Origin of the sequence: Thermoanaerobacter thermocopriae JCM 7501, from assembly GCF_001310975.1 — a bacterium.
GTDB lineage: Bacteria > Bacillota > Thermoanaerobacteria > Thermoanaerobacterales > Thermoanaerobacteraceae > Thermoanaerobacter > Thermoanaerobacter thermocopriae.
Window position 1 is genome coordinate 1 of sequence record NZ_BAZY01000011.1, and the last position, 57,671, is coordinate 57,671.

At 34.1% G+C, this 57,671-nt stretch carries 54 protein-coding genes, 1 tRNA gene and 12 pseudogenes (1 of these 67 running past the window's edge); 63 read left to right on the forward strand and 4 right to left on the reverse strand.

Going from position 1 to position 57,671, the window contains the following annotated elements; genetic code table 11:
* Positions 1 to 125: 125 nt before the first annotated feature.
* The 42 genes and pseudogenes from mraZ to JCM7501_RS06070 all read left to right on the forward strand — a co-directional run bounded on the left by mraZ (position 126) and on the right by JCM7501_RS06070 (position 38,255).
* On the forward strand, positions 126 to 557 hold the full coding sequence (gene mraZ / locus JCM7501_RS05870) for a division/cell wall cluster transcriptional repressor MraZ (RefSeq protein ID WP_012995482.1): 432 nt from the start codon (positions 126 to 128) through the stop codon (positions 555 to 557).
* 12 nt (positions 558 to 569) lie between these two features.
* A complete protein-coding gene (rsmH, locus tag JCM7501_RS05875) occupies positions 570 to 1,496 on the forward strand; it encodes a 16S rRNA (cytosine(1402)-N(4))-methyltransferase RsmH (protein ID WP_012995481.1) in 927 nt (308 codons plus the stop codon).
* Between the two features lie 28 nt (positions 1,497 to 1,524).
* Positions 1,525 to 1,974, forward strand: a complete 450-nt coding sequence (ftsL, locus tag JCM7501_RS05880) for a cell division protein FtsL (protein WP_028992136.1) — start codon at positions 1,525 to 1,527, stop codon at positions 1,972 to 1,974.
* A gap of 138 nt (positions 1,975 to 2,112) precedes the next feature.
* Complete coding sequence (locus JCM7501_RS16575) at positions 2,113 to 2,745, forward strand: hypothetical protein (protein ID WP_457921087.1); 633 nt, start codon at positions 2,113 to 2,115, stop codon at positions 2,743 to 2,745.
* Positions 2,732 to 4,060 carry a penicillin-binding transpeptidase domain-containing protein gene (locus JCM7501_RS05885; RefSeq protein WP_457921088.1) on the forward strand — a complete coding sequence of 443 codons (1,329 nt, stop codon included), beginning with the start codon at positions 2,732 to 2,734 and terminating at the stop codon, positions 4,058 to 4,060. The genes JCM7501_RS16575 and JCM7501_RS05885 overlap by 14 nt, the downstream gene beginning before the upstream one ends.
* Before the next feature lie 84 nt (positions 4,061 to 4,144).
* A complete protein-coding gene (locus JCM7501_RS05890; protein ID WP_028992138.1) occupies positions 4,145 to 5,596 on the forward strand; it encodes a UDP-N-acetylmuramoyl-L-alanyl-D-glutamate--2,6-diaminopimelate ligase in 1,452 nt (483 codons plus the stop codon).
* Positions 5,593 to 6,977 (forward strand): annotated as a pseudogene (locus JCM7501_RS05895) (UDP-N-acetylmuramoyl-tripeptide--D-alanyl-D-alanine ligase). The gene JCM7501_RS05890 and the pseudogene JCM7501_RS05895 overlap by 4 nt, the downstream one beginning before the upstream one ends.
* Position 6,978: 1 nt before the next feature.
* The gene (gene mraY, locus JCM7501_RS05900) at positions 6,979 to 7,929 is read left to right on the forward strand and encodes a phospho-N-acetylmuramoyl-pentapeptide-transferase (RefSeq protein WP_028992140.1); all 951 of its coding nucleotides are present in this window, start codon (positions 6,979 to 6,981) and stop codon (positions 7,927 to 7,929) included.
* A 12-nt stretch (positions 7,930 to 7,941) separates the two neighbouring features.
* On the forward strand, positions 7,942 to 9,306 hold the full coding sequence (murD, locus tag JCM7501_RS05905; RefSeq protein ID WP_028992141.1) for a UDP-N-acetylmuramoyl-L-alanine--D-glutamate ligase: 1,365 nt from the start codon (positions 7,942 to 7,944) through the stop codon (positions 9,304 to 9,306).
* A gap of 4 nt (positions 9,307 to 9,310) precedes the next feature.
* Entirely contained in the window at positions 9,311 to 10,417 is a 1,107-nt protein-coding gene (gene spoVE / locus JCM7501_RS05910; protein ID WP_028992142.1) for a stage V sporulation protein E, read from the forward strand.
* A 7-nt stretch (positions 10,418 to 10,424) separates the two neighbouring features.
* Positions 10,425 to 11,519 carry an undecaprenyldiphospho-muramoylpentapeptide beta-N-acetylglucosaminyltransferase gene (gene murG, locus JCM7501_RS05915; RefSeq protein ID WP_028992143.1) on the forward strand — a complete coding sequence of 365 codons (1,095 nt, stop codon included), beginning with the start codon at positions 10,425 to 10,427 and terminating at the stop codon, positions 11,517 to 11,519.
* Positions 11,520 to 11,593: 74 nt separating this feature from the next.
* Positions 11,594 to 12,847, forward strand: a complete 1,254-nt coding sequence (gene murA, locus JCM7501_RS05920) for a UDP-N-acetylglucosamine 1-carboxyvinyltransferase (protein WP_013150474.1) — start codon at positions 11,594 to 11,596, stop codon at positions 12,845 to 12,847.
* A gap of 57 nt (positions 12,848 to 12,904) precedes the next feature.
* Positions 12,905 to 13,615: a cell division protein FtsQ/DivIB gene (locus JCM7501_RS05925; RefSeq protein WP_028992144.1), complete on the forward strand. Its 711-nt coding sequence runs from the start codon at positions 12,905 to 12,907 to the stop codon at positions 13,613 to 13,615.
* A gap of 15 nt (positions 13,616 to 13,630) precedes the next feature.
* Positions 13,631 to 14,352 (forward strand): annotated as a pseudogene (locus JCM7501_RS05930) (DUF881 domain-containing protein).
* Positions 14,352 to 14,696, forward strand: a complete 345-nt coding sequence (locus tag JCM7501_RS05935; RefSeq protein ID WP_028992145.1) for a small basic family protein — start codon at positions 14,352 to 14,354, stop codon at positions 14,694 to 14,696. Before JCM7501_RS05930 ends, JCM7501_RS05935 begins: the two are co-directional and overlap by 1 nt.
* 25 nt (positions 14,697 to 14,721) lie before the next feature.
* Positions 14,722 to 15,946 (forward strand): annotated as a pseudogene (gene ftsA, locus JCM7501_RS05940) (cell division protein FtsA).
* Between the two features lie 15 nt (positions 15,947 to 15,961).
* A pseudogene (ftsZ, locus tag JCM7501_RS05945) lies at positions 15,962 to 17,034 on the forward strand (cell division protein FtsZ).
* A 175-nt stretch (positions 17,035 to 17,209) separates the two neighbouring features.
* Positions 17,210 to 18,039 (forward strand): annotated as a pseudogene (gene spoIIGA / locus JCM7501_RS05950) (sigma-E processing peptidase SpoIIGA).
* Between the two features lie 14 nt (positions 18,040 to 18,053).
* Positions 18,054 to 18,779, forward strand: coding sequence for an RNA polymerase sporulation sigma factor SigE (sigE, locus tag JCM7501_RS05955; protein WP_013150468.1), 726 nt, complete (start codon positions 18,054 to 18,056; stop codon positions 18,777 to 18,779).
* 69 nt (positions 18,780 to 18,848) lie between these two features.
* A complete protein-coding gene (gene sigG / locus JCM7501_RS05960; protein ID WP_012995464.1) occupies positions 18,849 to 19,619 on the forward strand; it encodes an RNA polymerase sporulation sigma factor SigG in 771 nt (256 codons plus the stop codon).
* Positions 19,620 to 19,692: 73 nt separating this feature from the next.
* Positions 19,693 to 19,944 carry a YlmC/YmxH family sporulation protein gene (locus JCM7501_RS05965; protein ID WP_012995463.1) on the forward strand — a complete coding sequence of 84 codons (252 nt, stop codon included), beginning with the start codon at positions 19,693 to 19,695 and terminating at the stop codon, positions 19,942 to 19,944.
* 61 nt (positions 19,945 to 20,005) lie between these two features.
* Positions 20,006 to 20,482 (forward strand): transcriptional regulator NrdR, encoded by a 477-nt coding sequence (gene nrdR, locus JCM7501_RS05970; protein ID WP_009052539.1) that lies wholly within the window; start codon positions 20,006 to 20,008, stop codon positions 20,480 to 20,482.
* A 47-nt stretch (positions 20,483 to 20,529) separates the two neighbouring features.
* A complete protein-coding gene (locus JCM7501_RS05975; protein WP_012995462.1) occupies positions 20,530 to 21,234 on the forward strand; it encodes a response regulator in 705 nt (234 codons plus the stop codon).
* Positions 21,234 to 22,604 carry a two-component system histidine kinase PnpS gene (pnpS, locus tag JCM7501_RS05980; protein ID WP_028992147.1) on the forward strand — a complete coding sequence of 457 codons (1,371 nt, stop codon included), beginning with the start codon at positions 21,234 to 21,236 and terminating at the stop codon, positions 22,602 to 22,604. Before JCM7501_RS05975 ends, pnpS begins: the two co-directional genes overlap by 1 nt.
* Before the next feature lie 79 nt (positions 22,605 to 22,683).
* Positions 22,684 to 23,567: pseudogene (locus tag JCM7501_RS05985) on the forward strand (phosphate ABC transporter substrate-binding protein).
* A 182-nt stretch (positions 23,568 to 23,749) separates the two neighbouring features.
* A complete protein-coding gene (pstC, locus tag JCM7501_RS05990) occupies positions 23,750 to 24,649 on the forward strand; it encodes a phosphate ABC transporter permease subunit PstC (RefSeq protein WP_028992149.1) in 900 nt (299 codons plus the stop codon).
* Positions 24,646 to 25,533: a phosphate ABC transporter permease PstA gene (gene pstA / locus JCM7501_RS05995; protein ID WP_028992150.1), complete on the forward strand. Its 888-nt coding sequence runs from the start codon at positions 24,646 to 24,648 to the stop codon at positions 25,531 to 25,533. Before pstC ends, pstA begins: the two co-directional genes overlap by 4 nt.
* 40 nt (positions 25,534 to 25,573) lie before the next feature.
* A pseudogene (pstB, locus tag JCM7501_RS06000) lies at positions 25,574 to 26,322 on the forward strand (phosphate ABC transporter ATP-binding protein PstB).
* A 14-nt stretch (positions 26,323 to 26,336) separates the two neighbouring features.
* Positions 26,337 to 26,990, forward strand: a complete 654-nt coding sequence (gene phoU, locus JCM7501_RS06005) for a phosphate signaling complex protein PhoU (RefSeq protein ID WP_012995456.1) — start codon at positions 26,337 to 26,339, stop codon at positions 26,988 to 26,990.
* Positions 26,991 to 27,088: 98 nt separating this feature from the next.
* Complete coding sequence (locus JCM7501_RS06010) at positions 27,089 to 27,793, forward strand: DUF1614 domain-containing protein (RefSeq protein WP_028992151.1); 705 nt, start codon at positions 27,089 to 27,091, stop codon at positions 27,791 to 27,793.
* Positions 27,771 to 28,903 (forward strand): annotated as a pseudogene (spoIIP, locus tag JCM7501_RS06015) (stage II sporulation protein P). The gene JCM7501_RS06010 and the pseudogene spoIIP overlap by 23 nt, the downstream one beginning before the upstream one ends.
* On the forward strand, positions 28,900 to 29,805 hold the full coding sequence (locus JCM7501_RS06020) for a YIEGIA family protein (RefSeq protein WP_028992153.1): 906 nt from the start codon (positions 28,900 to 28,902) through the stop codon (positions 29,803 to 29,805). Before spoIIP ends, JCM7501_RS06020 begins: the two are co-directional and overlap by 4 nt.
* Positions 29,806 to 29,814: 9 nt before the next feature.
* Positions 29,815 to 30,018 (forward strand): capping complex subunit for YIEGIA, encoded by a 204-nt coding sequence (locus JCM7501_RS06025; RefSeq protein WP_012995452.1) that lies wholly within the window; start codon positions 29,815 to 29,817, stop codon positions 30,016 to 30,018.
* A gap of 9 nt (positions 30,019 to 30,027) precedes the next feature.
* Positions 30,028 to 30,459 carry a DUF3189 family protein gene (locus JCM7501_RS06030; RefSeq protein WP_012995451.1) on the forward strand — a complete coding sequence of 144 codons (432 nt, stop codon included), beginning with the start codon at positions 30,028 to 30,030 and terminating at the stop codon, positions 30,457 to 30,459.
* Between the two features lie 12 nt (positions 30,460 to 30,471).
* Complete coding sequence (locus tag JCM7501_RS06035) at positions 30,472 to 30,936, forward strand: DUF3189 family protein (protein WP_012995450.1); 465 nt, start codon at positions 30,472 to 30,474, stop codon at positions 30,934 to 30,936.
* Positions 30,937 to 30,994: 58 nt separating this feature from the next.
* Positions 30,995 to 32,311, forward strand: a complete 1,317-nt coding sequence (locus JCM7501_RS06040; protein ID WP_028992154.1) for a DUF512 domain-containing protein — start codon at positions 30,995 to 30,997, stop codon at positions 32,309 to 32,311.
* 4 nt (positions 32,312 to 32,315) lie between these two features.
* Positions 32,316 to 33,634, forward strand: a pseudogene (gene der / locus JCM7501_RS06045) (ribosome biogenesis GTPase Der).
* Between the two features lie 17 nt (positions 33,635 to 33,651).
* On the forward strand, positions 33,652 to 34,248 hold the full coding sequence (gene plsY, locus JCM7501_RS06050) for a glycerol-3-phosphate 1-O-acyltransferase PlsY (protein ID WP_028992155.1): 597 nt from the start codon (positions 33,652 to 33,654) through the stop codon (positions 34,246 to 34,248).
* A 15-nt stretch (positions 34,249 to 34,263) separates the two neighbouring features.
* Positions 34,264 to 35,254 (forward strand): annotated as a pseudogene (locus JCM7501_RS06055) (NAD(P)H-dependent glycerol-3-phosphate dehydrogenase).
* A gap of 122 nt (positions 35,255 to 35,376) precedes the next feature.
* The gene (gene spoIVA, locus JCM7501_RS06060; RefSeq protein WP_028992156.1) at positions 35,377 to 36,855 is read left to right on the forward strand and encodes a stage IV sporulation protein A; all 1,479 of its coding nucleotides are present in this window, start codon (positions 35,377 to 35,379) and stop codon (positions 36,853 to 36,855) included.
* Positions 36,856 to 36,909: 54 nt separating this feature from the next.
* Positions 36,910 to 36,985: transfer RNA gene (locus tag JCM7501_RS06065), tRNA-Pro, on the forward strand.
* A 574-nt stretch (positions 36,986 to 37,559) separates the two neighbouring features.
* Complete coding sequence (locus tag JCM7501_RS06070) at positions 37,560 to 38,255, forward strand: 5'-methylthioadenosine/adenosylhomocysteine nucleosidase (RefSeq protein ID WP_028992157.1); 696 nt, start codon at positions 37,560 to 37,562, stop codon at positions 38,253 to 38,255.
* A gap of 697 nt (positions 38,256 to 38,952) precedes the next feature.
* On the opposite strand, the gene JCM7501_RS06075 is transcribed toward JCM7501_RS06070, so the two are convergent.
* Complete coding sequence (locus JCM7501_RS06075; RefSeq protein WP_028992158.1) at positions 38,953 to 39,576, reverse strand: class I SAM-dependent methyltransferase; 624 nt, start codon at positions 39,574 to 39,576, stop codon at positions 38,953 to 38,955.
* A gap of 546 nt (positions 39,577 to 40,122) precedes the next feature.
* Here JCM7501_RS06075 and JCM7501_RS06080 point away from each other — a divergent pair.
* From JCM7501_RS06080 to JCM7501_RS16580, 11 genes are all read left to right on the forward strand, one after another.
* Positions 40,123 to 40,326: a hypothetical protein gene (locus tag JCM7501_RS06080; RefSeq protein ID WP_028992159.1), complete on the forward strand. Its 204-nt coding sequence runs from the start codon at positions 40,123 to 40,125 to the stop codon at positions 40,324 to 40,326.
* Positions 40,327 to 40,657: 331 nt separating this feature from the next.
* Entirely contained in the window at positions 40,658 to 40,840 is a 183-nt protein-coding gene (locus JCM7501_RS06085; RefSeq protein WP_028992160.1) for a YHS domain-containing protein, read from the forward strand.
* 180 nt (positions 40,841 to 41,020) lie between these two features.
* The gene (locus tag JCM7501_RS06090) at positions 41,021 to 43,426 is read left to right on the forward strand and encodes a heavy metal translocating P-type ATPase (RefSeq protein WP_028992161.1); all 2,406 of its coding nucleotides are present in this window, start codon (positions 41,021 to 41,023) and stop codon (positions 43,424 to 43,426) included.
* Positions 43,427 to 43,530: 104 nt separating this feature from the next.
* Positions 43,531 to 44,229: a PspA/IM30 family protein gene (locus tag JCM7501_RS06095; protein WP_028992162.1), complete on the forward strand. Its 699-nt coding sequence runs from the start codon at positions 43,531 to 43,533 to the stop codon at positions 44,227 to 44,229.
* A 2-nt stretch (positions 44,230 to 44,231) separates the two neighbouring features.
* Positions 44,232 to 44,861, forward strand: coding sequence for a hypothetical protein (locus JCM7501_RS06100; protein WP_028992163.1), 630 nt, complete (start codon positions 44,232 to 44,234; stop codon positions 44,859 to 44,861).
* 23 nt (positions 44,862 to 44,884) lie between these two features.
* Positions 44,885 to 45,310 (forward strand): hypothetical protein, encoded by a 426-nt coding sequence (locus JCM7501_RS06105; protein ID WP_028992164.1) that lies wholly within the window; start codon positions 44,885 to 44,887, stop codon positions 45,308 to 45,310.
* A 47-nt stretch (positions 45,311 to 45,357) separates the two neighbouring features.
* Complete coding sequence (locus tag JCM7501_RS16180) at positions 45,358 to 45,915, forward strand: prolipoprotein diacylglyceryl transferase (protein ID WP_409373527.1); 558 nt, start codon at positions 45,358 to 45,360, stop codon at positions 45,913 to 45,915.
* A gap of 2 nt (positions 45,916 to 45,917) precedes the next feature.
* Positions 45,918 to 46,202 (forward strand): prolipoprotein diacylglyceryl transferase family protein, encoded by a 285-nt coding sequence (locus tag JCM7501_RS16185; protein WP_409373528.1) that lies wholly within the window; start codon positions 45,918 to 45,920, stop codon positions 46,200 to 46,202.
* Complete coding sequence (locus tag JCM7501_RS14415) at positions 46,199 to 46,396, forward strand: hypothetical protein (RefSeq protein WP_256201205.1); 198 nt, start codon at positions 46,199 to 46,201, stop codon at positions 46,394 to 46,396. Before JCM7501_RS16185 ends, JCM7501_RS14415 begins: the two co-directional genes overlap by 4 nt.
* 104 nt (positions 46,397 to 46,500) lie before the next feature.
* Positions 46,501 to 46,713, forward strand: a complete 213-nt coding sequence (locus JCM7501_RS14420) for a hypothetical protein (RefSeq protein ID WP_256201206.1) — start codon at positions 46,501 to 46,503, stop codon at positions 46,711 to 46,713.
* Between the two features lie 76 nt (positions 46,714 to 46,789).
* Positions 46,790 to 47,185 (forward strand): cytochrome c biogenesis CcdA family protein, encoded by a 396-nt coding sequence (locus JCM7501_RS16580; protein WP_457921089.1) that lies wholly within the window; start codon positions 46,790 to 46,792, stop codon positions 47,183 to 47,185.
* Between the two features lie 546 nt (positions 47,186 to 47,731).
* Here JCM7501_RS16580 and JCM7501_RS14425 read toward each other — a convergent pair.
* The 3 genes from JCM7501_RS14425 to larE form a co-directional block, all read right to left on the reverse strand.
* Positions 47,732 to 48,223, reverse strand: a complete 492-nt coding sequence (locus JCM7501_RS14425) for an ATP-binding cassette domain-containing protein (RefSeq protein WP_051421915.1) — start codon at positions 48,221 to 48,223, stop codon at positions 47,732 to 47,734.
* Positions 48,211 to 48,435: an ATP-binding cassette domain-containing protein gene (locus JCM7501_RS14430; protein ID WP_306301454.1), complete on the reverse strand. Its 225-nt coding sequence runs from the start codon at positions 48,433 to 48,435 to the stop codon at positions 48,211 to 48,213. Before JCM7501_RS14430 ends, JCM7501_RS14425 begins: the two co-directional genes overlap by 13 nt.
* 477 nt (positions 48,436 to 48,912) lie before the next feature.
* A complete protein-coding gene (gene larE / locus JCM7501_RS06130) occupies positions 48,913 to 49,755 on the reverse strand; it encodes an ATP-dependent sacrificial sulfur transferase LarE (RefSeq protein ID WP_028992167.1) in 843 nt (280 codons plus the stop codon).
* A 610-nt stretch (positions 49,756 to 50,365) separates the two neighbouring features.
* Here larE and JCM7501_RS14435 point away from each other — a divergent pair.
* The 10 genes and pseudogenes from JCM7501_RS14435 to JCM7501_RS06170 form a co-directional block, all read left to right on the forward strand.
* Positions 50,366 to 50,620 carry an aminotransferase class I/II-fold pyridoxal phosphate-dependent enzyme gene (locus JCM7501_RS14435; RefSeq protein WP_028992168.1) on the forward strand — a complete coding sequence of 85 codons (255 nt, stop codon included), beginning with the start codon at positions 50,366 to 50,368 and terminating at the stop codon, positions 50,618 to 50,620.
* Complete coding sequence (locus tag JCM7501_RS14440; protein WP_028992169.1) at positions 50,608 to 50,835, forward strand: PLP-dependent transferase; 228 nt, start codon at positions 50,608 to 50,610, stop codon at positions 50,833 to 50,835. Before JCM7501_RS14435 ends, JCM7501_RS14440 begins: the two co-directional genes overlap by 13 nt.
* Before the next feature lie 4 nt (positions 50,836 to 50,839).
* Complete coding sequence (locus tag JCM7501_RS16585; protein WP_028992170.1) at positions 50,840 to 51,067, forward strand: pyridoxal-phosphate dependent enzyme; 228 nt, start codon at positions 50,840 to 50,842, stop codon at positions 51,065 to 51,067.
* A 207-nt stretch (positions 51,068 to 51,274) separates the two neighbouring features.
* Positions 51,275 to 51,403, forward strand: a complete 129-nt coding sequence (locus tag JCM7501_RS16590) for a hypothetical protein (protein ID WP_304650793.1) — start codon at positions 51,275 to 51,277, stop codon at positions 51,401 to 51,403.
* 121 nt (positions 51,404 to 51,524) lie between these two features.
* Positions 51,525 to 51,797 carry a pyridoxal-phosphate dependent enzyme gene (locus tag JCM7501_RS16595; protein ID WP_028992172.1) on the forward strand — a complete coding sequence of 91 codons (273 nt, stop codon included), beginning with the start codon at positions 51,525 to 51,527 and terminating at the stop codon, positions 51,795 to 51,797.
* A complete protein-coding gene (locus JCM7501_RS06150) occupies positions 51,775 to 52,206 on the forward strand; it encodes an S-ribosylhomocysteine lyase (protein ID WP_028992173.1) in 432 nt (143 codons plus the stop codon). Before JCM7501_RS16595 ends, JCM7501_RS06150 begins: the two co-directional genes overlap by 23 nt.
* Before the next feature lie 1,140 nt (positions 52,207 to 53,346).
* Positions 53,347 to 54,597, forward strand: coding sequence for a 2-hydroxyacyl-CoA dehydratase subunit D (locus tag JCM7501_RS06155; RefSeq protein WP_028992174.1), 1,251 nt, complete (start codon positions 53,347 to 53,349; stop codon positions 54,595 to 54,597).
* A 22-nt stretch (positions 54,598 to 54,619) separates the two neighbouring features.
* Positions 54,620 to 56,241, forward strand: a pseudogene (locus JCM7501_RS06160) (acyl-CoA dehydratase activase).
* Positions 56,242 to 56,281: 40 nt separating this feature from the next.
* A complete protein-coding gene (locus tag JCM7501_RS06165) occupies positions 56,282 to 57,520 on the forward strand; it encodes a CdaR family transcriptional regulator (protein WP_054644809.1) in 1,239 nt (412 codons plus the stop codon).
* Between the two features lie 40 nt (positions 57,521 to 57,560).
* A pseudogene (locus JCM7501_RS06170) lies at positions 57,561 to 57,671 on the forward strand (glycerate kinase); it runs 1,022 nt beyond the window's last position.

Sequence of the window (57,671 nt, forward strand, 5' to 3'; positions counted from 1 at the left end):
TTCATATTTTTTTTATTTTTTTATAAAAATTTAGCAGGATTTTTTAAATTTATATAGAATAACATATTAAGTGGTGTAATGTGGTGGTAAGTGGGAGAATGTGAAATGAAAGTTTGGTGTTTTATATGTTGATGGGCCAATACGAACATACAATTGATGCAAAAGGAAGGGTAATAATCCCCGCTAAATTTAGAGAAGAATTGGGGGAAAAGTTTGTATTGACTAAAGGTTTGGACAATTGTTTGTTCGTGTATTCTTTGGAGGAGTGGAAGAATATTGAGGCAAAACTTAAAACTTTGCCACTTACCAAAAAAGACGCAAGAGCATTTACGAGATTTTTCTTAGCTGGAGCTGTGGAATGTGAAATTGATAAACAGGGAAGAATACTTATACCTGCTAATTTAAGAGAGTATGCCAAAATAGAAAAAGATGTGATATTTATTGGAGTTTCTACAAGGGTTGAGATTTGGAGTAAAGAGGTTTGGGAAGAATACTCTAACAATACAGATGTTTCTTTTGAAGAGATTGCTGAGCATCTTGATGACTTAAACATATAGGTGTGATAAAGAATGGAATATAGCCATAAAAGTGTTTTGCTTAAGGAGACAATTGAATATTTAAATATAAAACCAGAGGGAATATATGTAGATGGTACTTTAGGTGGTGGAGGCCATTCTGAAGAAATATTAAAAAGGCTCACAAAGGGAAAATTAATTGCGATAGATAGAGATTTGGATGCGATAAAAGCTGGCAAAGAAAGGCTTAAAAATTACAAAAATGTAAAGTACATAAATAATAATTTTAAAAATATAAAAGAGATACTTAAAAGTTTGGGTGTTGACAAAGTTGATGGCATCATTTTGGATTTGGGGGTATCTTCTTTTCAATTAGAAGAAGTTGAACGGGGTTTTTCTTATATGAAAGATGCTCCACTAGATATGAGAATGGACAAAAATTCAACTTTTTCTGCTTATGATGTGGTGAACAAGTATTCACAGCAAGAATTAGAAAAAGTTATAAGAGAATATGGAGAAGAAAAATGGGCATCACGTATTGCTAAATTTATTGTAAAAGAAAGAGAAAAAGGAGAAATAAAAACTACTTTCCAGTTGGTAGAGATTATAAAAAATGCTATTCCTGCCTCTGCCAGAAGGAAAGGGCCACATCCAGCCAAAAGGACATTTCAAGCCATACGAATAGAAGTAAATGAAGAACTTAAAGGCTTAGGTAAAGCGATTGAGGACATGGTAGAGGTATTACGGGGGAAAGGGCGCATTGCGATAATCACATTTCACTCTTTGGAAGATAGAATTGTGAAGAACACTTTTAAAAAATTAGAAAATCCCTGTACTTGTCCACCAAATATGCCATGCATTTGTGGGAAAAAACCGGTGGTAAAGATTATAACAAAAAAACCGGTAGTACCTTCCAAAGAGGAAATAGAAACAAATTCCAGGTCTCGCAGTGCAAAACTTAGGGTTGCAGAAAAACTGTAAGTTCTAAAAGAAATGGAGGTAGAATAAATTGATAGTAGCACAAAGAGAATATAATTACGAGTATCCCCCATATACCTCAGAAGAGAAAGAACAAAAGCAAGTAAGAAAAACTAAAAAAAAGAGGAAATTAAAAAATTTGCTTTTGGTAGTTTTTGTAAGTTTTTTGAGCGTTTTAATACTTTATAGGTATACGATAATTTATCAAAAATCAATTGCTTTAGACAAAATGGAAAAGCAAATACAGTATACTGAAAATTTAAATCAGCAATTGAAAGCCCAAATTGCTTCTTTAACCAATCCTGCTCGAATTGAAGAAATTGCAAAAGAAAAATTAGGAATGCAAATGCCAGAAGAAAATCAGATAGTCTACATAAGTGTAGGAGAAAAACCTAAAGTAGCTGAGGAGAAAAAAAGCGAAGAAAAATCACAAGATAAAAGTAACTTTTTTATGAGGTTATTGGGGGTGTTGAATAGATAGGGGGGATAATAGATACATCCAGCCGTATCTGTAAAGAGAAGAATCCTCTTTTTACTTTTTTTATCTACGATAGTTGTTTTTGGTCTTATAGTTAGGCTTTTTTGGATACAAGTGGTAAGAAGTGAAGATTATCAAAAGATGGCACTCCCTCAATGGACTTTAGACGTGTCTGTGAGTGGTAAAAGGGGAAATATATTTGATAGAAATGGAAAAGTATTAGCAGAAAATATAAGTGTGAACAAAATAAGTGTTATCCCCAAGGAAATACTTGATTCTCACAGAGAAAAAGTGGCTGAAGCTTTAGCTCAAATATTAAATTTAGATAAAGAAAAAGTTTTTCAAAAGATTTCCAACAAAAACTTACAAGAAGTGCTAATTGCAAAACAAGTTGATGACAAAAAAGCATCAGAAATAAGAAAACTCAATATAGATGGAATAATAGTTTCTGAGGATATGAAAAGATTTTATCCCAATAATACTCTTGCATGTCATGTGTTGGGATTTACTGGAATCGACAACCAAGGTTTGGATGGAATTGAATTAGCATTTGACAACTTTTTAAGAGGCATTCCCGGGAAAATTACTACTCCAATGGATGCTATAGGTAGGAAGATGAAGATGGGGGAGGAAGAATATTTTGAGCCTCTTCCGGGATATAATGTAGTACTTACAATAGATGAGACTATTCAGCATTTTGCAGAAAAGGCTCTTAACCAAGCGATGGTTCATTCTAAGCCTTCAAAAGGAGCAGCAGCTATTGTTATGGACTAAGACAGGGGAAATATTGGCTTTGGCTAATAGGCCAAATTTCAATCCTAATAATCCTTTTGAAGGACCTCAGGAGGAATGGTTTAAGTCTTGGCGAAATAAAGCTATTTCTGATTCTTATGAGCCTGGTTCTGTTTTTAAGACAGTTACTGCTTCTGCAGCTTTGGAAGAAAAACTTGTAGGTGTTAATGAACAGTTTTATTGTCCGGGCTATATTACAGTTGCTGGGCATAGAATAAATTGCTGGGCTACTCATGGGAGTGAAAATTTTGTTAAAGGTGTTCAAAATTCCTGCAACGTAGTTTTTGTGACGTTAGGGCAAAGATTAGGAGTTGAAACATTTTATAAATACATCCATGAATTTGGATTTGGACAAATGACTGGAATCTTTCTTCCTGGTGAAGCTCCAGGTCTTGTGTTGTCACAAAATAATGTTGGACCTGTAGAACTAGGCACTAATTCTTTTGGGCAAGGTATCGCGGTGACACCTCTTCAGATGATTACTGCTGTCTCTGCAATAGCCAATGGAGGAAAACTGATGCAACCCCTAATTGTTAAGTCAATTGTAGATTCAAATGGAAAAGTAGTAAAGGAATTTAAACCAAAAGTAGTAAGGCAAGTCATTTCTGAAGAGACATCTTCTATAATGAGGGAAATACTAAAAAGTGTAGTTACGGAGGGAACAGGCAAAGCAGGATATATTGAAGGATTTGATGTAGCTGGCAAAACTGGTACTACAGAAAAATATATGCCAGGCAAATATGTGGCATCTTTTATAGGTTTTGCACCAGCAGATGACCCAAAAGTTATTGCGCTGGTGGTAATAGATGAGCCTAACAGTCCTGAAGGACATTTTGGAAGCCAGTTGGCTGCTCCTGTAGTAAAAAGTATTTTAGAAGACACATTAAAATATTTGGAAGTACAGCCGAAAGGTATAGAAAAACCTAAAACTGTTATAGTGCCGGATGTAAGGAATATGAAACTTTATGAAGCAGAGAACGCTATTTTATCGAATAATCTTAGCTTTATTATAGAAGGAAGTGGAGATACTGTATTTGACCAAATGCCTAAACCGGGAGCAATTGTAGAAGAAAATACACAGGTTATTTTGTACTTAAATGCTGAAAAAATACAAGAAGTAGTAGTGCCTGATTTAACTGGTAAAAGTGTAAAAGAAGCTACAGAAATTCTAAATTCTTTAGGACTTAAGATAAAAATAAAAGGCAGCGGTTTTGCTGTAAATCAAAACCCAAAAGAAGGTGCGATTTTGAAAAAAGGTGAAACTGTGGAAGTGGAGTTTAGGCCTAAGGAAAATTAAACTTCTATCTATGCAAAATCTATAATTGTGCTATACTATTTAGTGGTGGTATGCTTTTTAGATATTTTTGTGAGGAGGCCTAACATGAAACTTATAGATATTTTAAAAGGAGTCAACTGCGAGATAAAAGGAGATCCTAATATAGACATCGGTGGGGTGTGCTACGATTCTCGCAAAGCCAAAAAGAAATATTTATTTATTGCTATAAAAGGGTTTAAAACCGATGGTATTTTATATGTGGAAGAGGCTATTAAAAATGGAGCAATTGCAATAGTTGTAGATAGGGAAATAAAAGAGTATCCCGGGGTTACAACAGTATTAGTGGAGGATGCTCAAGCTGCCATGGCGAAAATAGCTTCTAATTTTTACAATAACCCCACTACCAAACTTACTTTAATTGGTGTGACTGGAACAAATGGCAAAACCTCTGTTACTTATATGCTAAAAGCGATTTTAGAAAGGCAAAATAATAAAGTGGGCCTGGTGGGGACTATACAAAATATGATAGGAGATGAAGTGATACCTTCTGAACATACTACACCTGAATCATTGGATTTGCAGGAGCTTTTTAGCATTATGGTGAACAAAGGTGTTAAGTATGTGGTTATGGAGGTATCATCTCATTCTTTGGCATTAAAGAGAGTCAATGAGTGTGAATTTGATATAGCAGTTTTTACCAATTTATCCCAAGATCATCTGGATTTTCACCACGACATGGAAGAGTATGCTAAAACAAAGAGCAAGTTATTCAAAATGGCAAAGAGGGCATCAGTGATCAATATAGATGATAAATACTCTTCTATGATGATCGAGAGTTCTAAAGCACGGGTTTTGACTTATGGCATAAAAGACTTTGCTTATGTTATGGCAAAGGATATTAGGAATAGTTTAGATGGTGTAAAGTTTAAAGTTCAGATTGAAGATAAAAAAGAAGAGATGTCATTGAAAATTCCTGGTTTGTTTAGCGTCTACAATGCTTTAGCTGCCATTACAGTGGCTGATTTTCTTGGGATTTCTTTGCGAAGTGTGAGAGAGGCATTAAGTCAGGTTACAGTAAAAGGCCGATTTGAACCAGTGGAGACTGGAAAGGACTTTTATGTTTTTATAGATTACGCCCATACACCTGATGGAATACAGAACATGATGGAGGCATTGAAAGAGTATAAAGCTGGAAGGAAAATACTTCTTTTTGGTGCTGGAGGAGATAGGGATAAAACTAAAAGGCCTTTAATGGGAGAAGTTGCAGGAAAATATGCGGATTTTTGCATTTTGACCTCGGATAATCCACGTTCAGAAGAGCCAAGAGAAATAATTTCACAAATTGAAGAGGGTATAAAAAAGACTGATTGCCCCTATGTTGTAATAGAAAATAGAAAAGAAGCGATAAGATATGCCTTATTAAACGCTCAAAAAGACGATGTAATAATATTGGCAGGTAAAGGCCATGAAACTTATCAAATTATAGGAAATAAGGTTATTCCTTTTGATGAGAGAGAAATAGTTAAAGAAATTTTGTCTGAAGGCGGTAATAAATGATGGAACTTTTAATAGCTGAAATTGTAAGGGCACAGAGGGAAAATTGATAAAAGGAAGTTTAAAGGATAAAGTAATAGGAATTTCGACTGATTCAAGAAAAGTCAAAAAAGATGAATTATTTATTCCTTTGAAAGGAGAAAAATATGATGGAGAAGATTTTGTAAAAGATGCGATGACAAAAGGTGCTAAAGCAGTCCTCACTGCCAGGTTAGATAATATAGAGTATTTAAGAGATTTTCCATTTAACGTTATTTACGTAAATGATACTTTAGAGGCTTTACATAAGATCGCTTCTTACTATAGAAAAAAATTCAATATCCCATTTGTTGCTGTGACAGGTAGCACTGGGAAAACTACTACAAAAGATATGATTGCGCAAATATTGTCTAAAAAGTATAAAGTGTTGAAAACAGAAGGTAATTTTAATAATGAAATAGGTTTGCCATTGACGATTTTTAATTTGGAGAATACTCATCAAATTGCGGTAGTGGAAATGGGAATGAGTGGTTTTGGAGAAATTAGGAGGTTAAAGAATATTGTAAAGCCGCAAGTGGCAGTTTTTACAAATATAGGAGTTGCCCATATTGAAAAATTAGGTTCAAGGGAAAATATATTAAAAGCAAAAACGGAGCTGATTGAAGATTTTAAAGAGGAAAATGTGATTGTATTAAATGCAGATGATGATATGCTATCAAAAATTCCTCTGCAATATTCAAGTAAGTATTACAGATATGGTATAAAAAGTGGAGAAATTAAGGCTTGCAATATAGAAAAAGGAGAAAAAGGTATAAAATATACTTTGAAATATAAAAATTTAGAGAAAGAAATAAAACTCTCAATACCTGGTATTCATAATGTGTACAATTCTCTTGCTGCTATTTGTGTTGGATTAGAGTTCGGGGTTGATGTAGATGACATGGCGGAGGCTTTAAAAGATTTTCAACCAGGTAAAATGAGACTTAATATAATAGAAAAAGGTGACATAAAAATTATTGATGACGCATATAATGCCAATCCAGATTCTATGAAAGCAGCTTTAAATGTCTTGAGGGATTTTCCTGGCAAAAGAAAAATAGCGGTTTTAGGAGACATGCTAGAATTAGGGGAGTATTCTGTAGAAGCCCACAGAGAAATAGGAAAATTGGTGGCAGATAGCCATATAGATATTTTGATAACTTCTGGTAATACGTCGAAATATATTGCAGAAGAATCCAAGGTTTGTGGAATGAAAGAGAATAATATTTTTGTTTGTAATACTAACGAAGAAGTTAAGGAAATATTGAAAGATATTATCAAAGAAGGAGATTTAATTTTAGTGAAAGGTTCAAGAGGTATGAAAATGGAGCAAATAGTACAATTTTTGCAGGAGAGGGTAAACTAAAATGTTACAAAGGATAATTTTAGCTACATCTGTTGCTTTTGTGCTAAGCTTGGTGTCTGGTCCTCTTTTTATACCTTATCTAAGGAAACTAAAATTTGGTCAAAAAGTAAGAGAAGATGGACCAAAAAGCCATTTAAAAAAATCTGGGACTCCTACAATGGGTGGAATAATGTTTATTGTAGCCACAGTTATTTCTGCGTTAGTTTTTTCTCATTGGAATATATATTTGGCTATTTTGTTGTTGGGCTTTGTAGGATATGGTTTAATAGGTTTTGCAGATGATTTTCTAAAGGTTTATTTTAAAAGACCTTTAGGTTTAAAAGCCAGAGAAAAAATTGTCGGACAGTTTTTACTTGCGACTATTATTTCCTATTTTGCTCAAAAAAATCTAGGAACAGAAGTGATTTTTCCTTTTTTAAAAACTAATATTGACCTTGGCAATTTCTATATTCCTTTTATGGTTTTTGTAATTGTAGGAACAGTAAACAGCGTGAATTTGACAGACGGGCTGGATGGATTGGCAGCAGGTGTTTCATCTATTGTTATGGCTTTTTTTACTATGACGGCTTTATTTTTAAACAATATAACTTATGGAGCGTTCAGTGCTGCTTTGACAGGAGGGTTGTTGGGGTTTTTGAGATACAACCGTCATCCTGCGGAAATATTTATGGGAGATACTGGTTCCTTAGCTATTGGAGGAGCTATAGCTACTGTTGCAGTATTGACTAAATTGCCATTGATTTTGCCCTTGATAGGTATTGTTTATGTGGCTGAAGCTTTGTCAGTAATTATTCAGGTTTTGTCTTTTAGAATGTTTGGTAAAAGAATTTTTAAAATGAGTCCTCTTCATCATCATTTTGAATTGTCAGGATGGCAAGAACAAAATGTAGTATATGCCTTTTGGCTCGTCACTTTAATTGCTATGTTTGTATCTTTTTATAGTTTAAGTTAAGGAGTGCAAATTATGGAACTAAAGGGTAAAAAAATTTTTGTGGCAGGTTTAGGAGTTAGCGGAATAGCTTTGTGTAAAGTATTGGACAGCTTGAAAGCAAAGGTAATAGTTTATGATGAAAAAGAATATGATGTGTTAAAAGAAAATTTAGAAGAAATTGAAAATTTGCCCATAGATTTTAGATTTGGCAAATTCAAAAAGGATTTTTTAGAAGGGGTAGATTTGGTAGTTTTAAGTCCGGGTGTTCCTGTTGATTCGGAGATTGTAAAAGCAGCACAACAAAAGAAAATTGAAGTATTTGGGGAAGTGGAGTTTGCATATAGGTTTTCTAAAGCTCCTATTTATGCAATTACTGGTACAAATGGAAAAACCACTACTACTTCTTTATTAGGAGAAATGTTTAAAAATGCGGGGAGAAAAGTATATGTTGCTGGGAATATAGGTTATCCACTTATTTACGCTGTCATGGAAGCGTCAGAAGATGCTTTTATCGTAGCAGAGATAAGTAGCTTTCAATTAGAGACTATAAAAGAGTTTAAACCTAAAATAAGCTGTATAATAAATATTACCCCTGATCATTTAAACAGACATAAAACTTTTGAAAATTATAGGGATATAAAAGGAAGAATTTTTGAAAATCAACGAGAAAATGAATATACTGTTCTAAATTTCGATGACCCTGTTACTTGGAGTCTAAAAAATAAGGCTAAATGCAGAGTTTTTCCTTTTAGTAGAAAAAATTCATTAGAAAATGGAGCATATGTAAAAAATGGCAGTATTTATATAAGTGTTGATAAAAATGCTAAAAAAATTATTGACATAGAGGAAATTTATATTCCTGGAGAACACAATTTAGAGAATGCATTGGCTGCTTCTTCTGTGGCATATCTTTCAGGGATTAGTGCAGATGTTATTGCAAATACTCTAAAGACTTTTAAAGGTGTGGAACATAGGATTGAGTTTGTTGATGAAATAAATGGTGTAAAATTTTATAACGATTCTAAAGGGACTAACCCAGACGCCTCAATTAAAGCGATACAAGCTCTAAAACCTCCTATAGTTTTAATTGCTGGTGGTTACGATAAAGGCAGTGAATTTGATGAGTTTGTAAAAGCCTTTAATGGGAAAGTAAAGAAATTGATTTTGATAGGGCAAACTGCCAAAAAAATCAAAGATACTGCAAAGAAGTATTATTATCCTGAAGATGACATACTTTTTGCTGATACTCTGGAAGAAGCTGTTAAAAAAGCTTATGAAAGTGCGAAAGAGGGGGATAGTGTACTTTTGTCACCAGCTTGTGCCAGTTGGGATATGTTTAGGAATTTTGAGGAGAGGGGAAGAATCTTTAAAAAGGCAGTGGCAGAGTTAAGGAGGTAAAATAATGAGAAAAAAGTATCCTGTGGATTATGGCATTTTACTTACAGTTTTAATACTAGTCTCCATTGGTGTAGATATGGTCTTTAGTGCTAGTTCTGCCAGTGCTGAATACATGTACAACGACCCTTATTATTTTTTGAAAAGGCAATTGTTGTGGGTAATATTAGGTTTTTTTGCTATGGTGTTTATGATGAATTTTGATTACATTATTTTAAAAAAGTTGGCTGGTCCATTGCTTATTTTTTCCATTGGACTGCTTGTTGCAGTCTTAATTCCTGGAATAGGAGTTGAAAGATATAATGCTACTAGATGGATAGGAGTTGGAAGCTTTACAATACAGCCTTCTGAAGTGGCAAAATATGCGCTTATTATATACTTTGCAAAATATTTTGACAAACATCCTGATTATGCAAAAAGTTTCAAAAAAGGAGTTATGCCTGTTTTGGGATTGGCAGGATTGTTTTTTGGTCTTATAATGTTACAGCCTAATTTTAGTACAGCTGGTATTATATTTATTATTGCTGTAATAATTCTCTTTGTAGCAGGCGCAAAATTATCTTTTATGGGAGCTTTATTTGGAGCAGGAATGGGGGCAGCTGTTGTCGTTTTTTCATCGTTTAAATATATAAGGGAAAGAGTGCTTACTTTTTTAAATCCGTGGCAGGACATACAAAAATCCGGATATCAAATTGTGCAATCCCTTTATGCCTTAGGCTCTGGAGGATTATTCGGAGTTGGACTTGGTGGAAGCAGACAAAAGCTTATGTATCTGCCTATGCCTCACAATGATTTTATATTTGCCATAATTGGAGAAGAATTAGGACTTGTTGGTACAGTTACTATACTTTTGATGTTTTTATACCTTATTTTGCGAGGCTTGAGAGTTGCGGCAAAAGCTCCCGATATGTTTGGATGTCTTTTAGCTACAGGAATTACAGCACTTATAGGAATACAGACACTTATAAATGTGGCGGTTGTAACTTCTTCTATGCCACCTACGGGAGTTTCTCTTCCTTTTATAAGTTATGGAGGTACTTCTACAGTTATTATGATGGCAGGAGTAGGAATATTATTAAATATTTCAAGATACGCAAATTTAGATAGGAGTTGATGGACAATTGAAATATTTGTTTGCTGGTGGAGGTACAGGTGGACATATTTATCCTCCCATAGCCATTGCTAAGGAAATATTAAATAATGAAAAAGATGCTCAAATTTTATTTGTAGGCACAAAAAAAGGTTTGGAGAATGAGTTAGTACCAAGAGAAGGCTTTGAATTAAAGACAATTACTGTGCAGGGATTTAAAAGGAAATTATCGTTGGATACGTTAAAAACTATTTATAAAGCAGTGGTAGGACTTAAAGAAGCAAACAATATTTTAAAAAAATTTAAACCGGATGTGGTAATTGGAACAGGGGGATATGTTTGCGGCCCCGTTTTAATGGTGGCGGCTTTAAAAGGGATACCTACTTTGATTCATGAACAAAATGCTTTTCCAGGTCTTACAAATAGAGTACTATCGCGGTTTGTCAAAGTAGTAGCGGTAAGCTTTGAAGAATCGGTTGAATATTTTAAGAATAAAGATAAAGTTGTAGTAACAGGAAATCCAATTAGAAAAGAATTATTAGAGGCTAATAGAGAAGAAGGATTAAAAAATTTAGGTTTTTCTCTTGATAAACCCTTAATAGTATCAGTTGGAGGAAGCAGAGGAGCAGAAAAAATTAATTTTACAATGGTAGAATTATTAAAATTAAAAGATAAAAACCTACAAGTTTTGATAATTACAGGGACTAATCAATATGAAAAAGTGTTAGAAAAGGTTAAAACTGAAAATATATATATAGATAAAACAGTTAAAATAATTCCTTATTGTCATAATATGCAGGATGTATATGCTGCCACAGATATAATAATCTGTAGGGCTGGGGCTATTACTTTGGCAGAAATTACTGCAAAAGGGGTTGCTTCAATCTTGATTCCTTCTCCCTATGTTGCTAATAATCACCAGGAGTATAATGCTCGAGTGTTAGAAAAATCTGGAGCTTCTTATGTTATTTTAGAGAAGGATTTGACAGCAGAAAAATTATATAAAAAACTTAAATATCTTTTGGATAATCCTCATCTACTTTCAAAAATGAGAGAGAATGCTAAGAAAATTTCTAAAATTGAAGCTGCTGAGAAGATATACAAGCTTATAAAAAGCATAACTTAATACTTTATGTAACACCCCATCTTATTTATGCATAGTATATGGTGTAAGCTGTTATTAAATTTAGGGGTGATAAGATGGGGAAATTTAAAATCAATGGAGGGAACAGGCTGTATGGTGAATTAAAAGTAAATGGCGCTAAAAATTCTGTTTTACCCATTCTTGCAGCATCAATTTTAAATGAAGGGATTTCTGTAGTACATGGTTGTCCTAAATTAAAAGATGTTTATTCAATGATAGAAATTTTAGAACATTTAGGGGCTAATGTAACTTTTAAGGGGAGAGACATTATTGTAGATGCAAGAAATGTAAAAGATAGTGAAATACCTGATAATTTAATGAGAACTATGAGGTCATCTATATTTTTAATGGGTGCTCTTATATCAAGAAATAAAAAAGCTTTAATGAGTTTCCCTGGAGGTTGTGATATAGGACACAGACCTATAGATCTACACCTTAAAGGCTTGAGAAGATTAGGAATTAAAATTGAAGAGTCTTATGGATATATTAAATGCGAAGGTTGGAAGATGAGAGGAAATGAAATTCACTTGGATTTTCCCAGTGTAGGAGCAACAGAAAATATAATGTTGGCTGCGGTTAAGGCGGAAGGAGTCACTATCATTAGAAATGCGGCAAAAGAGCCTGAAATAGAAGACTTGCAGAACTTTTTAAACTCTATGGGGGCTAAAATATCAGGAGCTGGTACTAACACGATTATCATAGAAGGAGTAAAAAGATTGCATGATACGGAATATGCTATAATTCCAGATAGAATTGTTGCAGGTACTTATCTTTGCGCTACGGTGATAACAAAAGGAGAATTAACAGTAGTAAATGCTTTAAAAGAACACTTAGAGCCATTGTTATCAAAATTGAGAGAGACGGGGTGTAGTATACAAACGGGGAATGATTATATAAAAATTAGATGCGATAAACGTCCCAAATCAGTAGATATGATCATTACCTTGCCATACCCTGGCTTTCCCACAGATTTACAGCCCCAAATGGTTTCTGTTTTGTCTGTAGCAGATGGGACAACAATTGTCACAGAGACAATATTTGATAATAGGTTTAAATACACAGAAGAACTTATACGAATGGGAGCAGACATAAAAGTAGAAGGAAGAGTAGCAGTAATACGCGGTGTTGAGAAGTTAATGGGGGCAAAAGTAGTAGCAAGAGATTTAAGAGGAGGAGCTGCTTTGATTATTGCAGGCTTGGGGGCGGAAGGTACTACAATAGTAGAAGAAGCAGAACATATTGATAGAGGATATGAATCCATCGAAAAGGCTTTAAAAAGCGTGGGAGGGGATATTGTAAGAATAATGTAAAACAGCGTCATGCTGTTTTACATATGCAAAACAAAAGTACAAGCAGGGGATGGTTTAATGGTTAGCATTGGTAATAAACGATTTTTAACATTTATGTTTTTGACGTTGATATTTGTAGTTTTGATTTACCTTATTATGTTTCATTCAAAATATTTTGAGATTAAAACCATAAAAGTTATAGGCAATAGAATTTTATCTTATAATGATATTAAAGAGTTAGCTAAGATAGATTATGGGATGAATATTTTTAAAGTTAATTCTAAGAAAATAGAAAGTAGTTTACTTGCTAACCCCTATATAAAGGAGAGTAAAATAAAAGTTCAATATCCTGATACTGTAGAAATATTTATAAAAGAAAGGAAAATAGTTGCACAAATTAAATATCAAAAAGATTATTTAATGATAGATAAAGAAGGAATGGTAATAAAAAAGGGGAATTATAATCCTGAAATTCCTGTTGTAGAAGGAATGAAAGTTGAGAAATATCAAATTGGTAAAAAGTTGAATGATATTTTTGAAAAAAGCTATTTGGGAACACTTTTGGGACTCATAGAAGGTTCGAAATCTTATTCTGCTATAAAATATATGAATGAAAAACAAATTATATTAGTTACAAAAAATGGCATGGAGATATTTTTTGACAATCCTTCGGATGTTAATTATTCTTTCAAATTTGCCGAATTAATATTAGAAGATTTAGCTAAAAAAGGGCATCATAAAGGCACAATTAAATTTATTGGAGACGGCAATCCGGTTTTTATACCATAGAGGATGGGGGTACTTATGAAAAAAAGTGTATATATTTCTGTAGTTTTAGTTTCAATAGTATTAGGAATAATGCTTTCTACTCAATTTAAAATAGTAAAAAAAAGCGGTATAGTTACGGTACAGAGGGCTGAAGAATTGGCAGCTCAATTAAAAGAACTGCAGTCAGAAAAAAATGCTCTGTTAAAGCAAATTACTGATTTAGAAGAAAAAATAAATGCTTATGAAGACTCTGCTTCAAAAAATAGTGTGATTACCCAAACTTTGAAAAATGAAGTAGAAAAATATAAAGAATTAGCAGGATTGACTGACCTTCAAGGTCCGGGATTAATTGTAACCATAAGCGATAGCAAACAAGCTGTTCCTCCAGGGCAAGACCCTAATTTATTTTTGGTTCACGATGAGGATTTATTGCGAGTTGTAAATGAGTTAAGGGCAGCAGGAGCGGAGGCTATTTCCTTAAATGATCAACGATTAATTGCGACTTCAGAAATTAGGTGTGTTGGCCCTACAGTAAATGTAAATTCGGTGCGTTTTTCTGCGCCGTATGTTATAAAAGCTATTGGCGACCCTGATACGTTAGAGGCTGCTCTTAAACTAAAAGGTGGAGTGTAGATACTTTATCTACTTGGGGAATAGAGGTAGATATCAAAAAGTCGGACAACATAGTGGTTAAAAAATATGATGGTGTAATAAAGTTTAAATATGCAAAACCTTTAATTGAAGGAGAGAAAAAGTAATGGCTTATATCATAATAATTAGTTTATTAATAGGAATAGTAATAGGTTTTATTTTGCCAATTAATATACCCAGCACTTATGTTTCTTATTTATCTGTTGCCCTTCTTGCAGCACTGGACTCAGTTTTTGGTGGTATTAGAGCAAGTATTGAAGAGAAGTTTGACAATCTTATTTTTATAACTGGCTTTTTTGGCAATGCGATATTGGCAGGAAGCCTTGCTTATATGGGAGATGTGTTAGGAGTTCCCATTTATCTTGCGGCGATTTTTGTATTTGGAAGCAGGCTATTTGTCAATTTTGCATATATAAGGAGATATCTGATAGACAAGATGCGGAGAAGATAGCAGTCTCCTGAAGGAGGATTTGGTAATGGGTGATTTAATAGTTGGGTTAGACATTGGCACATCTAAAGTATGTACAATTATTGGAGAAGGGGATAAAAACGGAGAACTGCATATTGTTGGGATTGGCTATTATCCTTGCAGTGGAGTAAAAAAAGGCGTTATTGTAGATATAGATGAGACTGCCTATTCTATAAAAAAATCTGTAGAGCAAGCGGAAAGAATGGCCAATCAAAAAATATCCTCTGTCTATTTGAAAATATATGGGGGATTGACGACAATATATAAAAACAATGGAGTTGTAGCAGTATCCCGAGAAGATAGAGAAATAACAAGACAAGACGTGGATAGAGTTTTACAAGCTTCTAAAATTATTGCAATTCCTTCTGATAAAGAAATTATTGATGTTATACCATTAGAATATATTGTAGATGGGTATGGGGAAATAAAGGATCCTGTCGGAATGGCAGGCATAAGGTTAGAGGTAAATGCCGCTATAGTAACAGGTAGCGTTACTGCCATTCAAAACATGGAAAAATGTGTTAAAAAAGCAGGATTAGAGGTAGAGGGAATAATTGTGGGCCTTTAGCTACGGGAGAAGCAGTGCTTTTAAAAGATGAAAAAGAGTTGGGAGTTGCATTAATTGATGTGGGTGCAGGAGTGACAGATATTTCTGTTTTTAAAGATGGCAACATTATTTATTCTTCTATGATAGCAGTTGGAGGATGGCATATCACAAACGATTTGTCTGTAGGGTTAAAGATTTCTTTTGAGGAAGCCGAAAATATTAAGAAGAAATATGGAACTTTAGAAAAATTACCTCTTGAAAAATTAGAACCAATTAAAATTGCAAGTCTAGCAGGTAAAAACAAATCAACTACAGATGTAAATGAAATATCTGATATAATAGAAGCAAGGGTTTCTGAACTTTTAATGCTTGTATACGAGAGATTAGAAGAAGCGAAGGTTTTAGAAGATATTGTTACAAATGTTGTCATAACAGGTGGAGGTATTTCTTTCTTAAAAGGTAACATAGAGTTGGCGCAAAAAATTTTTAACAGAAACATTCGCATTGGTTCACCGCAAAATATTGGAGTAGCAACTCCTATTTACTCGGCAGGAGTAGGAGTGGTAAAATATGTATATAATAATAAAAGGTTTATGCATAGCGTCCAACAGACTGATAAAAAAGAGAAAAAAGCTTTAAGTTAGTTGACAAGCTTAAAGAAATATTTAGTGATTTTTGGGCATAAAGAGGAGGGTTTTTTGTGATAGGTATAGAAACCGATATGGAACAATTTGCTGCTATTAAAGTAATAGGAGTTGGTGGTGGAGGCGGAAATGCTGTAAACCGAATGATCGATGCTGGCCTTCGCGGTGTTGAGTTTATTGCAATTAACACAGACAAGCAAGCTCTTTATTTATCAAAAGCTGAGACAAAAATACAAATTGGTGAAAAATTAACAAAAGGGTTAGGAGCAGGAGCAAACCCGGAAATTGGGAAAAAAGCCGCTGAAGAATCTAGAGAAGAAATAGAGAGAATTATAAAAGGCGCTGATATGATATTTATCACTTCTGGCATGGGAGGAGGTACAGGTACAGGAGCCGCTCCGGTTGTGGCGGAAATTGCAAAAGAGCTAGGAATTTTGACGGTTGGTGTTGTCACAAAGCCCTTTACCTTTGAAGGAAGAAAAAGGATGGCTCATGCAGAAATGGGAATTGAAGAACTTAAAAAACATGTAGATGCTCTTATTACTATTCCTAATGATAGGTTATTGCAAGTGGTAGAGAAAAAGACTTCAATGATTGATGCTTTTAAATTAGCGGATGACGTTTTAAGACAAGGGGTTCAAGCATATCCGACCTTATCGCAGTCCCTGGACTTGTCAATGTCGACTTTGCCGATGTTAAAACTATTATGACAAATACAGGTCTTGCACATATGGGAATAGGCATAGCTTCTGGGGAGAATAAGGCTACTGAGGCAGCGAAACAGGCAATTCATAGTCCCCTATTGGAGACTTCAATTGAAGGCTCAAGAGGAATTCTTTTAAATATTGCAGGAGGGCCTAATTTAACCATATTTGAAGTCAATGAGGCGGCTAATTTTATCTATGAGGCTGCTGACCCTGATGCAAATATTATATTTGGTGCAGTAATAGACGAATCATTAGAGGACCAAATAAGGATTACTGTTATAGCTACAGGATTTGAAGGAAATGAAAAATCTAAGGATACAGCAAAGAAAAAAGACACTAGGGAGCCTGAGGTAAAATTAGAAAATATTATAGAAAGTGATGATTTGGATATACCTACTTTTTTAAGAAGAGGAAGACGATAAATCTGCAAAGGTTTCTTTGCAGAATTTTTTTTATACAAAAATTCTACAAAAACAGCCTAATTTTTATTCCAAATATTACAATAAATTTGCGATTTTTATTTTATAATATGAATAAAATAAGCAAATGGGAATATACATTGTATAAGAATTAAAAGTGTCTCCGGGGATGGTATGAATGTATTTAGACGTGATTTTTTTGAAAATTTGATTGTTAACTATTTTATTTTATCTCTTACACAAAAATTTTCTAAAAAAGATAGCAAACCTATTAAACTTTTTTCCGGTGCATTATTGGGAGCTTGCTATGTCCTAATATTTTTTTTGTTACCCTATAAAATGATTCACGAAGTTTTTACAAAAATTATTTTATCTCTCTTAATAATATATATGGCATTTACTCCAAAAACATTAAAAGAATTTTTGAGAATTTTATCAGTTTTTTACCTAATTTCTTTTGCAATAGGTGGGACAATTTTTGCGGTTTTGTATACGACAAAGCTTAATTTACATAGTTTATGGATTGGAATATTAATAGCTATTTTACTTTTATACACCAATTGGGATTATATAATAAGAAAATCAAATGAGAAAAAAATGTTATACAGCATAAAAATAGAAATTTTTCAAAAACAAATAGAGATAAAAGGGTTATTAGATACTGGAAATAGATTATATGACCCTTTATCTAAATTGCCTGTAATAGTAGTAGAGTTTTCGGCTATGAAAAACATACTTCCAGATAATATGGAAATTTTACTAAATGAAAGAGACATAGATTTTAACAAAATTTTTGAAGTTTTGAAAGAAGAAAGATGGTTATCGAGGATAAGATTAATACCATTTATGTCAGTAGGGCAGTCTAAAGGAGTAATGCTAGGATTTAAACCAGATAAATTGGTTGTAAGTGAAAAAGAGATAAGCAATGTAATAGTAGGAATATACAAAAGCAAGATAGATAAATATGGTAATTATGCGGCGCTGTTAGCACCAGAAATTTTGATATAGTGGGGGTGATTAAAGTGCGACTAAAAACAAAAGTAAAAATAGAAATGCTGTTGCTGTGGAAAAAATTCCTTGATTTTTTAGGTTTGTCTGAGGGCGTATTTTATATTGGAGGAAGTGAAGCATTGCCTCCTCCTCTTTCTATGGAAGAAGAAACGTATTTAGTTTCAAAAATGGAAAAAGGAGATAATGAAGCAAAAACGGTACTTATTGAAAGAAATTTAAGGTTGGTAGTATATATAGCCAAAAAATTTGAAAACACAGGAGTAGGAATCGAAGATTTAATATCTATTGGCACGATTGGACTTATAAAAGCGATTAATACTTTCAATCCCAAGAAAAAGATAAAATTGGCAACTTATGCTTCTCGCTGTATTGAGAATGAGATATTAATGTATTTAAGAAGAAATAGCAAGACCAAATTAGAGGTTTCTTTTGAGGAGCCTTTAAATGTAGATTGGGACGGAAATGAACTTTTGCTTTCAGATATTTTAGGTACTGATAATGAAACAGTTTATAAATATATCGAAGATGAGGTAGAAAGAGAATTATTGACTTCTGCATTAAAGAAATTACCAGATAGAGAAAAAAAGATAATAGGACTTAGATTTGGATTAGATGGTGGAGTAGAAAAGACTCAAAAAGAAGTGGCAGATATGTTGGGAATTTCACAGTCTTATATTTCACGGTTAGAAAAAAAGATTTTAAAAAGATTAAAAAAAGAAATGAATAGACTAATCTGAGCTTTTCTGTATATTTTTCTATCCTGCCGGCAATACTGTTAATAAGCTAAACATGTGGGGGCAGGATTTATGAATAACAAAGTTGAAATTTGTGGGGTCAATACTTCTAAATTACCTGTTTTAAAACCTTCCAAGCAGAAAGAGCTATTAATACGGATGAAAAATGGAGACAAAAAGGCGAGAGAAGAATTTATAAATGGCAATTTGCGATTGGTACTAAGTGTTATTCAAAGATTTAATAATCGCGGGGAGTACGTAGATGATTTGTTTCAAGTAGGATGTATAGGGCTTATAAAAGCTATTGACAATTTTGACTTAGATCAAAATGTAAAATTTTCTACTTATGCTGTTCCAATGATAATTGGAGAAATAAGAAGATATTTAAGAGATAACACTCCTATAAGGGTGAGCCGTTCTTTAAGAGATATAGCCTATAAAGCATTACAGGTAAGGGACAAATTAGTATCGGAAAATTCCAAAGAGCCGACAGTAGGCGAAATAGCTAAAGAGCTGGATCTTCCACGTGAAGAAGTAGTAATGGCTCTTGATGCTATTCAAGAACCGGTTTCTTTGTTTGAACCTATATATCATGATGGTGGAGATGCGATTTATGTGATGGACCAGGTCAGCGATGATAAGAATATTGACGAAGTTTGGCTTGAAAAAATTGCTTTAAAGGAGGCAATACAAAAACTTAATGAAAGAGAGAAATTGATATTGACACTCCGATTTTTTGAGGGTAAAACTCAGATGGAGGTAGCAAAAGAAATAGGAATATCTCAAGCACAAGTTTCAAGATTGGAAAAAGCAGCTTTAAATCACATGAGGAAATACATCTAGCTTATCAGGAATGATAAGCTAGATTTTTCATATAATTTTATGAAAAGGAAAAGGACCAAAGGGGGAAATTAAGATGATTAAAGCTTCAGAATTAAGAGATAAAGATGTTATAGATATAAATACAGGAGAAAAATTGGGGAATATAATTGACATTGAAATAAATCTTGAAGAAGGGAAAGTGGAGGGGATAGTTATACCAAAAGAAACAAGTTTTTTTAGGTTCTTTAATAAAGATATAGAAATTTATTTACCATGGGAATCTGTAAAAAAGATTGGAACAGATGTGATATTGGTAGATTTCAAAGACAAAGAAGCTCAAGTTTGACTAATGAAAACAAGTTTATTATAATTTTATTAAATAATTAAGAATTGTTGGAGGTAATAAGATGAAATGCCCTTATTGTGGGTATCCGGACTCAAAAGTTATTGACTCTCGACCTACAGATGATAACACTTCTATAAGGAGAAGAAGGGAATGTTTAAAATGTGGAAAGAGATTTACTACTTATGAGAAAGTAGAACAATTGCCTATACTGGTAATAAAAAAGGACAATCGCCGAGAGGTCTATGACAGAGATAAAATATTGAAAGGCATGATAAAAGCTTGTGAAAAAAGGCCAGTGCCTATAAAAGTTTTAGAAGAAATTACAGATGAAATTGACAAGAGAATAATAAATTCAATGGAAAGAGAAATAACCTCCACTGAAATCGGAGAAATGGTAATGGAAAAGTTAAAAAATGTAGATGAAGTAGCTTATGTTAGGTTTGCCTCTGTTTATAGGCAGTTTAAAGATATAAATACTTTTATGGACGAACTTAAGAAACTTCTTAAAGAGAGTGAGACAAAAAAAGAAAATGCATAACTTTTTGCTTCAAAGGTGTACAAGCCATATTACCTGGAGGTGTCAAAATGGCCCATAGGGTGTTGGTCATAGAAGATGAAGTTCATATATTGGAACTTTTAAGGTATAACTTGGAAGCAGCAGGGTACAAAGTCATTACTTCGGAAAATGGAAAAGAAGGATTGGACAAAGCACTTGAAGAAAAACCTGATTTGGTTATCCTAGATTTGATGTTACCAGATGTTGATGGATTGGAAATATGTAAAATTTTAAAAAAGAATGATGAAACCAAAAATATTCCTATAATAATGTTAACGGCAAAAAGCGAAGAATTTGACAAAGTATTGGGATTGGAGTTGGGAGCAGACGATTATATTACAAAACCCTTCAGCGTAAGAGAATTGTTGGCTCGAATTAAAGCTGTTCTTCGGCGAACCCAGCAGCCAGAGGAAGAAAAAGAAGAAATAATAAGATTTGGTGATATAGTTATTGATACTGGAAAGCATTTGGTTTATAAAAAAGGAAAAGTATTAGACTTGACTTTAAAAGAGTTTGAGCTTTTGAAACTTTTGTCTCAAAATATGGGTAAAGTATTAACTAGAGACTATCTCTTGGATAAAGTGTGGGGGTATGAATATGCTGGAGAGACTCGAACCGTTGATGTCCATATCAGGCATTTAAGAAAAAAGATAGAAGACGATGATAAATCTCCTGTGTATATTGAGACTGTCAGAGGAATTGGATATAAGTTGAAGGATAAAGGTGAAGTCTAATGCTAAAGAAATCCTATTGTAAATTGCTTTTAATAGACCTACTTGGGATTTTAATAGTTGCTCTATTTTTTTTAGGCTATGCTCCAATGACCAGATTTATTTTTGCTATTTTTTTGGGAATTTTAGTAACATTTTTTTTAAGTTATAGATTTATAAAAAATATAGTAGAGCCTATAAAAGAGATAACTGAGATTACGAAGGATATTTCAAATGGGATATACAGTCATGGACTTGAAAGCGATTCTATTGATGAAATAAAAGAGCTTTCTCATGCAATTGACTCTATGTCCTATAAATTAAAAGTGACTATAGAAGAATTAAATGATAGAAATGCAAAATTAGAAGCTATTTTAAAAAGCATAGTAAATGGAGTTATTGCATTTGATAATAATGAAAGAATATTGCTCATAAATGACGCTGCGAGGAAAATTCTAAATATAAAAGGAAAAGATTTAATCGGTAAACACATCCTGGAGATTGTAAGAAACAGCAAGTTATATGACCTTTTTGAAGATGTTAAGAAAAATAAAAATTCCCCTTCTAAAAGTTTAGAGCTAAATGTTTTTAATAAACACCTCAAAGTGTATACCAGTCCAATTCTTCATCCAATTTCCCATCAAAATTTGGGCTTTGTGTTAATAATAGATGATATTACAGAAATGAGAAGATTAGAAAAAATAAGAAATGAATTTGTGGCAAATGTATCCCATGAGCTTAGAACGCCTTTAACGTCTATTAGGGGTTTTATTGAAACTTTAAGAAATGGTGCTATTGAAAACCCTGAAGCAAGAGATAAATTTTTAGATATAATTGATTTTGAGTCTGAAAGACTTACAAGACTTATAAACGATATACTCACTCTTTCTGAAATAGAAAATGTTAAAGAAGGTTATCCGACAGAAGAAACAGAATTGGATAATGAGATAGAGGATATATTATATATAATGGACAAGATGGCGAGAAATAAAAATATTACGTTGATAAAAGATTTAAATTGTCCTGGCTTGGTGATAAATACTAATAAAGATAGATTTCATCAGATGATGATCAATTTAATAGATAACGGTATAAAATACACTCCAGAAGGAGGGTTTGTAAAAGTTTCTACCAGAGAAGAGGGGGATAAAATAATTATTGAAGTTAAAGACAACGGTATAGGAATTTCGAAAGAAAATATTCCAAGGCTTTTTGAGAGATTTTATCGAGTGGATAAAAGTCGCTCAAGGAAATTAGGTGGTACGGGACTAGGCCTTGCTATAGTTAAACATATTGTTGAATCTATGAAAGGGGAAATCTCTGTAGAAAGTGAAATAGGAAAAGGTACAAAGTTTATCATGAAATTCAGCAAAGCTGATTTAACAAAGACTTAACAATATTTTAATATTGAATTTACAATGAATTGCTACAATGTACTTGTACAAAAATTTAAATAATTTTGGAGGTGCTTTAATGTTAAATAGTCGATTTCCGAAAGTTGCTATTGCAGTACTGTTAATTGCGAGCTTTTTTACTTTTGCTGCCTGTGGTTCAAAACAACCTCAAAGCGATGATTCTACTACAACCACTGACAATCTTTCAGGTAACATAACAATTGCTGGTTCTACAGCGTTACAGCCATTGGCTGAACAAGCTGCCAAAATGTTTATGGAAAAATATCCTAATGTAGCAATAACAGTACAAGGTGGCGGTAGTGGTACAGGGTTGACGCAGGTAGTTCAAGGCGCAATTGATATCGGAAATTCTGATATTTCTGCTGAGGAAAAATTAGATGCTGAGGCTGCAAAATCTTTAGTAGATCATAAAGTTACAGTTGTAGGTTTTGCTGTAGTTGTGAATAAAGATGTTACAGTTGATAATTTAACTCAGCAGCAACTGGTAGACATTTTACCGGAAAAATAACAAATTGGAGAGAAGTTGGCGGGCAAGATGAAAAGATAACAGTTATTTTAAGACCTGCAAGTTCGGGCACAAGAGCAACTTTTAAGAAGATCGTGTTAAAAGGTCAGGAAGAAGCAGTAGGCCTTGCTTTGACAGAAGATTCTAATGGAGCAGTTAAAAGAGCTGTAGCAGATACAAAAGGTGCAATTAGCTATATCAGTTTGGCATATATTGATGATACTGTAAAAGTGTTAAAGTATAATGGTGTAGAGCCAACTGCCCAGAACATAATAGATGGTAAATATCCTATTTGGTCATACGAGCATATGTACACAAAAGGAGAGCCTACTGGTGCAGTCAAAGTTTTCTTAGATTTCATGATGTCTGATGAAGTGCAAAAAGGTCCTCTTACTAAGTTGGGATTTATACCTGTTACTGAAATGAAAACAAAATAAAAAATAATGAAAGAGGGGAGCTGGCAAGAACCAGTTCCTCTTTATATAACTATGGAATTAACATAGATTTAACATATATTTAACATATATTTAACGTAAATTTAATGAAGTTTTTTTTAAGAGTTGCTACTATAAAAGAAGTGCTATATTGTCATTATATTTTCTTAAATGGGGGAAAGCACATGACAGCTGATAAAAATTATGAAAGAAAGCGAAAAGTGGTTGATTTATTTGGAAAGGCTATCGTTTTCATTTCTGCTTTACTATTAATAATTATCACTGTTTCTCTATTTTTATTTGTAGCATCTAAAGGTCTTTCTACTTTTATAAAAGATGGCATCTCTATAAAAGAATTTTTATTTTCTACTACCTGGAAGCCTGATAGAGATGTTCCCGCAGTAGGTTCATTACAATTTATATTAGGTTCCGTTCTCGTTTCTATTTTTGCTATTCTGATAAGTGCACCTCTTGGAGTTTCCTCTGCAATTTTTATGGTAGAAATTGCTAAAAAATTAGGGCAAAAGATTTTACAACCAGCTATTGAAATATTTGTAGGCATTCCTTCTGTAGTGTACGGTTGGGTTGGTCTTACAGTGTTAGTTCCTTTTATAAGTAAACATTTTGGAGGATTAGGATTTAGCTTGCTGGCAGGTATATTAGTTCTTACTGTCATGACGCTGCCAACAATTACTAGTGTTAGCACTGATGCTATAAAGTCGTTACCTGTGGAGATAAGAGAAGCGAGTTATGCTCTCGGAGCGACACGATGGCAAACAATAAGACATGTAATTCTTCCTGCAGCGAAGCCGGGAATTTTGACTGCTATTGTATTAGGATTGGCAAGGGCTTTTGGAGAAGCTTTGGCCGTGCAGATGGTTATAGGAAATCGTCCAGTTATTCCCAAATCTTTTTTAGAGCCTATAAGTACTATAACTTCTATCATTACAATGGACATGGGAAATACAGTAATGGGTACCGTATGGAATGATGCTCTTTGGTCTTTAGCATTACTCCTTCTTATGATATCTTTTACTTTCATCATTGTAATTAAATTGGTAGGCAGGAGGGGCATGTATAAATGAAATCTAAATTGTATGACAAAATAGCGACTATATATTTTTACGCTGTTGCTGTGTTTTTAATATTGTTTTTGGTTTTTTTTGTAAGTTATATATTGTATCAAGGCAGAACTAGACTTAATGTAGATTTTTTAACTTCCCCTCCAAAATTTATGGAAGCAGGAGGAGGCATAGGGCCACAGCTTTTTAATTCGTTAGAATTATTAATAATAACTTTGATAATTTCTGTTCCTATAGGTTTAGGTGCAGGAATTTATATGGCAGAGTATGCAAAGCCAGGCTTATTAACGGAAATTATAAGGTTATCAATAGAGACACTATCTTCAATGCCTTCTATTGTAATAGGACTTTTTGGACTTTTAGTGTTTGTAACTATGACCGGATGGGGGTATTCTCTCATAGCAGGAGCGCTTGCCCTTACGGTGTTAAATCTTCCTGTAATGACAAGAGTAAGTGAAGATTCAATAAGAAGTGTGCCCAATAGTTTAAGAGAAGCAAGTTACGCTTTAGGTGCTACTAAATGGCAAACAATTGTAAAAGTTGTGGTACCTGCTGCAATGCCTGGAATTATAACAGGAATAATTTTGACAGCTGGAAGAATTTTCGGAGAAGCTGCTGCTTTGTTGTATACTGCAGGTATGAGTAGCCCTGCCTTGAATTTTTCAAACTTAAATCCCTCGAGTCCTACCTCGCCTTTAAATATCTTTAGACCTGCAGAAACTTTGGCTGTTTATATTTGGAAGATAAATAGTGAGGGGTTAGCACCTGATGCAAGACAGATTGCAGACGGTGCCGCAGCGGTTTTATTGCTAATGGTGTTGATTTTTAACATCCTTGCTAGATGGTTAGGAAATGTATTATACAAGAGAATGACAGGCGAAAAATAAAATGGTATAATATTTTTATAAGGAAGGGGAATGCTGGTAAATGAAAAAAATCCAGGTTAAAGATTTAGACTTGTTTTATGGAGATGTTCAAGCCCTCAAAAAAATAAATTTAGATGTAGAGAGAAATAGCGTTTTGGCACTTATCGGTCCTTCTGGTTGTGGGAAATCCACCTTTATTCGTACTTTAAATAGGATGAACGATCTTATCGAAGGAGTTAAAATAAATGGGACTGTTTTACTTGATGGACAAGATGTATACAAAGAAGTGGATGTTATTGAACTTAGAAAGAGAGTAGGAATGGTTTTTCAAAAACCTAATCCTTTTCCTATGACTGTTTACGACAATGTAGCCTATGGTCCAAGAATTCATGGCATAAAAGACAAAAAAAAGCTTAATGAAATTGTTGAAAAAAGTTTGAAAGCTGCGGCTTTATGGGATGAAGTAAAAGATAGACTCTACAAGTCAGCTCTCAGTTTGTCTGGTGGTCAGCAGCAAAGACTTTGTATTGCTAGGACATTGGCAGTAGAACCAGAGGTAATTTTGATGGACGAGCCTACTTCAGCGTTAGACCCTATTTCTACGATGAAAATTGAGGAATTAATTAATGAGTTGAAAAATAAATATACAATAATAATAGTAACTCATAATATGCAACAAGCAGGAAGAGTTTCAGATTATACTGCCTTTTTCTTAAATGGTGAATTGGTTGAATGCGGACCGACGGATAGAGTTTTTTATAAGCCAAAGATAAGAGGACGGAAGACTATATCACTGGAAGATTCGGTTAAAAGGAGGTGACACAATGAATCGTACTCATTTTGAAAAAGAATTAGAAGAACTTCATTATGATGTCTTAAAAATGGGTAGCCTTGTAGAAGAAGCCATTGCAAGTGCCATTGCTTCTTTAGTAAATCATGACAAAGAATTAGCTCAGAAAATTATAGATGACGATGATAGAATAGATAAAATAGAAGTAGAAATCGATAATAAGTGTGCCAAGATTATTGTAACGCAGCAGCCAATTGCGAGGGATTTGAGGATAGTTTTAACGGGTCTTAAGATTGTTACAGATTTAGAAAGAATGGCAGACCACGCAGTAGATATAGCCAAGACTACTTTGAGGATTGCGCATCAAAAGTATATAAAACCTTTAATCGATATCCCGAGAATGGCTGAAATTGTAAGAGAAATGGTCAAAATATCTTTGGATTCCTATGTACGACAAGATTTAGAATTGGCAAAAGCTATTGGAGAAAAAGACGATATAGTAGATGCTCTTTACAAACAGATTTTTAGAGAACTTTTGACATATATGATGGAGGACCCTAGAAACATTGATCAGGCAACACAATTTTTGTTTGTTGCCCGTTATCTTGAAAGAATAGCTGACCATGCAACTAATATATGCGAATGGGTAATTTATCTGGATACTGGTGAACATATAGATTTAAATTGAAATAAAAAGCGCTCACTCGAAAAAGTGAGCGCTTTTTGTATATTTTTATTGCATTGTGCAAAACATATTTTTGAGAAAAAAGTTGGGGAGTGATTTTGATGCCATTAAGCTATGTTTTGCTTTCGATTGTAGGATTGGTTGTTTTGTTCGGATTTGCCCATAGAGTATTAGATAGAATGAAAATGACAGATACGTGGGCTTTTTTGATAATAATTGGGATGATAATAGGGACATTAATACCTAGTATTCCAATCACAAAAACTGTGTCTATAAACATAGGTGGAGCTGTTATCCCTATAGCAGTATGTGTGTATCTTTTTTTGAAAGCAGAAAATACGAAAGAAAGAGTAAATGCAGTTGTGGTGTCAATTGTTGCAGGAATAGCTGTTTTTATTACAGGAAGAATACTTCCTGCAGAACCTGAAGCCATGATTATTGAGCCTAATTACGTTTATGGCATTGTCGGTGGGCTAATCGCGTATCTTTTTTCGCGTTCGAGAAGAAGTGCTTTTATTGGAGGGGTGATGGGGATAATTTTGGCGAATGTGATGCAGGCTATTTTCAACTACATAACAGCTACAAGAGGAACAATAGCCATAGGAGGAGCTGGATTTTTCGATTCTGTAGTTATATCCATGATAATTGCCGTATTTTTATCTGAAATAATTGGGGAAACAAGGGAAAAAATACAAGGAGGTACTTCTAAAAAAGACCTTGAACCCAAAGAAGGTATGGCTAGTAGTTTGATAGATACTCACAAAGAAGAAGAAGGTGAAAAAAATGAACAAAAACAAGATGAATAAGTTTGCAATATTAATCTTATTGGTTATCGGGCTTTTATCTTTAAATTTTAGCGGTTATGCAGAGACGCAGCCTGATTATTACACAATCTATGATGAAAAGACAAACAAAGTACTTTTCAGAACTGCCATGGAGGTTTTTAAAGGGGATAGATATTTATCAGGGGATAATAAGTTGTATGAAGTTTTCAAAGTTGATAAAAATGAAGGTAAAGCTTATGCAAAATATTTGCAAACAGAAAAACTTCCAGATGTAGAGATAGAAGAAATCTCACAAGCAATGGCAGTAACACAAAATACAAGTGGAAAGAGAGTGGCGATATATTCTACCCACAGTGATGAATCATATCTTCCTTCGGATGGGGCTGCAAGTATCAATGGACACGGGGGTATATACAAAGTAGATGCTGCTTTGCAAAAGGCTTTAGAAGCAAAGGGAATTTCAGTCAAGGTTGACAGGACTTTGTATTTACCTCATGATGCTATGGCATATAGCCGATCAAGGCAGGGGCGGTCAAACTTTTAAAGGATTTTAAACCGGACTTACTTTTGGATGTCCATAGAGATGCAGTACCGTTCAAAGAATATATACGAAAAATTGCAGGAAAAAATGCCACAGGTGTAAGAATTGTCTTAGGACGAACCAATCCTAATTTAAAAGCAAATCAGCAATTAGCCTATAGGATAAAGGCTATAGCGGATAAGATATATCCAAATATGGTCAAGGATATATTTTTTGGAAAAGGAGATTTTAATCAAGATTTGACTCCCAACTCTTTGCTGATAGAATTTGGTACTTACTCTCATACTAGAGAAAGAGCAGAAGTTTCTGCCTCTTTAATAGCAGATGTATTGGCTAAAGCACTTTACGGTTCAGATGAGCAGAAACAAGTGGGTGCTGTTACAAAAGCTCAAAGACCGCTTCCTGGACAGAACAAAGCTGCAGGTACAGGAATATGGGTTTTGCTTGGTGTTGTTGTAGTGTCAGTAGTAGCTTTTATGTTTTTGAGTACTGGCAGGCGAGAGATGTATCACAAATTTTCTAAAGCAACATGGAAAGAATTTGCAAGTTATTTGGGAAAGTTTAGGCGCAAAAAAGGAGATGGGTCATGAAAATAAATCAAGAATTGTATATTAGCATTGTAGTCTGTGGGATTGTTTTGGGAACACTTACTCGCTTCATATATTTAAGAGTGGATTATAGGCAGTATCCTACTTATCCTCAAGGTTATATGACTCATTTAACCTTGGGAATAATTTCAGCGGCTTTAGGAGCCTTTTCAGTTCCTGCATTAATTGAAAAACAGTATACTGCTGTTACCTTTTTAGCTTTAGCGGCACAACAATTTAAAGAAGTAAGAGAAATTGAAAGAACTAGTTTAGAAAAAATGGAAGCGACAGAATTAGTTCCAAGAGGAGCAGCTTATATAGAAAATATAGCTAAAATTTTTGAAGCAAGAAACTATATTGCTATGGCAGTTGCTGCTCTTACTTCTTTGGCAGTTTATCTTTTTAAAAGTGCTATGATAGGAACAATTGTGGGAGGATTAGTGCTTTATTTGTCTCGTTATGTAATGAAAATTACTTATATTAGAGATATTGCCGAGGTTTTTCCTTCAAAGATTGTTTTTAAAGGACCTTTATTATGTGTTGAGGACGTGGTTTTGGCAGACATTGGTTTGAAAGAAGGGAGAGAAATAATAGAGAAATTTGGAATGGCTGTTGTAATACGACCAAAAGGGCTGGATAGTTTAATTTCCATAAATAACTTAGGAATAAGACAGGCTATTCTCCATGAAGCTGCTAATCAATTGGGGTTAAGAATGAATGTTGATACTCCTGAATTAGCTCCTCTTACTATGAACAACAATAAAAATGGAGACATTATTGTAGTTATGGTAGCGATGAAACCTGATATCGATGCTTTTGTGGAAATTATAAAGAATGTACCGGCAATTGAAACTGTAAGAAAGTATCCTTCAAAGTCAAGAGGGGCGAGAAAAGCTTTCAATTGAGGTGATAGAATGGAAGTACATGTAACAGGATATATAATAGCGATAGTAGCTTTAAGAAGAGCAAAAGACAATGTCTCAAGTGGTACTGCACCCATCATTTATGTAGAGAATGAAGAAGAGCAGCAAAAACTTTCTATGTATTTGAGCAGAATTTTTAAGGCAGCTGTTCACGACCTTGAAAATGGAGTATTTATTTTAGTTAAACAATATTAGGTGATATCTATGAAAGTAGTGTATTATAGCTATTATGGGTGCTATTCTTCTCCTATATGTGCATATCTTCATTTAAATGACAAATCCAAAATTGAAAAAGAGGAATTTTTTAAAATTCCTTTTTTGTTTGAAATTGATTATGGACAAATGAGATATATTGGTAAAGATAGTAATAAAAATGAGGTCTTTATCATAGGGATGAAAAATTTCAGTGAAAATATCAAAAAAACTTTGTATGGCTTGATAGAGATTTTTAAAATAAAAGAAGATATAATTTTTATAGACACTTCGCAATATGATGTAATTTTTTTTAAAGTGCTGATAAGTTTAAGAAGAAAGAAAATACTAACAAAAATTATTGACAATTTTTTGTATAATTACTATTTAATAAAATGTAATCATATTAAAAGATTTGTAGAGAGTTATAAAAAAATGTTATGAGGTGAGAGGTTTGTGGTTATTGTATATATGTGCTATGGAAGTGCACACTCTTCTGTTGTAGCAGCTTCTATACATATAGGACTTTTGCCTATTGACAGAGTGCCTACTTATGAAGAAATTCTTTCTCTTCCTCATTATGATAAAACTTCCGATGGTGAAATTGGCACTCTTTTTTATATGGGCAAAGATGAATATGGCAATGAAGTGTATATTGTAGGAGCAAAAAATGGAAGACAAATAGTCACAAAGGCAATTTATAGTTTTTTAGCTTTATATGGGATTTCTAGAGAGGAAATACTGGTGGTAGATGCACTTCCTACCATAGGACTTACTACAAAGATTGGAGGTATTACGTCAAGGCGCTTAGGAATTATCTCTTTGGGTAGACCTATAACGGTATATGGCATATTGAAAAAATATAACAATTTCGTAAAATTAGTAACAGATATTAAAACAAACTTGCAAATAAGGTCTTGACGTATTGATAGTATTAATTCATAATTGAAAGGAGAGGAGACAATTTAGGAGGAGAAATATGCATAAAATAAATATAAAAGATGTCATAAAAGGAAGTATAGGTTGGGATTTAGGTATACAAAAGGGCGATAAACTTATTACATTAAACGGAAAAAAAATAATTGATATAATAGATTACCGATATGAAATGTCAAATGAATTTATACAATTGGAAATTGAAAAGGCTACAGGAGAAAGATACATTTTTGAAGTAGAAAAAGACTATGATGAGGATTTAGGGTTAGTCTTTGAAGAAGAACTAATTGACAGGCCAAAACATTGTAGAAATAAGTGCATTTTTTGTTTTATTGACCAGTTACCTAAAGGAGTTCGCAAATCTCTTTTATTTAAGGATGACGATTATAGGCTTTCCTTTTTACAAGGGAATTTTATTACTATGACTAATATGAATGAAGAGGAAATTGACAGGATAATAAAATATAAGCTTTCTCCCTTATATGTTTCAATTCATGCAACTGATGAGGATGTAAGAGTAAAAATGATAAATAACCCGAATGCAAAAGGTATAATGGATAAGTTAAAAAAGCTTTGTAAAAACGGAATTGAAATACATGGTCAAATTGTTTTGTGTCCAGAAATAAATGATGGTAAAGTTCTTGATAAAACTATCAAGGATTTGTCAAGCCTATATCCTGGTGTAAAATCAATAGCTATTGTTCCAGTAGGACTTACAGACCACAGAGAAAGACTTTATGAACTGAGAACTTTCACTAAAGAAGAAGCGAAAAATGTTGTACAGCAAGTATCCTTATGGCAGGAAAAGCTAAAAAAGGAACTTGGTTCTGCTTTTGTTTTTTTGTCAGATGAGTTTTATGTGATGGCAAATGCTCCTATACCTTCTTATTATCATTACGAGGGATTTCCTCAAATAGAAAATGGCGTAGGGCTCATGGCGTTGTTTAAACATCAATTTCAAAGGAGTCTAAAAGGATTAAAAAAGAATAAAAGTAAAGATATAAATACCACTCCTTACGTTATTGTTACAGGAGTAGCTGCCTATAGGTTTATGGAAGAAATAGCGGAAAAATTAAGAGAAATAGGATTTAATGTAAAAGTGGAGAAGATACACAATGAGTTTTTTGGTCACAATATCACAGTAGCTGGGCTTGTGGTGGGGAAAGATATAATAAACCAATTAAAAGATAAAATAAATGAGGGAGTTTTAGTTATTCCTGATGTTATGTTAAAGGAAAGTTCAAATGTTTTTCTTGATGATACTACTGTTGAAGAAATAGAAAAAGAACTAGGAACAAAAGTTATAGTTTCTGAAGTCGATGGGAAAAAATTTTTACAAAAGATACAGAGTGGAAGGTGATAGTATGGCAAGAGCAATGGTGAGTATTGTAGGCAGGCCAAATGTAGGTAAATCTACTCTTTTTAATAAAATTATGGGGAAGAGAATTTCTATTGTTGAAGACAAGCCAGGAGTTACAAGGGATAGAATATGCGGCAATGCAGAATGGCTGAACAAAAAATTTATATTAGTAGACACGGGAGGATTAGACCCAGATGCTGAAGATATTATATTTTCAAAAGTTCGTTTACAAGTGGAGGCAGCGATTGAGGCTTCCGAAGTAATATTATTTTTAGTTGATGCAAAAGAAGGTTTAATGCCAGAAGATGAAGAAATAGCGGATATTTTGAGAAGAGCCAAAAAAGAAATTATTTTGGTTTGCAACAAGGTGGACAATTTTAAAGAACTTCCTCCAACTTATTATGATTTTTTTAGTCTTGGATTAGGGAATCCCATTCCTATTTCAGCCTCGAATGGCTTGGGCATTGGAGAACTTCTAGACGAAATAGTGAAAAAATTGCCTCAGGAAGGGCTAGAATACAGTGAAGAGACAATTAAAATTGCTGTTATTGGTAGACCCAATGTAGGGAAATCTTCGTTGGTTAACAAAATATTAGGGGAAGAAAGAGTTATAGTAAGTGACATTCCAGGTACTACAAGGGATGCCATAGATACCCCTTTTTCAAAAGATGGGAAGAACTATGTTCTTATTGATACAGCAGGAATACGTAGGAAAAGTAGAATAAGCGAATCTATTGAAAGGTATAGTGTGCTAAGAGCTTTAACTGCTATTGAAAGGTCTGATATATGTCTTTTAATGATAGATGCTATAGAAGGTCCAGCCGAGCAGGACACTAAAATAGCAGGATACGCCTTTGAAAATGGAAAAGGTATTATAATAGTTGTTAACAAATGGGATGCTATAAAAAAAATAATAATACTGTCAATGAATATACCAAGATGATAAGAGAAAAGCTATCTTTTATATCTTTTGCTCCTATCCTATTTATTTCAGCTAAAACAGGTCAGAGAGTGCACAGAGTTTTACAAACTGTAGATAAAGTATGGGGGGAATACAATAAAAGGATTACGACTGGCCTTTTAAATAATGTGCTAAATGAAGCTATGCTTATGTTTCCGCCACCAGCTGATAAGGGCAAACAATTAAAAGTATATTATACTTCACAGGTAGGAATTAAACCACCTTCTTTTGTAGTGTTTGTCAATGACCCGGAACTCATGCATTTTTCCTATTTAAGATTTATAGAAAATACATTAAGACAAAATTTTGGCTTTGAAGGAGTTCCTCTTAAGATTTCCACGAGGAAAAGAGGAGAAAATTAAAAGAAAGGGGGGGAAATATGTACGCTCTTTTAACAGCCGGCATTGCTTATTTGATTGGTTGCATAAACAATGCATATATTTTAACAAAATATACGCGAAAGATAGACATTCGTAATTATGGAAGTGGAAATGCAGGGGCTACGAATGTCTTAAGAGTGTTAGGATATAAAGCTGCGGCTCCTGTTTTTGCGCTAGATGTGTTAAAAGGAGTAATTGCAGTTTTAATTGGGAAATATTTAATGGGTACTACTGGTGCTATGATTGCAGGAATAGCAGTGGTATGTGGTCATAACTGGCCTGTGTTTTTAAAATTTAGAGGGGGAAAAGGAATTGCTACAAGCATTGGAGTTGTAATGACTGTAAGTCCTTTTCTGGGGATTATAGCTTTAGCAATTGGAGTTATAATAATTGCTTTGACAAAATACGTATCATTGGGGTCTATGGCAGGAAGCGTTACATTTGTCCTTTTAAATGCATTTTTTTGGAATTCAACACAACTTTTTGTATTTTCACTCATTCTGGCATCTTTAGCAATCTTTCAGCATCGTTCCAATATAAAACGTTTGCTGGCCGGAACGGAATCCAAGCTTGGACAAAAAACAGAAATAAAATGAGAAAGGAAAGTGGCCATGAAAATATCAATATTAGGTGCAGGAAGTTGGGGAACTGCTATAGCGATACATTTAAACCGACTTGGACACCAAATTACTCTTTGGATGAGAAATAAAAACCAGTTTAAGGAAATTGTGTCTACTCGTCATAATAGGAAATATTTGGACGCAGATATTCCTCAAGAAATCTTTATTACTACTGATTTGGAAGAGGCTGCGGAAAATTCATCAATTGTTGTGATTGCTGTTCCGTCCCATGCTGTAAGAGAAATATCGAAAAAATTAAAAGATGTAATTGATAAAAAGGCAATTGTTGTAAATCTTGCAAAAGGAATAGAAACTTCTACTTTAAAAAGAATGTCTGAAGTCATAAAAGAATATTTGTCAAATGATGTGGTTGTTCTATCAGGTCCCAGCCATGCTGAGGAAGTAGTAAAGCAAATCCCTACAGCCTGTGTTTTGGCTTCCGATGATATAAAACCTGTGAGGCAGTACAAGATGCCTTTATGGATGAAACTTTAGGTTATATATAAACAAAGACGTGGTGGGAGTAGAATTAGGTGGAGCTTTAAAGAATATTATAGCCTTGGGAGCGGGTATTTCCGATGGTCTTGGGTTTGGTGATAATACTAAAGCTGCTCTTATGACAAGAGGTCTTGCAGAAATTACTCGTTTAGGTGTTGCGCTAGGTTCTGACCCTTTGACCTTTTTAGGTTTGGCAGGTGTAGGAGACCTTATTGTAACTTGTACCAGCATGCTTTCGCGAAATAGAAAAGCAGGAATACTTATAGGTAAAGGCAAAAGTTTAGAAGAAGCATTAAAAGAGATAGGAATGGTAGTAGAAGGAGTTAATACTACAAAATCCGCCTACAAACTTTCTCAAATTCATAAGATAGAAATGCCAATAACTAAAGAAATTTATTCCATTCTTTTTGAGGGTAAAAATCCCTATGAGGCTGTTTATAGCCTTATGACGAGAGATAAAAAACATGAATTGCACGGTATTTGATCTCCGGTATTTCCGGAGATTTTATCATATTTCAATATTTTTTACATATAAATATACTGTTAAAGCATATATATATGAGTGAGAAGAAAAGGATATGGATATATAAAAAGGAGGGAAATGGGTTGGAAAACTACGATATCTATAAAAATATTGCAGAAAGAACGCAAGGGGATATCTACATAGGAGTAGTAGGCCCAGTGAGAACAGGTAAATCGACTTTTATTAAGCGATTTATGGACATATTGGTACTGCCATACATAGAAAATCTTCCCCAAAAAGAGAGAATAAAAGATGAATTGCCACAAAGTGCAGCAGGCAAAACCATAATGACTACTGAGCCTAAATTTGTTCCTGAAAAAGCGGTAGAGATAACAATTAATGAAAACACGAGGTTTAAAGTGAGATTAGTAGATTGTGTAGGATATATGGTTAAAGGTGCACTGGGATACATGGAAGGGGATAAGCCCCGCATGGTATCTACTCCCTGGTATGATTATGAAATACCTTTTGAAGAAGCAGCAGAAATAGGAACAAAAAAAGTGATAAATGACCATTCTACAATAGGATTAGTGATTACCACTGATGGAAGCATAACCGACATACCGCGAGAAAATTATGTAGAAGCAGAGGAAAGGGTAGTGAAAGAATTAAAAGCACTGAATAAACCTTTTATAATAGTGCTAAATACAACCAATTCTCAAAGTCCCGAAACAATTAATTTAGCAAAAGAATTAGAGAAAAAATACGATGTACCTGTAGTTGTTTTAAATGTACTTAAAATGGAAATACCAGACATTCATGCAATCTTGGAAAAAGTCTTATTTGAATTTCCTATACGGGAGATTGCAATTGATTTGCCTAAATGGGTAGATGCTCTTGATAAAAGTCATTGGCTTAAGCAAAACATAATGGAAACAGTAAAAGAAAACATAAAAGAACTGTTTAGATTAAGAGACATACCTAAGTTGGTTGGTGGCCTTAAAGAGAATGGAAACTTTTCTGAAGTGTTTATAAAGAAAATAGCCCCGGGAGAAGGTAGTGCAAATGTTGAAATAAAGACTCAGGAAGGCTTATTCTTTAAAATATTAAGTGATGAAAGCGGGCTTGAGGTTCATGATGATAAAGAACTGATGACAATGATGAGAGAATTGGCTTATGCAAAGAGGCAGTACGATAGAGTTAAAGATGCTTTTTTACAAGCTGAAAAAACAGGTGTAGGAGTGGTACCTGCAAGCCTTGATGATATGAAGTTTGAAAAACCTGAAATAGTAAGGCAAGGTGGAAGATTTGCGGTAAGGCTTAGAGCTTCTGCTCCTTCATATCACATTTTTAGAACTGATATTACAACAGAAGTATCGCCAGTTGTGGGAACAGAAAAGCAAAGTGAAGATTTTGTAAAATATTTGACAGAACAGTTTGAGAGTGATCCAGAAAAAATTTGGGAATCCAACATTTTTGGCAAGACTTTGAGCGACCTTGTAAAAGAGGGAATGCAAAACAAGATTGGTTCCATTCCTGAAAACTTAAGTTATAAACTACGAGATACGTTAGAAAGAGTTGTAAATGACAGCGGAGGCGGAATAATCTTTATAATCATTTAGCTATTGATTTTTTCTTTTATCTCGTTTATAATAAATTCTGAGCAAAGTTTCTTTCTGGGTGTGGCGCAGCTGGTAGCGCGCCAGAATGGGGTTCTGGAGGCCGGGGGTTCAAGTCCCCCCACTCAGACCAGTGAAATGCAGTAACCGCAAGCCTTTGCGGTTTTACTTTTTTTGAAAAATAAACTGAGAAATCGAAATTTGTAAGCGGCTTACAAACATGTTTTTTTTATCTTTCCACACAGTAGAGGTATCAATTAAAAATATCACTAAACCGTATGTTATTTATTTCTTCTAATGCTTTAACGGCTTCTGTTTGAATGTCAGGTAATACACTTGAGTAGGTATCTGGTGTGATGCCAATGATTGTATGTCCTAACCTTTCTGGGAAATAGCATCAAACCCCAAACTCATTCAATAGCTACACACTAATTCAAACAGTGAGAAATAAGAACATTAGGGTGTTTCATAATCTTAAGATAGAGGTAGTCAAGAATTGCAGCCAACTCGGTAGAAGGAGGCAATACCACTCTCACTAATGACTAGTTCAAGAAAATAAGCCTTGTAAGTCTTAGGAGAAAGATATTCTATTGTACATAATTCCTGATGAACCGTTGTATACCGCACGGTACGTACGGTGGTGTGAGAAGACTCTAAATAAATAATTATTTAACTCCTACTCAATTAAATTTTTAGGGGGTTTTGGTGTGAAAAAAATTGGACTAATAGGGGCAATGGAAGAAGAAATAAACATTTTAAAAGATGAGATGACTTTAAAAGAAATTGTAAAGAAAGCTAAATTGGATTTTTACGTAGGCAGTTTAAAAAGTGCGGATATTGTTATAGTCCGTTCAGGAATTGGAAAAGTAAATGCTGCTATGGCAACCCAAATTTTGGTTTCTGATTTTAATGTAGATGTACTCATAAATACGGGTGTGGCAGGTGGCATAAAGCCTGACATAAAAGTAGGGGATATAGTCATATCATCAGATACTATGGAATATGACATTGATGTAACAGCTTTTGGATACGAACCGGGAATAATTCCCAGAATGGAAGAAAGCATTTTTAAAGCAGACGAAAAACTTGTTGAATTAGCTAAAAAAGTAGCAAAAAATATTGTTGAAGGTAGGGCATATGTAGGGAGAATTATTTCGGGAGATAAGTTTGTGTCTTCTAAGGAAGAGGCTAAAAGATTAGGAAAAATGTTTAATGCCTATGCAGTAGAAATGGAAGGAGCAGCTATTGCTCATGTTGCATTTTTAAATAGTATACCTTTTGTCATAATAAGGAGTATTTCTGACAATGCTAATGAAGAAGCTTCTATTGATTTTAATACTTTTATAGAACAAGCAGCCAAATCTTCTACCAAAATTGTAAGCGAAATGGTTAAACTGCTGTGAGGTGGTAAAATGCCTTTATCAAACGTAAGGGCACGTGAGAATGTGTAGCTTTTAGAGGAATAGAAGAAGGAACTACCCCAAAATGAGAGAGCATTTTGTCCTATTCTTCAAGTTTCTTTTCTAGTTGCCTCCACAAATTTTTGACCATTACCCATAAAGGCTGCATCAGTGATGAAAGCGAGTCCGTAATAGGAAGGGGACTCTACTATAGTGCCTACTCTCCTTTAGGATTTCCGCTGGTTTTTGCCTAGTGGAAAAGCCAAAAAGATGCTTGAATACATTATGATGTCATACTTGAATTGCCTCTCCTGGCATATAGCTTCGCTTTCAGACATTATTGTAACTTTTCTTTTGAGCATAAATTTTTCCCAGATGGGCATACTTCTTAGGCATTAAGCTTGCTTTTCTCTATGCTAGTGGCCAATAGAATTAACTTTCGCAGGAAGTTTTTAAAGTGGTTAAATTGTCCCTTGATATTTTATATTATTCAGGTGTTTGTATATTTTGGAATTTTCATTGAAAAATAAATGCACCAATTTTGCGCCATCTGCCTTACAGTTTTTCTATGGATAAATCAGCTATCGTTTAGGAGGAATATAATGGTGGAAAGGGAAAAAGGCAGAGGACGAAATTTGTGGTAATAAAATTCTCCAAAAACGATTTGCTTTCATCTGAAAAAGATTAATGTACCACGAAACTATTTTATAGGCTTTGCTTTTATAAGTTTAAAAATGTCAAAAAATAGATTATCTTCATAAATTATTTGAAAACCGGCTTTTTTTATATTATCGATAGTATTTCTGTTGATATTGGCTCCGTATATTCTGACAACTAATGGGTTTATAATATCCATAAATGTACCTAAGGGTTCTATATTACTTCTTACATGCTCCAGCATGATTAATTCACCGTCTTTTCGTAGGACCCTTTTTATCTCATTTAACCCTTTAATGGGGTCCGGTACAGAACAAAAGACACAAGCTGTTATAACCACATCAAAGGAGTTCTCAGGGAAACCTAGCTGTTGAACATCCATTAATTTAAGCGTTATATTTAAACCAAGTTTGTTTGCCCTTGCTATTGCTTTTTCAAGCATCTTTGGACTAAAATCTATTGCTGTGATATTAATATCCTTGGGATAATAAGGCATGTTTTTGCCCGTCCCCACGCCGATTTCCAGAACATCGTGACCCTTTACATGATTAAATAATTCTTTTCTCCATTTAGACATCCACCTTTTTTCCATCATATTCTCAATTCTATCATAGTATTTTGCTGCCCTATCATATCTCTTTCTTATGATTTCTGTTGCGTCTTTCACATACAGTCCTCCTCTGTTTTTTACTTATTATAATAATAATTCTAGCATATATTTTTCTTAAATTATATGATAGTACAATTTTATGTAGAAAAGATGAAGTTTATGTAGAAAAGATGAAGGTTTATTCTTATTCTACACAACTACAAAGGGTAAGCAGGGCGTTGGTACAGTTTGAGTAAATAGTAACAATGTGGGGCGATATGTTGAAGTTTGCGACTATAGCCATATGAATCTAGACGCTTTTTGAAGGAAACAGGGAGGAGTGAGGAAAAAATCTAAAGGTTTTAGAATCCTAAACTTCTTCATATTTTCTTCACAATTAAATTGTATGATACATATGTAAGGAATAATATGGATGTGCAAAATTAAGTAAAATTATCAATAATTAAGAGGATATTAAGCTAATTTTGCATAATAGTGGTCAAATACTCGTGAGAGACGGTATTAATAAAGTGTAGGGGTAAACAAGGTTAATTGACTATTTTAAAAACATCGTCCATAATACCAGTAAAAAGTAGAGGTAGATTTAGGAAAGGAGCGATCAATATGAGCGAAATATTGTATATAATAGTATTAGCAGGTGTTATGTTTTTAATTCATTTCTTAATGTATAAAGCAGGTATAGGTGGTTGCTGTGGAAGCCATAATAATCATAACAGCCATCACATTAAGGAAAAAAGACTTACCCACAAAGTTCATGAAAATTATGGTCTTGAAAGCAATGAAGTAAGAGAGGATAATAAATTCTAAATTAAATAGCAATATAATTTTACATTTTATATTTTTCAGGTGCTGTATATTTTAAGATTTTCCTTGAAAAGCAAATGCACCAATTTTGCATCATCTGCCTTACAGTTTTTTATGGTAAATCAGCTGGTGTTTAGGGGTATATAACGGTGGAAAATGAGGAAGGAAAAGGGAAATTTAAGGTCAAACTTCCACAAAATTTACCTACATCATTAATATTGTGTTGCTGTAATGCAATCTAGTGCAATTTATAATATATTATGGACAAAAATAATAATAAGTAGTAATTATAATAAGTAGTAATTATAAAATGTATTGAGAGGAGGTGATATATATGGCTAAAGATCCAGTTTGCGGAATGACGGTAGATGAAGGTAAAGCGCAAGCAAAATCAGAGTACAATGGGAAAACATACTATTTCTGCTCCAACTACTGCAAAGCAGAGTTTGACAAAGATCCTACAAAGTTTGTAAAGGAAGATACGGGCCATACGAGCCATAGCAACCACTGCTGTTAATTCGAAAGGGAAACTTTTTTAAGTTTCCCTTTTCTATAACTTTGATTTAAAACCCTCTAGGGGTGTAAATATAAAAATAAAATCAAGTAAACAGATATGATTACTATAAATAAAAGATTAAACTTATAAGGCATAGAAACGGAATATGAGTACAAAATATAAAAATAAGGAGGTTTCAATATGGAAGCTATGAATAAAGAAACAGCAAAAGTAAGTTTAAAGCTTAAAGGCATGACGTGCGCATCATGCGCCTCAAGGATAGAAAAGGCGCTAAAAATGATACCTGGTGTAAGTGATGCCAATGTAAATTTCGCGGCTGAAAAGGTCACTATAACATATAATCCGCAAGATGCAGGTGTAGATGACTTTGTGAAAAAGATCAGAGATGTTGGATATGATGTTATAGAAGACAGAACGACTTTAAAACTAAAAGGCATGACATGTGCTTCTTGTGCCATGAGAATTCAAAAAGCATTAAGTAAAACACCTGGCGTGAGAAGCGCCAATGTAAATTTTGCAACAGAGACAGCGGTTATAGATTACAATGCAGAGCAGGTAAGTGTAAATGATCTTATAAAAGTCGTAAGGAAAGTAGGTTATGATGCTATTGAAAAGACCGAAGGTGTTGATGTAGATAAACAAGAGAAGGACAGGGAAATAAGACATCTTAGATATCTGTTCATAATATCGGCAATACTATCAATACCATTGGTTTTAAATATGATTTTAGAATCCGGATTTGGCATAATGACTGTCTTGGGCAATCCATATTTACAATTAATCATAGCTACTCCAATACAGTTTATCATTGGTTATAGATTTTATAAAGGTGCTTATCACGCTCTATTAGGTGGATCTGCAAATATGGACGTGTTAATTGCCATGGGTACGACAATAGCTTATTTTTACAGCGTATATAATGTATTTGCCGGTGTTCATGGACAGCTCTATTTTGAAGCAGCGGCTGTTATAATAACACTGGTCGTTTTAGGCAAATACCTGGAGACAGTAGCAAAAGGTAAGACTTCTGAGGCTATTAAAAAACTCATGGGACTTCAGGCTAAGACTGCCAGAGTAATAAAGGACGGAAAAGAGGTTGACATCCCTGTTGAAGAAGTTCAGATAGGAGATATAGTAGTAGTAAGGCCAGGTGAAAAAATACCGGTAGACGGCAAGATCATAGAAGGTTATTCGGCTGTAGACGAATCGATGCTCACAGGTGAATCTATACCTGTTGAAAAAAGAGTTGGTGATGAAGTTATTGGTGCGACGATAAACAAGACAGGATCCTTTAAGTTTGAAGCTACAAAAGTAGGAAAAGATACAGCACTGGCACAGATAATAAAATTAGTAGAAGATGCTCAAGGTTCTAAGGCACCGATCCAGCGTTTGGCAGACCAGATTTCGGGTATATTTGTGCCTATAGTGATAGGAATAGCGGCGATAACATTTTTAGTATGGTATTTTGGGTTTGGCAATCTATTCATGGGTATAACAAGCGCCATATCCGTTCTTGTTATTGCATGCCCATGCGCACTGGGACTTGCTACTCCTACATCAATAATGGTGGGTACAGGTAAAGGTGCAGAAAACGGCATACTCATAAAAGGTGGAGAACATCTGGAGAGGGCTCATAAGATAAATGCTATCGTCCTTGATAAGACAGGTACAATTACAAAAGGCAAACCGGAGGTTACTGACGTAATTAAAGTAAATGGCTATAATGAGAGTGACATATTGAGGTTTGCAGCTATAGCTGAAAAGAATTCAGAACATCCTTTAGGTGAAGCAATAGTGAATAGGGCAAAAAGTGACAATATAAGCCTGGATGATCCCCAGGATTTTAAGGCGATACCTGGGCATGGAGTATATGCCAGAATTGACGGCAAAAACATTTACATTGGGAATAGAAGGCTTATGCAAAAAGAAGGAATTGCTATAGATTCCATAGAAGAAAAATTGGATAAGTTAGAAGAAGAGGGCAAGACTGCGATGATAATGGCGGTTGATGGCAAACTGGCAGGAATTGTGGCGGTAGCAGATACGGTGAAAGAAAATTCAAAGCAGGCCATAGATCAGCTAAAGAAAATGGGGATAGAGGTCTGGATGATAACAGGTGACAATAGGCGAACAGCCAGTGCCATAGCAAAGCAGGTAGGTATAGAGCATGTTTTAGCAGAGGTATTGCCTGAGAACAAAGCGGAAGAAGTTGAGAAGCTCAAAAGACAGGGCAAGATAACCGCTATGGTGGGAGATGGGATAAATGACGCTCCGGCATTGGCTGCATCAGATGTAGGTATTGCTATAGGAACAGGTACAGATGTGGCCATTGAAGCTGCTGATATAACACTTATGAGCGGCGATCTGATGGGAATACCTACCGCTATCAGATTAAGCCGCGCTACCATGAGGAATATAAAGCAAAACCTCTTCTGGGCATTTATTTATAATATAATAGGTATACCAATAGCCGCCCTTGGTCTTTTAAATCCTGCCATTGCTGGTGCAGCTATGGCGTTTAGCTCGGTTTCTGTGGTTACCAATGCCTTGAGGCTTAAAAGGTTCAAGCCAAAGATGGCCAGGTGAGTTTTAAAATGGTCCTTAGAATGGACCATTTTTCTTCATATTTTCTCCACAATTAAATTGTATGATGTATATGTGAGAAAAAAATCAAAGGGGGTAATAAAAAAATGGGATTTGTCGATAGGGTAAAGTCGATTTTTAAGGCAAAGGCAAATTCAATATTGAATGAATTAGAAAATCCTGAAGAAGCTTTAGGGCTGTCTCTTGAGGAGCTGAGAGAACAATTAAATAAGATAAATAAATCGCTTATTGAGGTTACTACGGTTAAGAAAAGACTTGAAAGCAACTTGTCGGATATAAGGGTTAAAATAAGATTGGCTCAAGAACAGGCTGATCTGTCAATTGCTTCCAACCGAGAAGATTTAGCACAAGCGTCATTAGCTAAAAAGATGGATCTTACAGAACAAGAAGAACGGATTTCTAAAGAATTGAAGCAATTAGAAGAAAAGATAAAGATGATCACGGCTAATAAAGAGAAATTGGAGAGGTATATTTACGATCTGCAGAACAAAAAAGAGGAATTAATTGCCATGAATCGTGCAGCTGATGCTCAAATAATGGTTAAAGAAGCTATTGCAGGTGTTTCCAGTGATATTTTAAATATAAATCAGAGAATAGCCAGGGCGCAAGAGAAGATAAAAGAAAAAAATAACAGGGTAGCCGCTATGGATGAGCTTATTGAAATAAATGCACTGGGCGTATTGGATGAAACAGATCCTATTCAGGAAGAGCTGAATAAAATACAAAGGGAAGAGAGGATAAAGCAAGAGTTAGAACAACTGAAAAAGAAAAAAGGAGTGTCATAATAATGGGATGCGGTGGTGGATTGTTTAGGATATTTGATTATTACGGATTTCCGAGGGGGCGTGGAAGTTATAGAGAGGATTCCTATGACAGTTATGTTCCAAATGATTTTGAGGAAAAGATGATGTTGCTAAAAAGGATGTACGCGGAAAGGATTATTGATGACAGGCAATTCGGAAGGTATAAACAGATGATATACGATAACACAATAAGCTTTGAAGAATTAATGGATATTAGAAGGCGCGGCTTAAATAAGACAAAACAACAGGAGCAAGATAGAGGTATTGACAGCGCTGATAGCGACATTGATGTGAAAATGCAAAAATTACAGCAAACCAGGCTTAAAGTACTACAAGTTAAGGATAAATTGCAACAGAGGATTGATGAGCTTAAGGCGGAAAGAGACAAGATGGAAAGCATGGCAGAAAGTGTAATAAAAATCAGCGAAGAAAAAACTGAGGAGTTTATTAGTAAGAAGATCGAGATAGAAGAGAGCATACAGAGGCTGGTAAAGCAAAATAACGAGTTAGAGAAGCAGATAGAGGAAATAGATGAGATGATTAAAGAACTTCAGACAAAAGAGCTGGAGTACGAGGCTGTAAAGCTTAAAGAGGAGATAGAAAATTTAAAATAATTAAAAATAGGAGGTAATGAAAGATGAGAGGAAAGTTGTTAATAACAGTGGTTTTATCTGTTGTGTTAATAGGATTAATTGAAGGGATAGCTCTGGCAAAAGGTACTAACAGTGCAGCTCTTTCTAAAAATTTGGTTAAAACTGTAAATCAAACAAAAGATGTAAAGCAAAATAATTATGGGTATGAAAATATGATTGATATTATGAAAAAAAATGGACTAACAGATATGGCGAATCTCATGGAAGAAGGAGATTTCAAGGGCATGGATAAACTCATGGAAAATTTATCAGATGCAGATTATCAAAAGATGATAAAGATAATGAGAGATAACGGATATGGTGACATGGCTGCTATGATGGAGTCTATAGGGAAAAACGGAATGATAGAAATGCACAAAACTATGGAGGGCATGCATAGCTTGAACAGCGGCATGATGAGTGGCTTTTAATGGCTACCATTTAAATATGAAAACAATACTTGGGAAGGGGTGTTTTCTTGGTTGAGTTATTTAAAATAGGGCATATATCTGTGTACTTATTTGGCCTGATGATAGCTATTGCAATCGGGGTAGGATTGTTACTTGCGTATAAAGAGGCTATCCGTAAAGGGGTAGATGCTAACGAATATTTAGATTTCCTTTTGTATTTGGTATTATTCGGGATTATAGGTGGAAGACTGGGTTATGTAATATTTTTTAACCCTAAATATTTTATAAGCCATCCACTGGATATAATAAAGATAAATAACGGCGGCATGTCTATACAGGGCGCCATAATATTTGCGACCTTGTTTGCTATATGGTACACCAAAAAGCACAACAAGAATTTTTGGGTTTTTGCCGACATAGTTGCGCCTTCGTTGGCATTGGGCCAGGCTATAGGCAGGATTGGGTGTGACGTGTTTGGCGTTCCTATGTCAAGAAAATGGTTTTGGGGTGTCCCATACAATGAACAATGGGTTCATCCAGCACAGGTTTATGAATTTACGCTGGATTACATCCTGTTTTTTGTGCTGTGGAGAAAGCGCAAAATGTCGATTATAATGGGCAGTTAATTTTGTGGTATTTGATATTTTTTAGCGCAAACAGAGGCATTGTTGAGTTTTTCAGGACAAACCCCATAGTATTTGGGCCTTTCTCCATTGCCCATGTTTTAAGCGCGGCAATAATTGTTGCTAGTTTGTGTGCTATGTATGTCCTCAAAAAACGCAGTAGGGAGGAAGTGAAAGGGAATGGAGTAGTATCCAGGGGGGAAGCTATTGAGGACGGGCTTATTGTGACATTATTATACATTATATCATTGATGATATATTATGGCATAAGGAGAGGTTTTGTTTTATGAGCAAATTAGTAAAAAGGATAACAATTGCTATTGTTGTAATAGCATTAATATCTTCTGCATTTTATTTTGAATCAAAATTGTCTAAACCTAAAACCGCAGCAGGCAATTCTAAAACAGTAAAAGCATCTACTACAAAGATAAATCCTCAGGACCTTCTGATTACCAACGATGAAGGCGATATAGCATTGGCATAAGCTATATGAATCCCATACAAGATGATAAAGACAATCTGGTTTTTCAGGTATTTTTAGATAACCACCAGGTAGATCTATCTAAACTCGACCTAAGTGGAAAGGTATTGTTTACTAATAGTGAGGGTCTCAAGGTTGACAATGTAAAATGGTCGATAGAGGGCTCAGGGCATCACGTTGTCGCCTTTATAAAAATACCGAAAAAGATAAACGGCAAGAATTTAATAACACCCAATACCAAATATATTCAGTTAGAATTGCGGGACATAGGCGGGGTTAAGTCCAGAGTATATAAATGGGACGAAAGGTTTTTAAAATAAGGGGGAGCTATAGGTGTCTTATGTATTACCTTTTATAGCAGGCGTTGCTTCGTTTTTATCCCCATGTATAATACCCATGATAAGCGTATATTTCTCGCTGATAACCGGCATGTCCATAAAGGATCTAAAGGACGTAGAGTTTCACAGGGCGATGAGAAAGTTTATTCTCATTAATACCTTTGTGTTCGTACTCGCCTTTACAATCGTCTTTACTTTAGTAGGTGGGTTATCGGGTACTATAGGCAAGTGGTTGAGCAGTTATATCTCGATAATGAACGTAATCGGCGGGATACTGATTATAGCAATGGGTTTAAATTTAATGGGTTTAATCAATTTAAACTTTTCATTTTTAAGCAAATACAGCGCACATGACATTAAAACATCTTCCAGGTATCTTACTACTTTTTTAATAGGCCTATTTTTTGCTATAGTATGTTCCCATTGCATAGGCCGGTGTTATATTCCATGCTAATATATACCGCCACGACGGGAAGTACGCTAATCGGTATGAAGACCATGTTCCTGTTTTCTATAGGCCTTGCGGTACCATACTTGCTGGTAGGTTACTATATGCCAGAGGCGATTAATGTTATAAAGAAAACAAAGAAATATCAAAATATTATATCAATAATCTTGGGAACTTTTCTAATTTTCCTGGGGTTCCTGACGACTTTGGGCAAAATTCAGGATTTAACGACATTTTTAAGCAGATTATTGCCGTTTAAACTGCCATTAGGAATGTAGCAGGGGTGTAAAAAAGGAGGATAAAGAAAGCGTGATTCTGCTCAGCGTAAGCCTGGCATCAATTTTTCTGTTTATTTTTCATCTGTATTTGGAAAATTGGCCGGAATAAGGAATAAGTTGTAACGTTTTTAATTCATTTCTTAATGTATAAAGCAGGTATGGGTGGCTAGTTTAGGGCGATGTTACGGTGTAGGCTTTGTTTTTATAAGTTTAACAATGTCAAGTCAAGAAACAAGTTATCTTCATAAATTTTTGAAAACCGGCTTTTTTTATATTATTGGTAGCATTTCCTGTTGATATTGGCTCCATATATTCTGACAATTAAGGGGGTTATAATATCAATAAATGTACCTATGGATTCTATGTTACTTCTTATAGGAGCAGGAAGCTTCGCTATCATATCTGTAAGAAATTTTTTTGATGCTGAAGTTTTGGGATTTGAAATAAGCTCGATGACGCTTCCTTCTTCAACAATAGTCCCATCTTCAATAACGGCAACTCTGTCACAAAAATTCTTTATCACATCTATCTCATGGGTAATGATGACAATTGTTATTCCAAATTTTTTGTTAATATCTTTTAAAAGAGAAAGAATAGACTCTGTTGTTGTTGAATCAAGGGCAGAAGTTGTTTCATCAGAGAGTATTATGTCAGGATTGTTTGCAAGTGCCCTTGCAATACCAACTTTTTGCTTTTGCCTTCCAGATAGCTGAAAAGGATAAGAGTCCTTTTTGTCAGTTAAATTAACTAATTCTAGGAGTTCCATAACTCTTTTTTTATTTCAGCTTTAGGAACTTTATTTATCCTCAAAGGGAATGCGACATTGTCAAATACAGTTGAATTCATTAAGAGATTAAAATTTTGAAATATCGTCCCAATTTTTTTGCGCATTTCCCTTAATGCTTTACCCCTAAGTTTGGTTATGTCAACGCCATTTATGAGTATTTCTCCCGATGTTAGTGTTTCTAGAAGGTTTATACATCTTAAAAAGAGAGGATTTGCCTGTAACTACTTAAACCAATTATTCTAAATATTTCCATTTTGTTTATTGTAAGGTTGATATTTTTAAGAGCTTCAATTTTTTTATTTTGTGATTCATAAACTTTATATGGTGGCGTAACTTTCCAATATTCCAAAATAAATATATTATGTAATCCTCTCATACATCTGTTCTTACTGTTCCTTTGCTGCTATTCATAATTTTCTTTCTTATATATTCTTGTGAGGCTATTTGTTCATCGAGAAAAAAATACGGTTATATTTTTAATGTGTTTAGCTCTACCACCATTGGATTGAGTTCTTCGATCTCAAGAATGTTATAAATAGGCTTCAAATAAGAACCTGTACTTTCCATCGCTGCATGTGTGCACCTTCATTTTTTATTTAGTTCACCATCGATAGTATATTTTCCGTCTTGGAGGAGAACGTACGTATTTATTTTTCTTAAAGAGCTCACTACCGTATTGAGCGACTATATTGAGTGCTTTCTTTCAGCACCTCATTCATACTGCCTGTTCTATATCCTTCTAGGTCTAATGTCACATAAGTAAAACCTATATCTTTTAATTTTGCTGCTATTTTTTTCATCAAATCTCTATTTAAGATTTTCTCGTAATCTTTTTCGCCCAGTTCAATCCTAGCGATATTACCATGATGCCTTACTCTTAGCTGCCTAAAGCCAAGCTCTATAAGGAAATTTTCAGCCTTATCTATCATCGATAGCTTTTCACGGGTAATCAACTGGCCATAAGGAATGCGGGAAGCTAGACATGCAAATGACGGTTTATTCCACGTTGGAAGGCCCATCTCTTTTGACAATGCCCTTATGTCTTTTTTGGTAAGCTTTGCGAATTTGAGTGGACTGACTACTTTAAGTTCCTGCGCTGCTTTCATGCCAGGTCTATAATCATTTAAGTCATCATAATTGGAGCCATCTGCTATATGATCTATTCCGTTTTCTTTTGCGACTTTCCATACCTTTTGGAAAAGTTCTTTTTTACAATAATAGCACCTATCTATAGGGTTGCTGGAAAAACCGTCAACATCAAGTTCTTCAGATGTAATGGCTATATGTCTCGCCCCAATTTCTTGAATATACTTTATTGCCTCATTAAATTCTCTCTCAGGGTATGTGGAAGAACGAGCTGTAACAGCCAATGCTTTGTTTCCTAATACATCATAGGCTACTTTTATCAGAAATGTGCTGTCTACACCGCCGGAATAGGCTACAGCAAGACTACCCAATTCTTTAATGTATGATTTTAAAACGTTCAACTTTTGTTGCAAAATCTCGTCCAATTTGCTACCCTCCATTTTTTCGGAATTTAATAGGTTCTTGAGGAACCTCAAAATTCTCATATTCTTAATTTAACAAGGTATCTTTTGCTTTAACTTGTTTGACACTTTTTACATCAAACAGGTTTGTTAAGTTTTGCATTTTTTAATGTTATACCTTTTTACCATTTAACATGTTGTGTGTTTAAATCTACATAAATCCAAGATTTTGTTATTTGATTCCTAATAATCGCGATTTTTTACTTTGATATTTGCCATATTTTGCAATTAGCTAGGAATTTAAACTATTCCTATAGACTTAGTGTAAATTATATAATCTATATTGTCAACATGCAATTTGAATATTCTTAGATTCGTAATTTACAACATATACAAATGAGTTATTTCTGAAAAAGTCTAATAACATCGGCAAATGACTTTGAGAAGATAAGTAAACGTCAGTTTTCCACAAAGTCACTTGCCTCAGAGGTATTCCTTTATAGCCAATGAATTTTTCTCAATGGTAAGGCGGACTGTGAAAATTGTGTACAGGAAAGTGAGCTCTGGAACTTGCGAAAGTCTCACATAGCGTAATTGCTATTGATGTATGCTTTTTAATTATGGTGATGAAATATTGATTACAAAAAATGTTTACGGCGGCACCTTCAGGGTTTTTGACAAAATTTTTAAGAAATTCGGAATAATAGCCAAATTTATTGATACCACCGATTTGGATGTGGTAGAAAATGCGATAAATAATAACACCAGGGCTATTTTTATAGAGACTCCAACAAACCCCATTTTGGAGGTGACAGATATTAGAAAAATAGCGAAACTTTCTAAGAAATATGAAATCATAACCGTTGTTGATAACACTTGGATGAAGTAGAAAAATTCATTTCACGTTTAAGAGTTATTTATCTTGCGGAAAATTTGGGAGCGGTTGAAAGTCTTATATCAATTCCGGCACAAATGACTCATGCATCCATACTACAAGAAGAAAGATTGAAGTTGGGAATTAAAGATACATTGATAAGACTTTCTGTGGGTATAGAAGATGTGGAGGATTTAAAAGAAGATATTTTTAATGCTCTAAGGAGGTAACAACATGGAATACGTAAAGGACATAAGGGAGCTTATAGGAAATACGCCTATTTTAAAAATAAGCAATTTTGAGATACCCGAAGGTATTAACATATTTGCAAAGTTGGAGTTTTTAAGTCCAGGCGGAAGTGTTAAGGATAGAGCGTGTCTATATATGATAAAAGATGCTGAAAAAAGAACTGTTAAAAAGGAGGTACACTTATTAAGGCCACTGCAGGTAATACAGGCATAGGTCTTGCTCTAGCAGCATTAAATAGGGAATATAAGGTAATTTTTGTGGTGCCAGATAAATTTCCGTAGAAAAGCAGCTTCTTATGAAAGCGTTGGGTGCCGAGATAGTAAATACACCAAAAGAAGAGGGAATGAAGGAGCTATATAAAAAGCCGAAGAACTTGCGAGAGAAATAGAGGATACTTTTATTCCAAATCAGTTTATTAATATGGCAAATGTGATGGCTCATTATGAGATTACCGGTCCCGAATATACAGCCAGCTGGACGGGAATATTGATGTATTTGTTGCCGGCGCTGGGACTGGCGGAACTTTACAGGTGTAGTAAAATAATTTAAAAGAAAAAAATAATAGGGTGAAGGCGGTTTTGGCAGATCCCATAGGGTCTATAATTGGTGGGGGAGTGAAGTAGGATGTTTTAATATCGAAGGAATAGGTAATAGCTTTGTACCAGATACCATGGATACTTCTTTAATAGACGAAATAGAAAAAATATCGGATGTAGAAGCTTTAAACACTGTAAAAGAACTTCACAGAAGGGAAGGACTGATAGTTGGCTCATCTTCCGGAGCTGCTTTTACCGCAGCCATGAGGCAGGCGACGAAGGCGAAGGCACCGTGCAACATTGTTGTAATTTTTCCTGACAGAGGAGATAGGTATTTTAGCAAAAACTTATATGAAATAAGAGAAAACAAGGAAGGTGGTTTTTATGATAAAAGTGGAGAGTTTTGAACTGGACCATACAAAAGTAAAAGCACCTTATGTTAGAAAAGCGGCCATATTAAAGGGAAATAAGGGAGATATAGTCGAAAAATACGATATAAGATTATTACAGCCTAATGAGTCAGAACTTCCTACGTCAGCTCTTCATACTTTGGAACATCTTTTTGCGGTTTATTTCAGAGAGGAATTGGATGGAATAATTGACGTTTCTCCTATGGGCTGCAGGACAGGCTTTTACCTTGTAAAGTTTGGAGAAAGCACCGAAGAGGAAGTTAAAAGTAAACTTATAAATGTTCTCAAAAAGGTTTTAATTACAGAGGAAGTTCCGGCAGCAAATCCTGTTCAATGCGGAAATTTCCGAGACCATTCTTTATTTTCTGCTAAAGAATATGCAAAAATGATTTTAGAAAAATTTTAATATAGTCAGAATTAATGTCAATTATTATTATTTGTCAATTATTATTATTTTATCTTGTGAATTTGACCATATAGCTATATAATAAATGCATTAGAGAGCTATTTGACGATTGTCATTACTGAAAAATACAGCAAGGAATGGGAGTAATAGGAATGTACCTTAATTTCGGAGAGTCGGCGGTAGGTGTAAATAGAAAAGGAGTTTTCAGAATCCGGTCCGGGGTTTTGTAATATATTTGTAATATAATTGTTATGCACTTATTCGGATGCCTCATTTTAATATTTTTTGGTTGTTGACCAATTTTATCATAGCAGGTATTCAGAAAAAGTGCGTTATTTTTTTCTAGGATGGTTCTTAGTCACCCCTACCAAACTACCTTATACTTTATAATATTTTTCCGCTGGTTTTTGATTATATTAATATATCCTTCATCAATGCAGGCCTTACACACATCCATTGGAATGAACCACGTACCGTGAAGAAAGAGTTTTTCCGTCATGATGAAAGAATATATAGAGAATGCTATGAAATCGTACAAATAAAGAAAATAAGCGATATACAAGGGATATAAAAAATAAAAAAGGTAAAGAGAATTACCTTGCAGACTGTAGACAAACTTTCGGAAATAGGATATTTTGCAATCGGTGCGACTTGTGACAAAGCGATAACAAAACTTAATGAAACCGAGGGTGGAGGCGGGGCCGAAGCCAAGGATGGTGGAGGCGAGCACTAAGACAAGGATGTCGAATTGCCCAGAACCCTGCCGGAACCCGAGGGTCGAGTTTAGTTTTGTCGCTTTGGAACACCGGAGTGACGATGTAAAATATCCTATTTAAAAAATTTTTACTTTGTCAACAAACTGAAAAATAAGAGAATTACCTTGCTATTACTTTTTAAAGCATCATATAGTTTAAATCTCAATTTTCTTGTATAATATATTCGTACGGCAAATATGGAAACTCAAACAAATGAATACATAAGAGGAATTGGTATTGGAGATAATTATTGTAGTGTTTATGGCTTTGCTTGACCAATTGACAAAGTATCTTGCAGTGAAGTACTTTTAGGTAATACTGTTGAAAACCTCATTGACAGAGTGAGGCTAAGGTGTGGAAAGGGAGTTTACGGGGTAGTGATAAAATGGATACAATAAAGATTTATACCAATATTATAAAAGAGAATATGAATAGACCTGAAAAAGTAAATAAGCTAATAAACTTTGGCCTTGCCGCTGCTTATTATTATGTGAGCTTTTTCAAAGACAAGAGGATTCCCAAATCTCTTCATTACCTAAATAAATATTCTATAAAGAGCATAAAAGATTCTTTAGCAAATCCTCAAAATTCTGCTTGGGTAAACATCTTTGCACCATCTGAATTTTTGATTGCTATGGACATAAAGCCCTTATTTATTGAAGCATATTCTTCTTTCATGTCAGGCTTCTTCATCGAAGATTATCTTATTGATACTGCCGAATCGAGAGGCATGTCAAATACTTTATGCAGTTACCATAAAACTTTTATAGGAGCCAGTGAACTTGATATTCTCAAAAAACCTAAATTTATGATGACCACTTCTATGATCTGTGATGCAAATATACCTACTTTCAAGTATCTTTCAAAAAAACACGGGGTTCCACTGTACATTATTGATATTCCCTACAAATATTCTAAAGATGCCGTAGTGTATGTAAAAAAACAGCTTTTAGAAGTGGCGGGAAAGATTGAGGAAGTTTTTAATAGAAAGCTTGATATTGATAAATTGAGGGAAGTTGTAAGAACAGAAAATAAAACAAGAGCACTTATGAGAGAGTATTTAAATTATGCGGGAGAAAAAAGGTTTTTACCTACTATGACCTTTGAAATGTACATGCTCTTTGCATCCCATGTATTCATTGGAAGTAAGGAAGTATTACATTTTTATGAGATGTTAGTGGAGGATATAAAAAGAGCTCCTGAAAGAAGTGGAAAAAGCATATTTTTTATACACCTTCTTCCTATGTTTGAGAAAAATTTTAAAGATTACTTTAATTTCAACGATAAATTTCACATTGCTGGTAGTGATTTGAATTATGATTTTCTTGAGGAAATTGATGAAAACGACCCATTCAAAGGAATTGCTGAAAAGCTTATCTTAAACTCTTTTAATGGTGAAATAAATAGAAAAGTTGCAAAAATCAAAGAACTGATAGAAAAAATAAAACCAGACGGCATTATACAGTTTTGTCATTTGGGCTGTAAGCAGTCCATGGGTGGAACGTTTATAATTAAAAATCTTGCCTCAGAATTGGGTATTCCATTTCTTTATTTAGATGGGGATTGTGTAGACAAGAGAAATAATCAAGAGGGACAGAATAGGACGAGGCTCGAAGCCTTTTTTGAAATGCTTTAGTAATCCTTCTGGAGGTGAAAAATTGATAGGGTACATTTGCAAATACACGCCTGTAGAAATAATCGAAGCTTTTGGAGAAAAAGCGGTAAGACTTGATCCAGGATATAAGTCTCATGAGCGTGCTGAAGCACTGATTCATTCAAATATGTGCAGCTTTGCAAAAGGGGTTTTGGAAAATATAATTGAAAATAATATTGAAGAGGTTGTATTAACTGCCTGTTGTGATAGTATAAAAAGACTTTATGATGTGTTAAAAGATAAAGTGAAATTTATCCATCTTCTAGACCTCCCTAGAAAAAAGATCCTCTCGCAATAGATCTTTTTTACAATGAAATAATTGAATTTATAGAAGCGTATCAGGCCTTTAAAAACAAGAATTTTGCTGAAGAAAGTTTGCTAAAAATTCTAGAAAGCAAGTCTTTTAATAAAGAAAAGAAATCCACTGAAAGCATTGCTATATTAGGTGCGAGGCTTAAAGATGATGTTATAGAAAAAATCACAAATTCTTGTACAGCAAACGTAATAAATTTTACCTGCACAGGTGAAGAAAGAGTATTCAATATCGAAGCAAAAGATAATTTATTAAAAAGCTACGCGGAATCGCTTCTTAATTTAACACCCTGTATGAGAATGGCAGAAGATCGAAGCAAGTTAATCAATAAAGAATTGAAGGGGATAATATACAACACCATAAAGTTCTGTGATTTTTATTCCTATGAATATGCTGAACTCAAAAGCAGAGCAGATATTCCACTTTTAAAAATTGAAACTGACTATAACGATTCAAATAGCGGACAGATTTTAACAAGAATAGATGCTTTTTTGGAATCAACCGGTATAAAAAAGATGGAAAAACAAAAAGCCAAGAAAGGATATTTTGTAGGAGTGGATAGTGGCTCTACTTCTACAAATGTAGTCATAATCGACGAAAACAAAAATATAATATCATATTCTATTATTCCAACAGGTCCTAAAGCTTTGGAAAGTGCTTTTAAAGCTTTTGAAATTGCTTTAAACAGTGCGGGCCTTCAAAAAAAGGATATTACATCAATAGTAGCAACAGGGTATGGAAGAGTAAGCATTCCCTTTGCAGATAGAATTGTAACCGAAATTACCTGTCACGGCAAAGGCGCATTTTTTATAGACAATGCTATTAGAACTGTTATAGATATAGGCGGACAGGATAGCAAAGTGATAAGATTAGATGACAGCGGCAATGTTATTGATTTTGTGATGAATGACAAATGTTCAGCAGGGACAGGCCGGTTTCTTGAAGTAATGGCAAGAACGTTAGGCATTTCAATAGAAGAAATGGCAAATGTGCATAAGGAAGTAAAAGAAAATATCACGATTACCAGTATGTGCACTGTATTTGCAGAATCAGAAGTAATATCTCTTATTGCGCAAAATAAGGATCAAAGGGATATAATACATGCCCTCAATAAAGCCGTTGCTTCAAAAGCAGTTTCCCTGGTCGACAGAATAGGGAGAGAAGGGAAATACATGATGACAGGTGGCGTTGCCAAAAATCAGGGAGTAGTTTATGCCATCGAAAGCAGGCTCGGTGAAAAACTTATAATCCCATTTGAACCACAGATTATTGGGGCACTTGGAGCAGCACTAATTTCACTTGAAGGTAAATGAGGGTATCACTATAGTCAATTAATTTTTAAGAGGGATGGTTATGCTCAGTCATGAGGATTATCAAAAGATTGTAAATAGGCTTATGAATATTCTTGGCAAAAATATAAACATTATGGATACAAAAGGGGTAATTATAGCATCAGGAGATTCTACAAGGATAGGCTTTTTCCATGAAGGAGCAAAAATTGCAGCCTCGAGAAAGATGGATGTTATTATAGATGATACCAATATAGAATATTACAAAGGAGCTAAAAAAGGGATAAACGTTCCTTTGTTTTATAATGGGGAAGTAATAGGTGTTGTTGGAATTACAGGTGAACCAAAAGAAATAATTGGCTTTGGTAGAATAATTAAGGAATTAGTTGAACTTATGGTCCAAGAATATGAAAATAAAAAGTATGAAGAATTACATTCGAAAGCAATGGTAAGTTTCATTAAAGAAATTCTCAATCATCCTAATATAGGGCATGAGGAAGAAAAAATTTTAGAAAGCAGAGCTAAACTTATAGGTTTTGATACAAAAAAACAAAGAAGCTTAATTGTTGCTGACATTAGAGGTTTTAATGATTTCATTTTATCCAAAAACTTAAAAGAGATAGATATTCAAGAATTAAAGGAAAACATTGTAGAATTTATAAAAAGCAAATTAAATGACGATGAAATAGTCTTTAACTTTAACGAAGATAGATTTGTTATAATACTATATTCTAAAAACCCAATGCCCTTCTGTAAGGAACTTCAAGAAGGTATCAAAAAAAGATTTAATCTTTCCTCCATCATAGGAATAGGTCCAGATTGTAAAAATATGAAAGACTATCATACTTCTTTTACAATTGCAAATAACTTAATAGATATTGGAAGAAAAATTGATAAAGATATTTTAGATTTTAAAGATTATAAAATAGAACTATTAATTCATAGCTTATCCATCAATGATAGCATAGTATTCTTTGAAGAGTATAAAGATATTCTAAATTCAAAAAACAAAGATATAATAAACACTATTAAAGTTTATTTTGAAAGCGGGATGAATATAAGTCTTGCTTCTAAAAAACTTTTCATTCACAGAAATACTCTTACCTATAGATTAAATAAGATAAAAGAAAAATTTAATGTAGATATAACAAACCCTTATGTTTGTATGAAAGTTTATATATCAATATTGGTTAATCAATTATCCATTAGTGAGGGGGGTTTTGTTATTTATGCACAAAAATTATATAGAAATTATAACAAACTATTGTTCTTTTTGAATATTTTAAATAAACAAGTTTTATGATAAAGTTAAAATCGTAGTGATGATATTTGGTGGTGATGTTGTGAAAATTCTCATAGCTCCTGATAAATTCAAAGAAGTTTATCTGCTTTAAAGGTTGCAGATAGCATAGAAAAAGGAATTTTAAAGGTTTTTCCAAAAGTCGTTATCGAGA

Excerpts from the sequence above, each read along its gene's own strand:
- JCM7501_RS06080 (WP_028992159.1), top strand. The coding sequence starts at position 40,123 with ATGAGCGAAATATTGTATATAATAGTATTAGCAGGTGTTATGTTTTTA.
- JCM7501_RS16590 (WP_304650793.1), top strand. The coding sequence starts at position 51,275 with ATGGCAAATGTGATGGCTCATTATGAGATTACCGGTCCCGAATATACA.
- pstC (WP_028992149.1), top strand. The coding sequence starts at position 23,750 with ATGACAGCTGATAAAAATTATGAAAGAAAGCGAAAAGTGGTTGATTTA.
- JCM7501_RS05925 (WP_028992144.1), top strand. The coding sequence starts at position 12,905 with ATGGTTAGCATTGGTAATAAACGATTTTTAACATTTATGTTTTTGACG.
- JCM7501_RS14415 (WP_256201205.1), top strand. The coding sequence starts at position 46,199 with ATGAGCAAATTAGTAAAAAGGATAACAATTGCTATTGTTGTAATAGCA.
- JCM7501_RS05935 (WP_028992145.1), top strand. The coding sequence starts at position 14,352 with ATGGCTTATATCATAATAATTAGTTTATTAATAGGAATAGTAATAGGT.
- JCM7501_RS06105 (WP_028992164.1), top strand. The coding sequence starts at position 44,885 with ATGAGAGGAAAGTTGTTAATAACAGTGGTTTTATCTGTTGTGTTAATA.
- JCM7501_RS06100 (WP_028992163.1), top strand. The coding sequence starts at position 44,232 with ATGGGATGCGGTGGTGGATTGTTTAGGATATTTGATTATTACGGATTT.
- murA (WP_013150474.1), top strand. The coding sequence starts at position 11,594 with ATGGGGAAATTTAAAATCAATGGAGGGAACAGGCTGTATGGTGAATTA.
- mraY (WP_028992140.1), top strand. The coding sequence starts at position 6,979 with ATGTTACAAAGGATAATTTTAGCTACATCTGTTGCTTTTGTGCTAAGC.
- sigG (WP_012995464.1), top strand. The coding sequence starts at position 18,849 with ATGAATAACAAAGTTGAAATTTGTGGGGTCAATACTTCTAAATTACCT.
- spoVE (WP_028992142.1), top strand. The coding sequence starts at position 9,311 with ATGAGAAAAAAGTATCCTGTGGATTATGGCATTTTACTTACAGTTTTA.
- phoU (WP_012995456.1), top strand. The coding sequence starts at position 26,337 with ATGAATCGTACTCATTTTGAAAAAGAATTAGAAGAACTTCATTATGAT.
- JCM7501_RS05975 (WP_012995462.1), top strand. The coding sequence starts at position 20,530 with ATGGCCCATAGGGTGTTGGTCATAGAAGATGAAGTTCATATATTGGAA.
- JCM7501_RS16585 (WP_028992170.1), top strand. The coding sequence starts at position 50,840 with ATGGAATACGTAAAGGACATAAGGGAGCTTATAGGAAATACGCCTATT.
- JCM7501_RS05890 (WP_028992138.1), top strand. The coding sequence starts at position 4,145 with ATGAAACTTATAGATATTTTAAAAGGAGTCAACTGCGAGATAAAAGGA.
- mraZ (WP_012995482.1), top strand. The coding sequence starts at position 126 with ATGTTGATGGGCCAATACGAACATACAATTGATGCAAAAGGAAGGGTA.
- nrdR (WP_009052539.1), top strand. The coding sequence starts at position 20,006 with ATGAAATGCCCTTATTGTGGGTATCCGGACTCAAAAGTTATTGACTCT.
- JCM7501_RS06150 (WP_028992173.1), top strand. The coding sequence starts at position 51,775 with ATGATAAAAGTGGAGAGTTTTGAACTGGACCATACAAAAGTAAAAGCA.
- JCM7501_RS06025 (WP_012995452.1), top strand. The coding sequence starts at position 29,815 with ATGGAAGTACATGTAACAGGATATATAATAGCGATAGTAGCTTTAAGA.
- JCM7501_RS06095 (WP_028992162.1), top strand. The coding sequence starts at position 43,531 with ATGGGATTTGTCGATAGGGTAAAGTCGATTTTTAAGGCAAAGGCAAAT.
- JCM7501_RS06085 (WP_028992160.1), top strand. The coding sequence starts at position 40,658 with ATGGCTAAAGATCCAGTTTGCGGAATGACGGTAGATGAAGGTAAAGCG.
- JCM7501_RS06020 (WP_028992153.1), top strand. The coding sequence starts at position 28,900 with ATGAAAATAAATCAAGAATTGTATATTAGCATTGTAGTCTGTGGGATT.
- JCM7501_RS16575 (WP_457921087.1), top strand. The coding sequence starts at position 2,113 with ATGGCACTCCCTCAATGGACTTTAGACGTGTCTGTGAGTGGTAAAAGG.
- JCM7501_RS14425 (WP_051421915.1), bottom strand. The coding sequence starts at position 48,223 with ATGGAACTCCTAGAATTAGTTAATTTAACTGACAAAAAGGACTCTTAT.
- JCM7501_RS06165 (WP_054644809.1), top strand. The coding sequence starts at position 56,282 with ATGCTCAGTCATGAGGATTATCAAAAGATTGTAAATAGGCTTATGAAT.
- JCM7501_RS06010 (WP_028992151.1), top strand. The coding sequence starts at position 27,089 with ATGCCATTAAGCTATGTTTTGCTTTCGATTGTAGGATTGGTTGTTTTG.
- JCM7501_RS06090 (WP_028992161.1), top strand. The coding sequence starts at position 41,021 with ATGGAAGCTATGAATAAAGAAACAGCAAAAGTAAGTTTAAAGCTTAAA.
- JCM7501_RS16595 (WP_028992172.1), top strand. The coding sequence starts at position 51,525 with ATGGATACTTCTTTAATAGACGAAATAGAAAAAATATCGGATGTAGAA.
- pnpS (WP_028992147.1), top strand. The coding sequence starts at position 21,234 with ATGCTAAAGAAATCCTATTGTAAATTGCTTTTAATAGACCTACTTGGG.
- rsmH (WP_012995481.1), top strand. The coding sequence starts at position 570 with ATGGAATATAGCCATAAAAGTGTTTTGCTTAAGGAGACAATTGAATAT.
- murD (WP_028992141.1), top strand. The coding sequence starts at position 7,942 with ATGGAACTAAAGGGTAAAAAAATTTTTGTGGCAGGTTTAGGAGTTAGC.
- JCM7501_RS06030 (WP_012995451.1), top strand. The coding sequence starts at position 30,028 with ATGAAAGTAGTGTATTATAGCTATTATGGGTGCTATTCTTCTCCTATA.
- JCM7501_RS06155 (WP_028992174.1), top strand. The coding sequence starts at position 53,347 with ATGGATACAATAAAGATTTATACCAATATTATAAAAGAGAATATGAAT.
- plsY (WP_028992155.1), top strand. The coding sequence starts at position 33,652 with ATGTACGCTCTTTTAACAGCCGGCATTGCTTATTTGATTGGTTGCATA.
- JCM7501_RS16580 (WP_457921089.1), top strand. The coding sequence starts at position 46,790 with ATGATAAGCGTATATTTCTCGCTGATAACCGGCATGTCCATAAAGGAT.
- JCM7501_RS05965 (WP_012995463.1), top strand. The coding sequence starts at position 19,693 with ATGATTAAAGCTTCAGAATTAAGAGATAAAGATGTTATAGATATAAAT.
- JCM7501_RS06040 (WP_028992154.1), top strand. The coding sequence starts at position 30,995 with ATGCATAAAATAAATATAAAAGATGTCATAAAAGGAAGTATAGGTTGG.
- pstA (WP_028992150.1), top strand. The coding sequence starts at position 24,646 with ATGAAATCTAAATTGTATGACAAAATAGCGACTATATATTTTTACGCT.